This is a genomic window from Pseudoalteromonas sp. SWXJZ94C (assembly GCF_015864385.1).
Taxonomy (GTDB): Bacteria; Pseudomonadota; Gammaproteobacteria; order Enterobacterales; family Alteromonadaceae; genus Pseudoalteromonas.
Window position 1 is genome coordinate 57672 of sequence record NZ_JADYXF010000015.1, and the last position, 42080, is coordinate 99751.

Annotated in this window: 35 protein-coding genes and 1 tRNA gene; 28 read left to right on the top strand and 8 right to left on the bottom strand. The window is 37.5% G+C overall.

Annotated elements, in window-relative coordinates; genetic code table 11:
- Window positions 1-176 precede the first annotated feature (176 nt).
- Window positions 177-623 (bottom strand): DUF3010 family protein, encoded by a 447-nt coding sequence (locus I6F65_RS08430; protein WP_024612840.1) that lies wholly within the window; start codon window positions 621-623, stop codon window positions 177-179.
- 360 nt (window positions 624-983) lie between these two features.
- Here I6F65_RS08430 and thrS point away from each other — a divergent pair, with 360 nt between their 5' ends.
- The 10 genes from thrS (at window position 984) to I6F65_RS08480 (ending at window position 11788) form a co-directional block, all read left to right on the top strand.
- Complete coding sequence (thrS, locus tag I6F65_RS08435; RefSeq protein WP_166113085.1) at window positions 984-2894, top strand: threonine--tRNA ligase; 1911 nt, start codon at window positions 984-986, stop codon at window positions 2892-2894.
- A gap of 58 nt (window positions 2895-2952) precedes the next feature.
- The gene (infC, locus tag I6F65_RS08440; RefSeq protein ID WP_076917071.1) at window positions 2953-3513 is read left to right on the top strand and encodes a translation initiation factor IF-3; all 561 of its coding nucleotides are present in this window, start codon (window positions 2953-2955) and stop codon (window positions 3511-3513) included.
- Window positions 3514-3725: 212 nt separating this feature from the next.
- Window positions 3726-3926, top strand: coding sequence for a 50S ribosomal protein L35 (gene rpmI, locus I6F65_RS08445; protein WP_002960713.1), 201 nt, complete (start codon window positions 3726-3728; stop codon window positions 3924-3926).
- Window positions 3927-3941: 15 nt separating this feature from the next.
- Entirely contained in the window at window positions 3942-4301 is a 360-nt protein-coding gene (rplT, locus tag I6F65_RS08450) for a 50S ribosomal protein L20 (RefSeq protein WP_002960711.1), read from the top strand.
- Window positions 4302-4795: 494 nt separating this feature from the next.
- A complete protein-coding gene (locus tag I6F65_RS08455; protein WP_197112430.1) occupies window positions 4796-6613 on the top strand; it encodes a M14 family metallopeptidase in 1818 nt (605 codons plus the stop codon).
- 2 nt (window positions 6614-6615) lie between these two features.
- On the top strand, window positions 6616-7257 hold the full coding sequence (locus tag I6F65_RS08460) for an MBL fold metallo-hydrolase (protein ID WP_197112432.1): 642 nt from the start codon (window positions 6616-6618) through the stop codon (window positions 7255-7257).
- Between the two features lie 115 nt (window positions 7258-7372).
- Entirely contained in the window at window positions 7373-7831 is a 459-nt protein-coding gene (locus I6F65_RS08465; protein ID WP_024612835.1) for an Lrp/AsnC family transcriptional regulator, read from the top strand.
- Window positions 7832-8073: 242 nt separating this feature from the next.
- Window positions 8074-9630, top strand: a complete 1557-nt coding sequence (locus I6F65_RS08470; protein WP_024612834.1) for a SulP family inorganic anion transporter — start codon at window positions 8074-8076, stop codon at window positions 9628-9630.
- Between the two features lie 263 nt (window positions 9631-9893).
- The gene (locus I6F65_RS08475; RefSeq protein WP_166113088.1) at window positions 9894-10967 is read left to right on the top strand and encodes a sensor histidine kinase; all 1074 of its coding nucleotides are present in this window, start codon (window positions 9894-9896) and stop codon (window positions 10965-10967) included.
- Window positions 10964-11788, top strand: a complete 825-nt coding sequence (locus I6F65_RS08480; RefSeq protein WP_024612832.1) for a LytTR family DNA-binding domain-containing protein — start codon at window positions 10964-10966, stop codon at window positions 11786-11788. Before I6F65_RS08475 ends, I6F65_RS08480 begins: the two co-directional genes overlap by 4 nt.
- Window positions 11789-11907: 119 nt before the next feature.
- On the opposite strand, the gene pyk is transcribed toward I6F65_RS08480, so the two are convergent.
- Window positions 11908-13344, bottom strand: a complete 1437-nt coding sequence (pyk, locus tag I6F65_RS08485; RefSeq protein WP_197112434.1) for a pyruvate kinase — start codon at window positions 13342-13344, stop codon at window positions 11908-11910.
- Between the two features lie 368 nt (window positions 13345-13712).
- On the opposite strand from pyk, the gene gndA reads away from it, so the two are divergent.
- Entirely contained in the window at window positions 13713-15086 is a 1374-nt protein-coding gene (gndA, locus tag I6F65_RS08490; protein ID WP_197112436.1) for an NADP-dependent phosphogluconate dehydrogenase, read from the top strand.
- Window positions 15087-15154: 68 nt separating this feature from the next.
- On the opposite strand, the gene ansA is transcribed toward gndA, so the two are convergent.
- Together ansA and sppA are read right to left on the bottom strand one after the other, a co-directional pair.
- Window positions 15155-16165, bottom strand: a complete 1011-nt coding sequence (gene ansA / locus I6F65_RS08495; protein WP_197112438.1) for an asparaginase — start codon at window positions 16163-16165, stop codon at window positions 15155-15157.
- 81 nt (window positions 16166-16246) lie between these two features.
- Window positions 16247-18112, bottom strand: a complete 1866-nt coding sequence (gene sppA / locus I6F65_RS08500; RefSeq protein ID WP_197112440.1) for a signal peptide peptidase SppA — start codon at window positions 18110-18112, stop codon at window positions 16247-16249.
- A gap of 219 nt (window positions 18113-18331) precedes the next feature.
- On the opposite strand from sppA, the gene I6F65_RS08505 reads away from it, so the two are divergent.
- From I6F65_RS08505 to I6F65_RS08530, 6 genes are all read left to right on the top strand, one after another.
- Window positions 18332-20293, top strand: a complete 1962-nt coding sequence (locus I6F65_RS08505; protein ID WP_166113090.1) for an FAD-dependent oxidoreductase — start codon at window positions 18332-18334, stop codon at window positions 20291-20293.
- Window positions 20294-20491: 198 nt separating this feature from the next.
- Entirely contained in the window at window positions 20492-21040 is a 549-nt protein-coding gene (locus tag I6F65_RS08510; RefSeq protein ID WP_197112442.1) for an NAD(P)H nitroreductase, read from the top strand.
- A 203-nt stretch (window positions 21041-21243) separates the two neighbouring features.
- On the top strand, window positions 21244-21621 hold the full coding sequence (locus I6F65_RS08515) for a hypothetical protein (RefSeq protein ID WP_024612825.1): 378 nt from the start codon (window positions 21244-21246) through the stop codon (window positions 21619-21621).
- A 152-nt stretch (window positions 21622-21773) separates the two neighbouring features.
- Window positions 21774-21864: transfer RNA gene (locus I6F65_RS08520), tRNA-Ser, on the top strand.
- Window positions 21865-22156: 292 nt separating this feature from the next.
- On the top strand, window positions 22157-22543 hold the full coding sequence (locus I6F65_RS08525; RefSeq protein ID WP_197112444.1) for a hypothetical protein: 387 nt from the start codon (window positions 22157-22159) through the stop codon (window positions 22541-22543).
- Window positions 22544-22612: 69 nt separating this feature from the next.
- The gene (locus tag I6F65_RS08530) at window positions 22613-23233 is read left to right on the top strand and encodes an FKBP-type peptidyl-prolyl cis-trans isomerase (RefSeq protein ID WP_197112446.1); all 621 of its coding nucleotides are present in this window, start codon (window positions 22613-22615) and stop codon (window positions 23231-23233) included.
- Window positions 23234-23386: 153 nt separating this feature from the next.
- Here I6F65_RS08530 and I6F65_RS08535 read toward each other — a convergent pair whose 3' ends face one another.
- Window positions 23387-25756, bottom strand: coding sequence for a TonB-dependent receptor (locus I6F65_RS08535; protein ID WP_197112449.1), 2370 nt, complete (start codon window positions 25754-25756; stop codon window positions 23387-23389).
- A gap of 439 nt (window positions 25757-26195) precedes the next feature.
- On the opposite strand from I6F65_RS08535, the gene I6F65_RS08540 reads away from it, so the two are divergent.
- From I6F65_RS08540 to I6F65_RS08565, 6 genes are all read left to right on the top strand, one after another.
- Complete coding sequence (locus I6F65_RS08540) at window positions 26196-28523, top strand: beta-galactosidase (RefSeq protein ID WP_197112451.1); 2328 nt, start codon at window positions 26196-26198, stop codon at window positions 28521-28523.
- Window positions 28510-29487: an SMP-30/gluconolactonase/LRE family protein gene (locus I6F65_RS08545; RefSeq protein ID WP_165741465.1), complete on the top strand. Its 978-nt coding sequence runs from the start codon at window positions 28510-28512 to the stop codon at window positions 29485-29487. The genes I6F65_RS08540 and I6F65_RS08545 overlap by 14 nt, the downstream gene beginning before the upstream one ends.
- A gap of 316 nt (window positions 29488-29803) precedes the next feature.
- The gene (locus I6F65_RS08550) at window positions 29804-30913 is read left to right on the top strand and encodes a mandelate racemase/muconate lactonizing enzyme family protein (protein WP_165741463.1); all 1110 of its coding nucleotides are present in this window, start codon (window positions 29804-29806) and stop codon (window positions 30911-30913) included.
- A 448-nt stretch (window positions 30914-31361) separates the two neighbouring features.
- Window positions 31362-32534, top strand: coding sequence for a cytochrome P450 (locus I6F65_RS08555; protein ID WP_197112453.1), 1173 nt, complete (start codon window positions 31362-31364; stop codon window positions 32532-32534).
- 60 nt (window positions 32535-32594) lie between these two features.
- A complete protein-coding gene (locus I6F65_RS08560; protein ID WP_166113097.1) occupies window positions 32595-32903 on the top strand; it encodes a 2Fe-2S iron-sulfur cluster-binding protein in 309 nt (102 codons plus the stop codon).
- Window positions 32904-32919: 16 nt separating this feature from the next.
- The gene (locus tag I6F65_RS08565) at window positions 32920-34197 is read left to right on the top strand and encodes an NAD(P)/FAD-dependent oxidoreductase (RefSeq protein ID WP_197112455.1); all 1278 of its coding nucleotides are present in this window, start codon (window positions 32920-32922) and stop codon (window positions 34195-34197) included.
- Here the strand turns inward: I6F65_RS08565 and I6F65_RS08570 are convergent.
- Window positions 34183-34932 carry a helix-turn-helix transcriptional regulator gene (locus I6F65_RS08570; protein ID WP_166376351.1) on the bottom strand — a complete coding sequence of 250 codons (750 nt, stop codon included), beginning with the start codon at window positions 34930-34932 and terminating at the stop codon, window positions 34183-34185. The genes I6F65_RS08565 and I6F65_RS08570 overlap by 15 nt on opposite strands.
- 141 nt (window positions 34933-35073) lie before the next feature.
- Between I6F65_RS08570 and I6F65_RS08575 the strand changes: the two genes are divergently transcribed.
- From I6F65_RS08575 to I6F65_RS08585, 3 genes are read left to right on the top strand one after another with little or no spacing between them, the layout of a single operon-like run.
- Window positions 35074-36183, top strand: a complete 1110-nt coding sequence (locus I6F65_RS08575; RefSeq protein WP_007586186.1) for a Zn-dependent alcohol dehydrogenase — start codon at window positions 35074-35076, stop codon at window positions 36181-36183.
- Between the two features lie 11 nt (window positions 36184-36194).
- Window positions 36195-37013, top strand: coding sequence for an alpha/beta hydrolase family protein (locus I6F65_RS08580; protein ID WP_166113099.1), 819 nt, complete (start codon window positions 36195-36197; stop codon window positions 37011-37013).
- An 11-nt stretch (window positions 37014-37024) separates the two neighbouring features.
- Window positions 37025-38947: a beta-agarase gene (locus I6F65_RS08585; RefSeq protein WP_166113100.1), complete on the top strand. Its 1923-nt coding sequence runs from the start codon at window positions 37025-37027 to the stop codon at window positions 38945-38947.
- Between the two features lie 510 nt (window positions 38948-39457).
- Here the strand turns inward: I6F65_RS08585 and I6F65_RS08590 are convergent.
- Complete coding sequence (locus I6F65_RS08590) at window positions 39458-39844, bottom strand: YkgJ family cysteine cluster protein (RefSeq protein WP_007586180.1); 387 nt, start codon at window positions 39842-39844, stop codon at window positions 39458-39460.
- A 284-nt stretch (window positions 39845-40128) separates the two neighbouring features.
- Between I6F65_RS08590 and I6F65_RS08595 the strand changes: the two genes are divergently transcribed.
- Window positions 40129-40308, top strand: coding sequence for a hypothetical protein (locus tag I6F65_RS08595; RefSeq protein WP_024592379.1), 180 nt, complete (start codon window positions 40129-40131; stop codon window positions 40306-40308).
- Window positions 40309-40507: 199 nt separating this feature from the next.
- Window positions 40508-40936 carry a hypothetical protein gene (locus I6F65_RS08600; RefSeq protein WP_007586178.1) on the top strand — a complete coding sequence of 143 codons (429 nt, stop codon included), beginning with the start codon at window positions 40508-40510 and terminating at the stop codon, window positions 40934-40936.
- A 136-nt stretch (window positions 40937-41072) separates the two neighbouring features.
- Here the strand turns inward: I6F65_RS08600 and I6F65_RS08605 are convergent, their stop codons facing one another.
- A complete protein-coding gene (locus I6F65_RS08605) occupies window positions 41073-41987 on the bottom strand; it encodes an alpha/beta fold hydrolase (RefSeq protein WP_197112457.1) in 915 nt (304 codons plus the stop codon).
- Between the last annotated feature and the right edge of the window lie 93 nt (window positions 41988-42080).

Below are 42080 nucleotides of genomic sequence, written 5' to 3' on the forward strand. Positions count from 1 at the left end.
CCGTATCGGTGTGTGTTTGTTACATAAAATACAGGTTAAAATAAACACAAATTGTCGACAAAGAGAAGAGTGGTTAGACTAATGTCTTAGTGGTTTAATAAAAGCTAATACTACTTTTTAGACACAAAAAAACGCGCCTTACAAAGTAAGTACGCGTTTTTAACCGAGCAGTATGTTTACATTTCGTCGCTGCGGTATGTTTTTTTCATTATATAAACGTAGGCGTTTACAAATGCATTTTCTTGATACTTTTTAAGACCAGTGTCATCAAAGTCGATAGGAATAGGATTACGTTTTACCTGTTCTTTAATTTCAGTTGTAGTAAATAAACGTACATCCAAATTTTCGATTAATTGAATTGCGGTTTCCATTTTGAATCCCTTTGCGCTGCCAGCAAACTTACCTTTAGGCTGACGCTCACGAATCGCAACAGAATCAATTTGGTAATCTTGCATTAACTTTGCAAAATCAAATTGAAATTTACGCATTATTTCAGTGTCGTTACCGTTACCTAATGTAAAGCGTGTTTGGCGCACATCGCGAATATCAAATACGTCGTTATCTTTACTTAAAATACAAAGTAGTACATCACTACCGGTAATTTCTACACCACATGTTCTCATTGCTATTCTCTAATATAACTTAATTACGCGGTATTATACGCAACACACATTAAAATGCGAGTATCAGCATGATTGACCATTCTAATTTTACTATTTTTTAATTAATTTGTTATTTTTATCATAAAAGTTGATTTATATCGTAAAACAGGCTGTATTTTCAGCGCTTATAACTTGTAATTAATGGCGTGGCACGCGACAATATCTTTTTTGTAGTTGAGCAGACTCAACATCTACATTAGCCATAAGTGGCGAAAAATAGTCAATGCTTATTCGTAAAAGCGTTGTCGAGTCATTCTCATTTAATTTATTAAAAATACACGTGATACATTGTAGGTGTCACCACTGTAGCAAGGATTTATAATGCCAGTTATTACTCTTCCAGACGGAAGTCAACGTAGTTTTGAAAACCCAGTAAGTACTCTTGATGTTGCAAATGATATTGGTCCTGGTCTCGCTAAGGCGACGATTGCGGGTCGTGTTAATGGCAACCGTGTTGATGCATGTGATTTAATTAGTGAAGACTCTCGACTTGAAATCATCACCGCTAAAGATGATGACGGTCTTGAAATTATTCGTCACTCTTGTGCTCACTTAATTGGCCATGCAGTTAAGCAACTTTTCCCTGACGCTAAAATGGCGATTGGTCCTACTATAGATAACGGTTTTTATTACGATATCGATATGGAGCAGTCGTTATCTCAAGATGATCTTGAAGCAATTGAAAAGCGTATGTTGCAACTTGCTAAAACAAACTACGATGTAGTTAAAAAAACCGTAAGCTGGCAAGAAGCACGCGATACATTTGAAGCGCGTGGCGAAACGTACAAAATAGAAATATTGGATGAAAACATTGCTAAAGATGATCGTCCAGGTTTATATCATCACGAAGAATATGTAGACATGTGTCGTGGTCCTCACGTACCAAATATGAAATTTTGCCAAAACTTCAAAATAATGAAAGTAGCTGGTGCATATTGGCGTGGTGATTCAGACAATAAAATGCTACAACGTATTTACGGCACAGCGTGGGGCGATAAAAAGCAACTTAAAGCGTACTTAAAGCGTTTAGAAGAAGCTGAAAAACGCGATCACCGTCGTATAGGTAAAGCACTTGATTTATGGCACTGGCAAGAAGAAGCGCCAGGCATGGTATTTTGGCACAACGATGGTTGGAGCATTTACCGAGAGCTTGAAGAATTCGTTCGTGAAAAATTACGTGAATATGATTACGAAGAAGTAAAAGGTCCAATGATGATGGATCGCTCACTTTGGGAAAAATCAGGGCATTGGGAAAAATACTCAGAGGCAATGTTTACTACTGAGTCTGAAAAGCGTGAATACGCAATTAAACCAATGAACTGCCCAGGGCACGTACAAATCTTTAATCAAGGTTTAAAATCGTACCGTGATTTACCACTTCGTATGGCCGAATTTGGTTGTTGTCATCGTAATGAGCCATCAGGCGCACTACATGGCTTAATGCGTGTTCGTGGCTTTACCCAAGATGATGCTCATATTTTCTGTACTGAAGAGCAGATAATGGACGAAGTTTCAGCGTGTATTAAGATGGTTTATGATACATATGAAACATTCGGTTTTGAGAAGATTGTTGTTAAGCTATCTACTCGCCCAGAACAACGCATTGGTGAAGACCATATGTGGGATAAAGCAGAACTTGCTTTAGCCGAAGCGCTTAAGCTAAACGACATAGAATTTGATTACCTACCAGGCGAAGGTGCTTTTTACGGTCCTAAAATTGAATTTACTTTGTACGATTGTTTAGACAGAGCGTGGCAGTGTGGTACAGTGCAGCTAGACTTTGCATTACCAGGTCGTTTAGGCGCTACTTATGTAGCTGAAAATAACGAACGACGCACACCGGTTATGATACATCGTGCTATTTTAGGTTCTATTGAGCGCTTTATAGGTATTTTAACTGAAGAGTATGCTGGTTTATTCCCAACGTGGCTTGCGCCAAAGCAAGTGGTAATTATGAATATTACCGATAAACAAGCGCCTTATGTTAAAGAAGTTGTACAAAAATTAAATAAATTGGGTATTAGAGCCGCTGCTGACTTGAGAAATGAGAAGATTGGCTTTAAGATCCGAGAGCATACACTTAAGCGTATTCCTTACTTGCTTGTTGTTGGCGATAAAGAAGTTGAACAACAAGAAGTAGCAGTGCGTACTCGCACAGGTGAAGACCTTGGCAAATTTAATGTTGATGATTTTGTAGCTAAAATTAGCGAAGAAATCAAAAGTCGACAGTAAAAACAGAGCGTGTAAGGCATAACAAACAGCCAATTACACGCTTATATTATTAATATTCTTGGAGGAACGTACTATTAGAGGCGGCAAGAAAGGGCAACAAACAGCCCAAAAAAATCGTATTAACGAAGAAATTACAGCTCAAGAAGTTCGTTTAATTGACCTTGAAGGCGAACAAGCTGGAATTCAGTCATTAAAAGACGCGCAAGCTATGGCTGACACAGCTGGTGTTGATCTTGTTGAGATCAGCCCTAATGCTGAGCCGCCTGTTTGTAGAATCATGGACTACGGTAAGTTCATCTTTGAAAAAAGTAAAGAACTGAAAGAGCAGAAGAAGAAGCAAAAGCAGATCCAGATAAAAGAAATCAAATTCCGTCCTGGTACGGATGAAGGTGATTATCAGGTTAAGCTTCGCAACTTACGTAAGTTCTTAGAAGGTGGCGATAAAGCTAAAATAACCATCCGCTTCCGTGGTCGTGAAATGGCTCACCAAGAAATTGGTATAGAATTATTAAACCGTATCAAAGGCGATTTAGAAGAACTTGCAGTAGTTGAGTCTTTCCCAAATCGCGTTGAAGGTCGCCAAATGGTTATGATGATGGCGCCTGTTGCTAAAAAATAATTTTTAAGCGATAATACGCACCGAAATTAACTCAGGTCTGCAAGTTAATATGTAAATATTCACCTGAGTTAACCGGTTTTAAAGTAAGATTGCGGCATTTATGTTGGGTCTTCACCGGAACATGGCAGTAAGTTAGGCCTAAAAGTGGAGCTATAGAAATATATCTCACGCCTGCTTACTAATTTAAAAGCAATACAATTGGAGTTATTGCAATGGCTTACAAGCTAAAAAGTCACAGTGGCGCTGCTAAGCGTTTCAAAAAGACTGCTTCTGGCGGTTTCAAGCGTAAACAAGCGCATCTTCGTCATATTCTGACTAAGAAAACTTCTAAGCGTAAGTTACACCTACGTCCTAAGATGATGGTTCATAAAAATGACCATGGTCTAGTTTCACGTATGTTACCGTTCGCTTAATAGGGGTTTTTAGAAATGGCAAGAGTTAAACGCGGCGTTGTCGCACGTGCACGTCACAAAAAAGTTTTAAAACAAGCAAAAGGTTATTACGGAGCACGTTCACGTGTTTATCGTGTAGCTTTCCAGGCTGTTACTAAAGCGGGTCAATACGCTTACCGTGACCGTCGTGCGAAGAAACGTACTTTCCGTCAATTATGGATTGCACGTATCAATGCTGCTTCACGTCAAAATGGTCTGTCTTACAGCCGTTTTATCAATGGTCTTAAAAAGACATCTGTAGAAATCGATCGTAAGATCCTTGCAGATATCGCTGTTTACGACCAAGTTGCATTCGCAGCGCTTGTAGAAAAAGCAAAAGAAGGCCTAGCGGCTTAAGCTTTTTCATATAAGTATCAAAAAGGAGCCTATGGCTCCTTTTTTTGTGCCTAAAATTTGGTGAGCTGGTTTGTACCAGTCTACATAACTATTTTAACAAGTTAACTTACTAATCAATTATCGAATGTTGATAAAGATTTTATTTATAGCGACGAGATAGAATTCAACTTAGTTAGAACGCAATTTTTTGTCGTTAAATAGCGCCAATATTTAGCTTAATTGGTATTATTTAATAATTAACTAATGTCTCAATTTTTAAATCCTGCATCGCTATTTAACTAAAATTTTATTAATTGTATTAAAAATCAGGCTCCACAATACGCCTTATTAAATTTAATAAGCTCACTACATTTTCAAATTTAAATATAAAATTAAACACATAACTTATTGATATGTAATTGGCTGCATTTTTTTGTTGAATCACCGCAGTTTTATCATTTTAAAAAAAATTGTTGATATAATTTTTACAATTAAGGCATTTGTTAGAGAATTTTATGTTCGCAAGTTTATTAGTTTTATCTGCAAGTGTTGCATACGACAGTCATTTACCACCCTTGATACAATGGCAAGGTCAAAGTAATGAGTTAATGCAACAACAAGGTCCCCTTACGACCGATTTTGAGCTTTCATCAGGTGAAATTTCACCTAACTATGCAGATACAATGGCATTTGTTGATAGGCTGGTTGCCGCGAACCCTACGCAGTTTAAATCTCAAACAATTGGCTATAGTAATAGTAAACGTGCAATTAAAATGCTTATTGCGAGCGAGCAGGGCTTTTTTGAAGCTGGGCAAATGGCAAATAGCACTAAACCAACCATCTTTATTCAGGCGGGAATACATTCTGGTGAGATAGACGGTAAGGATGCGATGTTTATGTTGTTAAGAGACATAGCAACGGGCAAACGCAGAGATATTTTAAAGAAGGTAAATATTCTATTCATTCCTATTTTAAATGTTGATGGACATGAACGTAGCAGCGTTTTTAATCGCATAAATCAGCGTGGTCCTATAAAAATGGGCTTTAGAACAAACGCTAATAATCTTAATTTGAATCGTGATTTTACTAAATTAGATACGCCAGAGGTTAGAAGTGTATTAAAAGTGATTAATGCATATAACCCAAACTTATACATTGATGTGCATGTAACCGACGGTGCTGATTATCAGTACGATGTAACGTATGGATATAACCCTGTATTTGCAAGTGAGTCACCGGCTGTTTCAGATACGTTAAATCAGTTTTTTAAACCAATGATAGATGAAGAGTTGACGTCTCAAGGGCATATTCCTGGTCCATTGGTATTTACTATGGATAAACGTGATTTTAAAAAGGGACTAGCAGGCTGGGTTGCTACACCTCGATTTTCTAACGGGTGGGGCGATCTAAAATCATTGCCGACTATTTTAGTTGAAAACCACTCTTTAAAACCTTACAAACAACGAGTTTTAGGTACTTACGTATTTTTAGATGGCGCAATTAATGCGCTATCTACATACAGCCACGAGTTATCTAATGCTGTTAAAAAAGAACAAGAATTTGTGCCAAAGCAACTAATTGTTAAACGTGGCTACGCAAAGCAAGCCGATACAATAGAATTTAAAGGTATTGCTTACGCATCAAGTATGAATGAATTATCGGGTCAAAATGAAGTTAATTATTTAGGCAAAAAGCTAGATTATAGTAATTTACCTATTTACTGGCAAAAAGAAGTGTTGGATACCGTTGAAGTTCCAAAAGCTTTTTTTATTCCACCTGTATATAGCGATATAATTGAAAAATTGAAGCTTCATGGTGTGTCTGTTAATAAACTTGAAGGAGCAAATACTCAACCTTTAAAAATGGCTAAAGTGAGCGATTATGCATTCGACAAAGCCCCGTTTGAAGGTCGCTTTAGAGTATCAGCCAGTTTTGAATATATACCCGCTATTAATGTTGATTTAGATGGGTGGTATCAAGTAAATACACAGCAAAAATCTGGTGAGTTAGCTGCTCATTTACTGCATCCAGAAGCACCGGATTCATTTTTTGCTTGGGGAGAATTTAACACTATTTTTCAGCGTACTGAATATATGGAAAACTATGCGTTAATTCCTTATGCTCGCCAAATGTTAAAAGACAATCCTAAACTAGCACTCGCATTTGATAAAAAAATTAATAATGACAAAGAATTTGCGAATGATGCAGACGCGAGATTAAATTGGTTATATGAACATAGCCCCTTTTACGATCAAGCATATTTAAAGTATCCAATTTTAATGTCGTTTGAAGAAAAGGTTGTTATAGCTGATCAAAAAGATAAAGAAATATAATAATGTTGATTGTAACAATACCAGTAACGCCCTTTGCACAAAATTGTCGAATTATTGCCTGCTCAGATACTAAACAAGCAGTGGTGATAGACCCAGGCGGTGATTGCGATAAAATAATTACGGCTTTAAAAGAGAATAATTTAACGTTAAATGCAATTTGGTTGACTCATGGGCATTTAGATCATGTTGGCGGTGCTGACATATTACGTAATATGTTTAATGTTAAAATTATTGGTCCACAAAAAGATGAACATTTTTGGTTTGAAAACTTGCCAATGCAGTCTCAAATGTTTGGCTTTGCACCTATAGCGCCTTTTTATCCTGATGAATGGCTAAACCATGACGATAAAGTTAGTGTGGGGAATTTAAGTTTTGATATAAAACATTGCCCAGGTCATACACCTGGACATATCGTTTTTTATCAATCGGTAGAGCAATTAGTTATTGTTGGTGATGTTATATTTAAAGGTTCAGTGGGGCGTACTGATTTTCCTAAAGGAAATGCGGAGCAGCTAATTGAGTCGATTAATAAACATATTTTAACCTTACCAGATATAACCCAAATACTTTCAGGGCATGGTGGTGATACTAACGTTGCTCACGAAAAACAAAGTAACCCATTTATAAGTGGTCAATACGGTTAATGACTTAAAAGTATAATTCAGAAATAATATATACGTATAATTTATAAAAATAAGCAGACTGTTTTTATAAATAGCTGTATAATTTAGCCAATTTATTTGATAAATAAGAAATAAAATGTCTCTAAATCACGTAGATCGCCAAATTTTGGCACTTTTACAACAAGATGCTAGTTTATCTACAGCAGAAATTGCCGACAAGGTTGGCTTATCACAATCTCCTTGCTGGCGTCGTATTGCCAAACTTGAGCAAGACGGATACATAAAAAGCAAAGTTGCTCTTTTAGATGAAAAGAAACTTGGTTTTGATATGTTGGTATACGCCCATGTACGCTTATCTAACCATGGTAAGAAAAATCTAGCTGAGTTTGAAAAATTAATCCTGAGTTATGACCAAGTAACAGAGTGTTACACTATGGCAGGCACAATGGACTTTATGCTGCGTATTATTTCACAAGGCATTGAAGGTTATGAGCACTTTGTTCGTGATAACCTATTGAGCTTAGAGTACGTACAGGAAGTACATTCTAACGTAACTATGACGTGTGTAAAACGCAGTACATCTCTTCCTCTATAACATATTAAATAAGTGGCATATTGAGTTACACACTAAGTTTGTAATTCAATATGACGCTGTACACTTCCATACCTAACAGACTTAACAGACCTAACAGATTGCAATAATTCATCCTTGAATACAAAACAGGACTAAACATTGTTTTGTTTAGCCTAACGATACATTGACAATTGTTAACTGAGCGCTAATTTGGTAGAATTCAGCGCTTTTTTGATACCTAATACTACACTTTGAGGAACTCAATGTTTAACTTACTCAGTAGGGCGCCAAGCTCTGCTAAAAACGATATTCTATCTGGATTAACTGTGGCACTTGCCTTGGTACCAGAAGCTGTTGCGTTTGCCTTTGTTGCAAATGTAGAACCTTTAGTTGGTCTATATGCCGCGTTTATCGTTGGTTTAATTACGGCTATATTTGGCGGTCGTCCTGGTATGATTTCGGGTGCTACCGGTGCCTTAGCTGTTGTTATGGTAAGTTTAGTACTTGATCATGGTGTAGAGTATCTATTTGCTACTGTACTCTTAATGGGCATATTGCAGATACTTGCTGGGGTATTTAAGCTTGGTAAGTTTATTCGTATGGTGCCACATCCGGTAATGCTTGGTTTTGTTAATGGCCTAGCAATCGTTATATTTTTAGCCCAGTTAGGGCAGTTTAAAGTACCTGATGGCATGGGCGGGCAAGAATGGATGACGGGCAACCCGCTTTTCATTATGCTTGGTTTAGTTGCTTTAACTATGGCGATTATTCAATTTTTACCAAAACTAACAACAGCAGTGCCATCAACACTAGTAGCAATTGTTACTGTGACAGCTCTAGTTATTGGTTTAGATTTACAAGCGCATACTGTGCTTGATTTCTTAAAAGGTATGACAGGCGACGAAGCGGCAACAATCGCAGGCGGTTTACCGCAATTTCATATCCCTATGGTGCCTTTTAATCTAGAAACCCTGCAAATTATTTTCCCTTATGCGCTTATTTTGGCCGCAATTGGTTTAATTGAATCATTACTTACACTGAGTTTAATTGATGAAATTACTGAGACTCGTGGTCACAGTAATAAAGAATGTATTGGTCAAGGTGCGGCAAACATTACTTGTGGTATGTTTGGTGCTATGGGTGGTTGTGCAATGATTGGTCAATCTATGATCAATATTAACTCTGGTGGACGTTCTCGTTTATCAGGTATTAGTGCTGCACTTATGCTTCTTGGTTTTATCATTTTTGCTTCAAGCCTTATTGAAATGATCCCACTTGCTGCCCTAGTTGGTGTAATGTTTATGGTTGTATTGGGTACATTTGAGTGGGCAAGCTTTAAAATGATGAAGCGTGTGCCTTTATCTGATGCGTTTGTAATTGTACTTGTATCGGGTGTGACGGTTATAACTGATTTAGCAATTGCAGTATGTGTGGGCGTTATTGTTTCTGCGCTTGTATTTGCATGGCAACATGCTAAACAAATATACACAACTAATTACATTGATACTGAAGGTGCTAAGGTATACGAACTACACGGTCCGTTATTTTTTGGCTCAGTTAAAAACTTCACTGATTTATTTGATGTTAAGAATGACCCTAAAAATGTAATTATTGAATTCAAACACAGCCGTGTTTCTGACCACAGTGCAATTGAAGCGATAGACAGTTTAGCTGATAAGTATACGAAGGCTGGTAAACAACTTCATTTACGTCATTTAAGTAAAGACTGCACGCAGCTATTACACAAAGCACGCGATTTAGTTGAAGTAAACGTAATTGAAGATCCTACTTATAAAGTGGCTTCAGATAAACTTGCGTAGTATTTAATTAGGTAAATAAGAATTTAAAAAAGCGAAAGGTCACACCTTTCGCTTTTTTTATACCTGCTTTGCGGTAAGGCTCTTAAAAAGCAAGACAGTTGGTAGTGCTAAGCATTCTTATAAATCGATATAATAACAATCAACATTTTTATAAATTATTAATTTTATGCCAGTTAGGCTAATAAAAAAAATAAAAGAGTAAATCTCTATAAACGCCTATTTTATACAATTTATATAATAACTATACGGAGTAGACATTAATTTTGAACTGGCAATCTTTAATCGATAACAGACAACGTTTTTTTTGGCTTTTGCAAATTGCAGGCTGGATTGGTTATGCGTTAGTAAATTATATCGGCTCTAAAGTATTTGAAATGCGAGATATTTACGTATTTGTCATTTTATTAAATGCTTACGCTGGCTGTTTAATGACAGTACCCCTTCGTTATATTTACAGAACAATTTGGAACTCTTCCCCATGGATCCTTATGCTAGTGGTATTTGGAGCTTCTTATATAACGGGCACTTTGTGGGCAGTTGTTCAAAAGTTTAACTTGTGGGAAATTTATCGTCATGGTTATAGACCCGAAGAGTGGTTTTATTATTTACAACAAGGCTTAGACTCTGTTTATATTATTTTATGTTGGAGTGGTTTGTACTTTGGGGTTAAATACTATCAACTGCTGCAAAGTGAGCGACAAAAAGCGTTAAAAGCAACAACAATGGCACACGAAGCACAACTAAAAATGCTTAGATACCAGCTTAATCCACATTTTCTGTTTAATACGCTGAATGCGATATCGACATTAGTTTTGGTGAAAGAAAATAAAGATGCTAATTTAATGGTATCAAAATTAAGTGACTTTTTACGATACACCTTAAACACCGATCCAATTAAAAAAGTACCACTTGAACAAGAGTTACATGCTTTAATGCTGTATTTAGAAATAGAGCGTGTACGCTTTGATGAGCGACTAAAAGTAAATGTAGAAGTAAGCGAAGAAGCAAAAGAAGCGCTAGTGCCTAGCTTAATATTACAGCCCATTATAGAAAATGCCATTAAATATGCTATTGCGCATTTATCAGAAGGCGGTGTGATTGATATTAAAGCACAAGTATTTGCCAACGAATTATTACTTGAAGTAGGCGACAATGGTCCAGGGACAGAAATAATAGATGGACAACTAGTTAATGCCCAAGGTGTGGGCGTAGCAAACACTAAAGATAGATTAAAAACGCTCTACGAAAATAATTATTCGTTTGTATTATCACATAATACGCCAAGTGGATTAAAAGTTAATCTGCGAGTACCGTTTGAGAAGGCTGTGAAGAAATGATAAAAATAAAAACATTAATTGTTGATGATGAACCATTAGCACGTAAAGGTTTAGATGTAAGACTTGCTGAATATTCTGATATTGAAGTAATTAAGTTATGTAGCTCAGGTGCAGATGCAATTGAAATATGCAAAAACGAAAAAATAGATTTAGTATTTTTAGACATTCAAATGCCTGGAATGAATGGCTTTGAGGTTGCACGTGCGCTTAGTGAAAGTACGAGAGTATTACCTGCTATTATATTTGTTACTGCCTTTGATCAATTTGCTGTTAAAGCATTTGAAATTCATGCTTTAGATTACATCTTAAAACCCGTTGATGATAACAGACTAAAACAGGCGGTAGAAAAAGTGCATACCTATTTAAAAACGCAACAAGACAACGCCCATAAGAAAAAACTTGCGAGTTTTGTAGCTGGAATAACGGGCAATAATTGCGAAGAGATCCTTAAAAAATTGGCAACTGGCGACACATTAACTGACCGCAGGTACCCAGAGTCGCTTGCAGTAAAAGAGCAGGGGGAAATAATTCGTGTACCTGTTGCTACTATTCAGTGGGTTGATGCTGCAGGTGATTATATGTGTTTACATTGCCAAGATGGACAAACTCATATATTACGTAAAACAATGAAAGAGCTTGAACAAGAGCTTGACCCTCATTTGTTTGTACGTGTACATCGCAGTGCGATTGTAAACACAAAACAAATAAGTAAATTAGTAACACAAGTTAGTGGTGAATATTTACTTGTACTTGAAAATGGGCAAGAGCTAAAGGTGAGTCGTAGCTACCGTGATAAAGTAAAAGCAGCGCTCGCTAGTTAATTTGGGTTTAAAATTATTTATTACAGACACAAAAAATGCGAGCTAAGCTCGCATTTTTTTATTCAATTATTAATTATACCAATTGCTATAGAATAATCATGTATTTAATAAAATTGGTATTATGCAACAGTTACAATTTTCATTGTGTTAGTTGCGCCCACAGTTTCCATTGAGTCACCGTGAGTAATAATTACTGTATCGCCAGACTGTAAAGAGCCTTGAGAAACTAAAGTATCAAGAGCTGCTTTTACCATACCGTCTTTTTCAGTTTTTGTAGAATCAAAAAACACTGGATAAACACCACGATAAAGTGCTGTTTGACCTAACGTACTCGCATGGCGTGAAAGCGAGTAGATTGGTAAACCAGAGCTAATACGCGACATTAATTTAGCCGTGCTGCCCGATTCAGTAAGTGTGATAATTGCTTTCACAGAATCTAAGTGGTTAGCTGCATACATAGCTGAAAGTGCAATTGATTCAGCATTGTTAGAAAAGCGGCTATCTAAACGATGTTTAGAAACGTGCGTTTCTTTTTGAGACTCAGCACCTAAACAAACACGTGCCATAGTAGCAACGGTTTCTTCAGGGTAATCACCCGCAGCTGTTTCAGCCGAAAGCATAACTGCATCTGTACCATCAAGTACGGCATTAGCAACATCCATAACTTCTGCACGTGTAGGCATAGGGTTATCGATCATCGATTCCATCATTTGCGTTGCAGTTACTACAGTACGGTTTAATGAACGAGCACGGCGAATAATTAGCTTTTGCTTACCCATAAGTGCAGCATCACCAATTTCAACACCTAAATCACCACGTGCAACCATTACTGCGTCAGACGCTAATATGATGTCATCAACAGCTTCTTGTGTTTCAACAGCTTCAGCGCGTTCAATTTTAGCAAGTAACTGTGCTTTTGAACCCGCTGCTTCAGCAAGTGAACGTACATAGCGCATATCGTCGCCACTACGTGGAAAAGATACGGCAATATAATCTACGTCAATTTCTGCAGCTGTTAGTAAGTCTTCTTTGTCTTTTTCAGTAAATGCTGGAGCAGTTAAGCCACCACCTAAACGGTTAATACCTTTATTGTTAGATAAAACACCGCCAACAGTTACAGTACAATGTACTAAATGGTTAACAACTTCGTTAACGCGTAGCTGAATTAGACCATCATTTAAAAGAAGTAAATCATCAGTGCTAACATCGTTTGGAAGTTCTTTGTAGTCAATACCAACTGAATTGATATCGCCTTCGCCTTTTTCCATTTTTGCATCAAGCGTAAACTTAGCGCCTACTGCAAGTGTTACTTTACCTTCTTTAAAAGTAGAAACACGAATTTTAGGACCTTGTAGGTCAGCAAGTATAGCAATATGCTTGCCTAATCTTTTTGCGATATCACGTACAGCTTGTGCACGATCTTTATGATCCTGTGCAACACCGTGTGAGAAATTTAAACGTACAACGTTTGCACCAGCTATAATGATTTTTTCTAAATTGTTATCTCTATCGGTAGCAGGTCCAAGGGTAGCGACTATTTTTGTGCGTCTTAGCATCAAATTCTCCTGTGTGCTTAAGATGTAAGCGGGTTACGGTTATTTTGTTACTTTAAAATATGTATATTAGAGTAGGGTATTTTTATTTATTGGCAATCTTTGTTTATTGCCACTATTTTATACAAAACTAATGTGTCATCATTATGACACCGGTGTCAGAATGCGTCAATGGTCTTAAATTTAAATAGCTTTGCTATTTGTCACCCCTAGCAGGCTGATGTTTGATATAATCGCGTAGCTTATTTATTTTCGTTAAAAAAGCGACGTTGTATTAGCTCATAGTTAGCTTTATATGACTGCATTGAGTATATCGCACGCGGTATTATTTAATTTACTAACCAAATAGTTGTTACCGAGGAGGGCACTAAATGCAAGTTGCATTAGTAGGGTTAGGCGTTATGGGGAAAAATCTTGCCCTAAACTTGATTGAAAAAGGGATAACGCTAGTCGCTTATGACAAAAACCCACATGCGGGTGAAGAGTTATTAAGTTGTGCTAAATCTCAAGGTATGGCCGAGAGGCTGCACATTGTTTCTGACTTAAGAGACATGGTTAGGCGTTTAGAAGCACCTCGCTCTATCTTATTACTTGTTCCTGCAGGCGAGCTAGTCGATGGTGTTTGTAATGACTTAGTCGAAGCGGGTGTTGATTGTAATGACATTATCGTTGATTGCGGTAATAGTAATTATAAAGATGGTATTACGCGTAAACTTAAATACCAGAACAAATTTGAATTTGCCACAATGGGAATTTCTGGTGGTGCAGAAGGCGCTCGTTTTGGACCCGCTATGATGGCAAGTGGCTCTGAAGGTGGTTGGGGACGTATTGAACCTTGGTTTGAAAAAGTAGCTGCAAGTTACAATGGCGAATCATGTTTTGCACGTGTTGGTCAATCAGCTAGCGGTCATTTTGTAAAAATGGTTCACAACGGCATTGAATACTCGTTAATGCAACTTATTGCTGAGGTATATCAATTACTACGCCTAGGTACTGGTCGCACACCAAAAGAAGTTGCTGCAATTTTTGATGACTGGTCAGAAGGTCAGTTAAACAGCTACTTACTCTCTATTTCTAGCCATATATTATCACTTGAAAATAAAAGCAATGTTCCGCTTGTTGATTTAATTGATAACAAAGTTGGCGCTAAAGGTACTGGTCTTTGGACTGCACAAAATGCATTAGAACTAGGCATTGCTGTTCCTTCACTGGTTGCTGCCGTTCAGGCGCGTCACCTAACAAATGTGTGTGATACCACTGCCGCACAAGAGATGACCTATGCGGCTAAATCAACTAACAAAGTTGATATTGACCTAGATGAACTTAAAGATGCATTTACACTTGCAAGTTTATTGGCTTACCGTCAAGGTTTAGCGCTTATCAAAGGTGCGTCGCGTACACACCAATGGAAAGTTGATTTATCTAAAACATTACAAACTTGGCGTGCAGGTTGTATTATTCGTGCAGATTACTTAGACAGTGTTGCAGAGGGTGTTCAGTTTATTGATACTCTTGAAAAAGAGTCGCAAGCACTTCGTAAAGTTACCGGACAAGCAATTATGACTGGTTTAGCTTTTCCTGTGCTAGGCGCCACACAGACTTATTTAGCAACGTTAACAACACCAAGTAATGGGCATTTAGTACAAGCCCAGCGTGATTACTTTGGTGAGCATGGCATTAAAATTCACAGTGGTGAATCATGTCATTTAACCGACTTAGTAGAGATAGATGCTAAGGTTCGTTAATAACCAACCGCTATAAAGTATAAAGGCACGCTAATTAGCGTGCCTTTTTGTTTTTAAATTTATAAATACTATCGGCTTAATTCACCGCGCAAGTTATCTTGCATTAAATGACGTATTGTTTCTACTTCTAGCTTTTGGCTTAATAAATAATGTAACTTGGTTAAACAAGCCTCTAAAGTCATGTCGTAACCACTAATAACACCAATATTTAAAAGTGCATTACCGGTGGCGTATCCGCCCATATTTACATGACCTTTTAAACACTGAGTTAAATTAACAATAACCATACCGAGTTTACTAGCGTCCTCTAGTATTGATAAAAACTCTGGATCTTGTGGTGCATTACCCACACCAAAACTAAGTAGCACTAACGCTTTTATATTATCATTTACTAGGCTTCTGACTACGTCTCTGCTTATACCTGGATATAAATAAAGCACACCAATAGGCTGTGGTGTAATGTTGGTAACTTGTAGTTCGTTTTCAACATAAGGACTCAGCTGCCCTTTAATGAGTTGAATGCTAATACCCGAAAGCGCTAAAGGCTCTAAGTTAGGGGAGGCAAACGCATTAAAACCATCTGCGTGCGCTTTAGTTGCTCTATTACCTCTAAATAACTGATTGTTAAAAAACAAACTTACTTCGGCAATAGGGTAGTTAGCTGCTAAATACATCGCATTAAGCAAATTAACTTGACCATCTGAACGTAATTGCGAAAGTGGAATTTGTGAACCTGTAACAATAACGGGTTTAGTGAGGTTTTCAAACATGAAAGACAATGCCGACGCGGTGTAAGCCATTGTGTCTGTGCCATGTAATACGACAAAGCCATCGTAATCTTGATATTTACTTTTTATATCATTAGCAATAAGTTGCCAATGTGCAGGGGTCATGTCTGATGAATCGATTAATGGGCAATACTCGTGAATATCAAATAAGGGCATTTCATCACGGTTAAATTCAGCGTTATTAACGACTGTTTCAGTTAAAAAGCCCTCAGCAGGAATGTAACCACGACTTGATTTTTTCATTCCTATGGTACCGCCTGTATAAGCGATATAAATGCGTTTGCGTTTCATAAAAAAGCCCAGTAAAAAAACTGGGCTTAGTATAGCGTTAAGTAACTCTAAATACAGCTGCTTAAAACAAAGTATGCACTTTTATTGTGCAACGTTACACACTAAACAACGTGCGTATACACCTTGTGGATCGTTGTAATCTTTAAGGTTTTCTACTTCAGTACTTAATTGGTTAATAACACTTTGTAAGTTAGCTTGTGTTGCTAACACAGATGTTTTTTGTGTTTGTAGACCAAGCATAGATTTAATAGACGCATTAGCAAAAAAGCTTTGAATCATTTTTTCTTGCGGGCTTAAATCTTGTTTGATTGTTTTAACATCGTAATATTTAATTTTAGCAAGTTTTGCTGCAGCTTCAATTGCGTCTTGCTTATTACCAAGTTTATCGATTAAGCCAAGTTCTTGTGCTTGTGATGCAATCCAAACACGACCTTGGGCAATTTTATCAACTTGCTCTGGTGTCATATTACGTGCTTGCGCAACTACATTTAAAAAGCGACCGTAGGCTTCTTCAACACTCATTTGAATTACTTGACCCATTTTTTCATCAAGTGGGCGAGTAATAGAAAAGCCAGCCATTTCTGTTGTCGCGACTCCATCAGAATAAACACCAATTTTTGATAGGGTTTTTTCAAATGTCATAAACGTACCAAACACACCAATAGAGCCTGTAATTGTACTTGGTGCAGCCCAAATTTCGTTAGCTGCTGAAGCAATCCAATAGCCACCCGATGCAGCCACAGAGCTCATAGATGCAATAACTGGCTTACCAGCAGCTTTGAGTGCTAGCACTTCTGCACGAATAACTTCTGAGGCAAACATACTACCGCCACCAGAGTCGATACGAAGTACAACCGCTTTAACTTTATCATCAAGGCGTGCTTTACGAAGTAGAGCTGCGGTAGAGTCGCCGCCAATCTCTCCAGCTTTACGCTCGCCATCAACAATAGTGCCTTTTGCTACAACAACGGCTACTTTTTCGCTCATTGGATTATCGAATTCCATTGGAGGCTTAACTAAGCTTAAGTATTCGCGAAATGAAACTTGCTTAAACGTTTTACCATCTTCATCTGCACCAACTAAGTCGATAAGTTGTTGACGTATTTGTTGGCTAGTTTTTAATGAATCAACCCACTGGTGATCAAGTGCATATTTACCTGCATCTCCATTAGCAGCTTTCATTTTTTCTAGGTAAACATCCATTGTTTCATCAAAATTTGATTCATCGAATGGGCGTACAGCTGCAACATCGTGTTTGTACTCACTCCAAAGAGCACCTAACCAAACACGGTTTGCTTCTTTAGCAGCGTCAGACATATCGTTACGGATAAAAGGTTCTACTGCCGATTTAAACGTACCAACGCGGAAAATATGTTGTGTCACTTCTAGCTTTTCAAGCGCATCTTTAAAGTAAAGTGGGTACATTCCGTAGCCTTCAATTGCAACGCTTCCGTATGGATGCATTGCAACTTCATCTGCATGTGATGCAATATAATACTGAGCTTGTGTGTAGTAATAACCTGTTGCAATTACTTTTTTGCCCGCTTGTTTAAAGCGATCAACGGCATCAGTAATTTGCTTAAGTTTGTTTAAATGCGCTTTAGGCATTTCTTGTAAATCAAGCAGTAATACACTTATACGCTCATCTTTAGCTGCTTCGTCAATTACTTCAACTACATCATCGAGTAAAATTTCACTTGGCGCTTCAGAACCAGATGTTGCATCACTAATTGCAGCTTCAACTGGATCAGTGTAAGTTTTTTCTTCTACAATAGGACCATTGAGGTTAAGTCTTAGTACAGAGCCATCTTTAACAATCAATTCGTCTTCGCCACTGAAAAGTGCCGCTATAAAAAATATTACTAATAATAAAAACAGAAGGTTAAGTACTAATCGACGAGAAAAGTTAATTCCAGTCCAGATACCGTTAAATATTTTTGCTATCAAAATAGCTCCTTAATTTGGTACAGCTAATATATTCGTTCCATCTTATCCTAGAATAAAAATTTATTTAACTGCTAAATCGTAACGAAGTATTTATAAATCAATTTAAACGCCCGTTTTTAAAGGAATTGGCACTTTAATTAAGTCAAATATTGCTTATTACTTGCCATTGAAGCAAAATTAGCTAATGTATACAGGTTAGACCAGTTAACGGGGCACAAGATGTTAGAACAACAATTACAATTAAAACACACACAATTACGTAACCGCTTAGTAATGGGCTCAATGCATACAGGTCTTGAAGAGGGCTGGCATAATCGAAAACGCTTGCGCGCTTTTTACGAGGCTCGCGCTAAAGGCGGTGCTGCAATGCTTATCACCGGTGGTTATAGTCCTAATTTACGTGGTAAATTAACTCCTATTTCGTCGTCATTTAATAGTTATTACGATGTAGTAAAGCACCGTGCATACACAGACGCTGTACATAAACACGGTGGTAAAATTTGTTTGCAGTTATTACATGCAGGACGTTATGCGTATCATCCTTTTAATCAAGCGCCAAGTGCAATAAAAGCACCAATTAACCCTTATAAACCTAAAGCAATGTCACTAGGGTCTATTAAAAAAACGATTAAAGATTTTGCTCATTCTGCTTATATGGCTGAAAAAGCAGGGTACGATGGTGTTGAAGTGATGGGATCTGAAGGTTATTTAATTAACGAATTTATGGCACCGCACACAAATAAACGTGAAGACGAATTTGGTGGTAGCTTAGAAAATAGAATGCGCCTAGCGCTAGAAATAGTAAAAGCAGTCAGAGCTAAAGTATCTGAAAAGTTTTTAATTATTTTTAGATTGTCAGTAATGGATTTAATACCAAATGGCTCTACACCTGATGAAGTAACTATTCAGGCGACTGAGCTTGAAAAAGCGGGTGTTGATATATTTAACACGGGTATTGGGTGGCACGAAGCGCGCATACCAACAATAGCTAGCATGGTGCCGCCAGGTGCTTTTAAAGAGGCATCAAAACGTTTAAAAGACGTAGTAACTGTGCCTGTTATTGCAGTAAACCGAATTAATACACCCGAAATTGCCAACGATATTTTGACTGCAGGCAATGCTGATCTAATTTCAATGGCAAGACCATTATTAGCCGACCCAGAATTTTTTAATAAATATAATAATAAACAGTCTAAGCAAATCAATATTTGTATTGGTTGTAATCAAGGCTGTTTAGACCACGTATTTAAAAATAAGCGTGCAACCTGCTTGGTTAATCCACAAGCTGCTTTTGAGCTCGACTACCCGTTGGATAAAACAACTAAAGCTAAAAATGTACTTGTTGTAGGTGCAGGTCCTGCCGGTTTATCAGCAAGTTGTTATTTGGCTCAAAAAGGTCATAACGTCACATTAATAGATCAAAAGGCGCAAATGGGTGGTCAATTTAACCTAGCAATGCAAATACCGGGTAAAGAAGACTTTAGCCATACACTAACTTATTACACTAATGAGCTAGTGCGTTTAAATGTAAATGTTGAATTAGGTAAAGCCTACAACGACAGTATGCTCGTAAATTATGACGATATTGTATTTGCAACTGGTGTTAGACCTCGAGAAGCGACTATTGAATGTAGTGATGGTAAACGCGTTTTTGCATACGACGAGGTGATTCGTGGTGAAGTGGAGTTGGGTAAATCAATTGCCATTTTAGGTGCTGGCGGTATAGGTTTTGATATGGTTGCGTTTTTAAGTGAACATAAATCACAAAGTATTGCAGACTTTAAAAGTCAATGGGGTATTGAATGCGCGCCTCAACCACATAAAGATGACCGCCAACTTTATATGCTAAAACGAAGTGCAGGGCGCTTTGGTAGCGATTTGGGTAAAACAACGGGCTGGATACACCGACAAGTTGCCAAGCAACATGGCGTAAAACAAATTGCTGATTGCCAATATAATAGTTTTGATAAAAATGGTTTAACAATAACGGTTGATGGTGAAACTCAAGTGTTACCGGTAGATACGGTTATTGCATGTATTGGCCAGGTATCTAATAACGAAGTATTACAAAATCAAGCAGATAATGCCAAAGTACACGTTATTGGTGGTGCAAAATTAGCTGCTGCTATTGATGCAAAACGTGCTATTTTTGAAGCATTACAAATCGCAAGAAGCATTTAATGTGTTTAAGATATTAATATAAAAACATACTTTTTGTTTGAGTGTAATCTTGGGTAAATTATCATTTAGATAGTTTGCCCATTTTTATTTATCTTCTCCTTATTGCTACCAATTTTTTAAACTTCAATTGAAACTCGCATATTGAGCTAACTTAGGTATAGATGTTATTCTAGCGTTTTGAATTTTGAGCAAATCATTATGAATGCCATAGAGCTTTTACTTACTCGCCAATCAGATCCAAAATTAACAGAGCCCGCTCCAAATAAAGACCAACTTGCGATTATTCAACAAGCCGCTTTACGAGTGCCGGATCATGGCTGTATAGCGCCATGGCAATTTATTATTGTGCAAGATGAAGCGCGTCATAAATTAGGTGACATTTATTATCAAAGCGCAGTAACTGAGCAACAAGAAGGAAAAGTAATAAATCGAGCTAAAGAATTACCACTGCGTGCCCCTATGATAATTATTGCAGTTGCAAAATACCAAGAACATCCAAAAGTCCCACGCATTGAGCAAATACAAAGCGCGGGTTGTAGTGTGTTAGCGATGCAGCAAGCTGCCTTTGCCCAAGGTTTAGGTGGAATTTGGCGCACAGGATATTTTGCACAAAGTGCTGCTGTAAAAAATGCGCTTAATCTAAATGAGCAAGATGAAATTGTAGGTTATCTCTATTTAGGAACGCCGACCATAGACTGTAAAAAGTCACCACGCCATAAACCTGAAAATTATTTTAGTTATTTATAGTTAATAATGAACTTTTTTTATCCAATGTAGTCATTTATCATTAAGCTTGGTAATGTTAAATTATTAAAGTTAGTGATTTGACTGAAAGAAGCGCTAGGAAGCACAAAATTTAATTATTATTCTTCAGTTTGTTTTTTAATCGGTTGTTTTTTGATAGTGTATGGAAAGTCTCAATAAAAATAACGATAAAGAAGACGAAAACAATGGGAAATTTATTTTTACGTGAAAAAGAAAGTTGGCTTGCATGGTCTATTTGGGGAATTATAGGCGCTTTTATTACACTTTATGTAGCTATAAGCACTAACGCAGCACATTTAATCGCTGTGTCAGCGATGAGTATGCTAGTTATACTTACATGGTGGATGCAGCAATCTAAGCGATACGATTTTGGTCGTGCATTTAAAATATGTTGTTATGTATTATTACTGAGCGTATTACCTGCATTTATGTTTGTTGTAGTACCAAGTGATGATTTAAATCGATTTGATTTGATTTTTCAAAGCATCACATTTTTAACCCTTAGTTTATTAGCGTGTTTGATTTGCTCGTGGATAGCGCGTAGACCAAAACAATATTATTGACGCATAAATACACATCATACAAATAAAACCTATAACAAGTGATTGTATTTAGAACAAAGTGTCATGTTTTTGAGCATTTTAATCTTTTTTAATAATTTATTTAGATTAAGTCTTTACAAATAACGCGTTTAACCATATTATCCGCGCCGTACGGAGAGATGGCAGAGTGGTCGAATGCACCGGTCTTGAAAACCGGCATGGGTTTATAGCCCATCTAGGGTTCAAATCCCTATCTCTCCACCATACATAAAAAAACCGCCTTAATAGGCGGTTTTTTGCTATGTGTACTTTAAAAAACAATGACTCTGTATTTGTGCATATTTAGTATAATAATGTGTAACACTGATTCGCTTAATTAAGTGATCTATTTTGAGATAAGACAATCTACTCCTCAAATAGATTAAGTATTATTACAAATGGGTACTAGACCTCGCTGTGCTATAAATCACGGTTTGTGATTTACATACTTCAAGCTTTAATCATTTCAATTCAATTCAATTCAATTTAAATTAATTAAAAATACAAAGAGGACAGCATGTCAAAAGCATCAAACCTTTCTACCTCACAGTTATTAATGAAGCATATTTTATTATGGACTGTGTTTGGTTATTGCTATCAAAGTGCAATTAGCTTATTGATTAAAATGGCGGCAGATATCCAGCCAGCGAACTCGTTAATTACAGCACTTGTATATGCTATTGGTTTTAATATTTTAGCGGCTCATTTGATTACTAAATACGACAAACATTGGCCTATTCTTGGGTCTATTTTTATTGGCATAGTAGGCTTGATTGCGGTGCCGTTTTTGTTGTCTGGCGTAAGTGGACTATTGGCTTACCCTTTACTTGCTGGAATTTTATTCAGTTTACCGCTTTGTAGTTATATTGTTGGTCTAATTAAGGTAAAACTCCATAAAAACTAGGCACAAACGGGGTTTATTTTGTGATAGCATAGTCGCGTCTTTTAACTAACAAAACGTGAAAAACACATTATGTCAGATAATTTTACTACAGATGCTGAAAAAGCAAGTTACGGTATTGGCTTACAAATGGGTGAGCAACTTAAGTCTAATCCTTTCGAAGGCTTAAACCTAAATTCAGTGTTTGAAGGCATGAAAGATGCGTACGTAGAGAGCGCATTTCAAGTTGAGATCCCAGAGATCCAAGCTGCATTCGAAAAAATTAACGAAGAGATTCAAGCTCGTCGTGAAGAAGAGTCAAAAGTACTTTCTGCTGAAGGTATTGCATTCTTAGAAGAAAACGCAAAACGTCCTGAAATCACAGTAACTGAGTCTGGTCTTCAATATGAAGTACTAGCAACTGGCGAAGGCGAAAAGCCGACTGCTGAGTCTACAGTACGTGTTGATTACCACGGTACATTAGTAAACGGTACTGTTTTTGATAGCTCATACGAGCGCGGTCAACCTGCTGAATTCCCAGTTGGTGGCGTAATCAAAGGTTGGACTGAAGCATTACAAATGATGCCTGTAGGTACTAAATGGCGTATTTACGTTCCTCATGAGCTTGCTTATGGTGAACGTGGCGCAGGTGCTGCAATTGCACCTTTCTCAACGCTTGTATTTGACGTTGAGTTACACGAAATCCTTTCTTAATTTAACTATTAATTAAGAATTTGAAAAGCCGTGTTCAATTTGAACGCGGCTTTTTTGTGTCTGTAATTTAAGAGCTTTATCTATTCTAAAAATAAAAAACCGCATTAATAAAATGCGGTTTTTAAATATATAAACTAAAGAGCTTGTTAGCTATTAAAAGTAGCCACGGATACCAAATCGAAAGTTTCTACCAGGTAACGGTGCTTTATCTTTAATAAACGAGCTATGTACAAAACCTAACTCGTCGGTAATGTTATCTACATTTATATAAAGTTGCGCATCTACTGCACCTAAACCTAGTTGGTAATTAGCTTGTGCGTCAAATAACGTATAGCCATCGGTTTGTGTTTCAAATGCTGTTACATCGTTTTGATCAAAGTAATGAGTACCTGTAAGGGTTAGTTGTAAATCACCTAAATCATACTGTAACTCCGAGCCTAATTTATTGGCTGGGATACGTGGTAGGTTACCTTCATCATCTTTAAGTTTTGCACGAGTTGAGTCACCAAATACTTTAACCATAGCGCTTGATGTAATTTGATAGTGAGCATCAAATTCAATACCATATAGTTCTGCATCTTTGCTGGTGAACTGATAAACCGCAACAGCATCGTCATGTGCACCAATTGCTGACTCTAAACCGTCTTCTTCATCGTAAACTAAACCTGTATTTTCTTGGAAATAAAAGTTCTTAATATCGTTATAGAAAAAGTTAACCGTGTAACCAAAGTCGCCGCTAAAGCGTCTAAAGCTTAAATCTAGGTTTGTTGAAGTTTCTTGCTTGATATTCTCTGGCTCAAAATGTGCTTCATTACCCTCAATGTTATAACCAAGGCCAAGCTCATACGTACCTGTTGCAATGTGTAAACCGTTAGATAGAAGCTCTGCAGAAAGTGGAGCACGCTCTGAATGAGAAATACTTGTCGCAATACTATGCCCTGGTTTGTACTGCCATATAGCACCCGCTGATACGCTTAAATTGGTAAAGCTTTTATTGTATCCAATAGTTTCTTCGTCGCTATGATCTATTTCTACTTCATCGTGGCTATGTTCGTGTGCCGTGATTTGGCTTTCAATTTTGTAATCTTCTACACGTGCACCAAGCTCTATTGTCACGTCGCCAAATTCACGCTCTTCTAGTAAATATAATGCGTTAGTTGTAGTTACACTCGCGGGTGTAAATGCTTCTTCACCAATTGCATCGTAGTCAGAATCGCTGTAGTGATAGCCCATCATTCCGTGCCAATCAGCAAACTTATGCTCTACATTTAAACGTGCTTCAGTCGTTTTATTTTTAAAAGTAGTACCAATTTCGCCATCTTCAATTTCGCTGTGTGAATAATCTGTATAGCCAACACGTAGGTTGATGGTTTCAATCCAGTTATTATGAAGAGCGTAACTTACAAGCCCTTGCCAGCGGTCTTGCTCTAAATGTGCGTAAACTGGCTCTTCAGCAGCTTCATCTTCATGTTCTGCATGCTCTTCTTCAGTTTCACCTTCGTGATCGTGATGATGCTCATGCCCAGGAATACCGTAATCAGTATCAATGCTACCGTAAGAAAAACCAATCGTTAAGTGATCGCCAACATAGCTGGTACCAAAGTTGAGTGTTTCGCTATCAATAAAAGTATTTTCTACCGAGCTTTCGGTTTCAACATCGCCATCATCGTCGGCAATAGTAAAGGTCGGTGTTTGGTAATCATCGCCGCTGCGCTTAGTACCATCAAAATGAAAGTTAAAGCCTTCATTACCTGTTTCAAGTTTTGCAGCTACGGTGTTTGAATTTGACACCGTATCGTGGCTGTATTCAGCAGCGCCTGTAAGCTCATCGATATTGCTAGTAGGAATACGGTTATCAACCACGTTTACAACGCCACCAATTGCACCAGAGCCATAAAGTAGGGTGCTTGGACCGCGCAACACTTCAATTTGCTCTGCCGCTAGGCTGTCGCTTGATGTTGCGTGGTCTGGGCCAATACGCGACGCATCGCTGGCATCTAATCCATTTTGTGTGATTTTAACGCGAGGGCCATCTAAACCACGAATAATTGGGCTTGATGATACAGGGCCAAAGTAACTTGCATTTACGCCTGGTAAACCTTTAAGAGTTTCGCCAAGTGTTGGTTTAGATTTATTTCTTAATTCATCACCTGAGAGCACGCTTACTGGCGATATCATTTCTAGGCTGTTCTTATGAAGTGCAGAGGCATAAACAACCACTGTTTCAACCGATGTTGGTTTAAGTGACACAGACAGATTATTTGAAGATTCGGTAACAGCAATACGAGAGTCTATGTAGTTGTCTTTACTAATATGTAATTGGCTGTTTGCATCTATATCGATAGCAAACTCGCCTAAATCATTACTTTTAACGCTTTGGTTTTTGCCATGGACATGGATAGAGGCATTTTTAATTGGTTGATTTTTATCATCCATTACTTTACCGGTAACGGTTGCAGCCAAAGCTGATTGAGAACATAAAACAGAAAAAATAGCAGAGGAGATTAATGTTAACTTTGTCATGGATATATTGGTTCGTGGTTATTATGTTGTGATATAATATAACACCGCAAAATTAACGAATCAACAATGTTATAGTATAACTTTTTGTTTTGCGTTCAAACCACTAAAAGTGCCGATAAACTGTTTGCTTTACAATAGAAGTTAATCTGGCATTAACTCTACTTTACTGTAACAAATCTACTCGTAGTACCCTCAAAGAATATCTGCTAATGATTATGGAGAGTAGTGTTTAAAGTATTGAATTTTATGTTTTTTACCTATAATTTATATTTTTTAATAGCTCCCTCTATTATAAAACACTTCTAAAATCCATTGCATTGTTAACAGTTAATTGTTTTATATCGTCGTTTGTGTAATTATCTTGTGTAGTTTTAACGCTTTTTAGCTATCAATTATTGCTCAAAAGTACACATTTAAACACGCACAATAGTAGGCCAACATGTTTCTCAATCCTTATAGTGTAAAATTAGCATCCTCGTTTTTTTGTTTATCGGTACTTGCAGGGTGTCACAATGCGAAAGCTTCAGATCAAAATTCAACTAAAGGAGCCACTCCATTAAAAAAAGAGCATATAATTTTTGATTTTGAACAGGATAATTACAGCCAATATATAAATACAATTAATGGCTTTAGTACATTAATAAAGGAAGGTGGAAACCATAAACTAGCGGTTACATTAAAATCTAAATCTAATGTAGAAAGTGACTTTGAATTTATAAACCCAAAAGGATGGGATTGGCAAGCAACAGGAAACTTTGCCCTTGCACTTGATATACAAAACCCTGATGAGGCTTCTACTCACCTATACATAAAGACAATAGACAAGTCGGGACAATTTCAAACTCGAAGTGTTGTTGTGCCAGCAAAGTCTCAAAATACGTATTACATAGAATTAAAAGGCGCAAATTTAAATGTTAATTCAGGTATTCGCTCAAACCCACCAAGTTGGAAAAGCAGTTATACGCCAATAATCTATAGAGGCGGACAAAAAAATATCGACGTTAGCAGCATTGTAAAAATATCATTTGGAGTAAAAGGGCTACTTGACGATAAACGAATTTTAATAGACAACTTACGCCTTATAAAGCCAACTAATTTTGATACTAACTATCTAAAAGGGTTAGTTGATAAATTTGGGCAAAATGCAAAATTAGACTTTACCAATAAAGTATCTTCAACAGAGCAGCTACAAGTTATTTCTCAAAAAGAGCAAATTAACTTACAAAACTCACCAATGAAAGGACGTTCTAAATATAGTGGCTGGAAAAACGGCCCACAATTAAAGGCAACGGGATATTTTAGAACTGAAAAATACAAAGGGAAATGGAGTTTAGTCGACCCAGAAGGTTATCTGTTTTTTTCAACCGGCATTGATAACGTTCGTATGGCAAATACTTCAACTATTACCGGTTACGATTTTGACCAAAGCTATATTAAGCAGCGCGAAGCTAATGATTTAACACCAGAGGATTCATTAGGATTAAATCCAGCTCCAAAAACTGCGTGGTCAACACGTTATAAAAGCTCAACACTAAGATCTGATATGTTTAATTGGCTACCCGAGCAAAATAACCCTTTAGCAGATAATTACGGCTACAGACGCGAAGTTCACAGTGGTGCAATTAAAAAAGGTGAAACGTTTAGCTTTTATCGCGCTAATTTAGAGCGAAAATATCAAACCCATAACAACAACGACTTAATGAAACAGTGGCAAAATACCACTGTAAAACGCATGCTTTCATGGGGCTTTACTTCTTTTGGCAATTGGATAGAAGAAGACTATTACCATACTAACCAATTACCTTACTTTGCTAATGCGTGGATCATTGGTAATTTCAAAACGGTAAGCAGTGGTAACGACTACTGGAGCCCATTACCTGACCCATTTGATCCATTATTCGTTGAGCGCGCAGATGTAACGCTTGCAAAAGTAGCCCAGCAAGTTAAAAACAGTCCTTGGTGTGTTGGTGTATTTATTGATAACGAAAAAAGCTGGGGCATGATGAATTCTGACGCCTCACGTTATGGTATTGCTATTAATACACTTAAAAATAACGCCCAAAATAGCCCGACTAAAGCACAATTTGTTACCTTAATGAAAAATAAGTACAGCCAAATTAGCAAACTTAATAAAGCATGGAATACACGTATTGCCTCATGGGATGAGTTTGCTGCAGGCGTGACACTCACGCAGTTTAACGAGCAAACTAATATCGATTTATCAGCGATGTTATTTCATTATGCTAATCAGTATTTTGCAGTGGTTGACGCGGCTATAGCTAAACACCTTCCAAATCAGCTGAATATGGGAGCACGTTTTGCTGACTGGGGTATGACGCCTGAAATAAGAGCCGCCGCTGCCGCGCATGTAGATGTGATGAGCTACAACTATTACCGAGAGGGATTAAATGAAGATTTTTGGGCATTTTTATCTGATATAGACATGCCAAGCATAATAGGTGAATTTCATAATGGTGCGCTTGATTCTGGGCTATTAAACCCAGGCCTTATACACACTCAATCTCAGCAAGAGCGTGGTACTAAATACAAAAAATATATGAATAGCGTTATAGATAACCCATATTTTGTTGGTGCGCATTGGTTTCAATACATAGACTCTCCACTAACTGGGCGAGCATACGATGGTGAAAACTACAATGTAGGCTTTGTAAATGTAACGGACATTCCTTACAAACCGCTTGTAGATGCAGCTAAAAGCGTGAATAAATCGTTGTATGAACGCAGGTATAATAATGCAAAAAATTAAATATATACTAAGCGCTGTGTGTGTTTTCTGTTTGGGTGTATCTGCTAAGCAAAGTAACACACTTTTATTCGAGCAAGGCCCCTACAAAATATTTAATGAGCAAGCGCTTGAAGTGCTTAACTTAAATAGCCATGTTAAAACCCTCGCTTCGGGTTATGACTGGCTAGAGGGGCCGGTTTGGGTTAATCAAGGAGGATATTTATTATATTCTGATATACCTAATCATCAGGTTTATAAATATACACCAGGTAAAGGTGCAAGTTTGTACTTAGCGCATAGTGGCTATTCAAATGGTTTAATTGTAAATAAACAAAATGAGCTTGTGCTTTTGCAATCGCGCTCACGTGTTATATCAAAAATGAAGACGCCATTAAGCACGCCTAAACCACAATACCTACAAATTGTAAGTCATTATAATGGACAAAAGTTTAACAGCCCAAACGATGGCGTTTTTAACGACCAAGGCATGCTTTATTTTAGTGATCCACCCTATGGTTTACCTAATCAATTAGATGATGAAGGCAAAGAGCTTAAGTTTCAGGGGGTATATTCACTTAAAAATACAGGGGAACTTACCTTATTGGATCGTGATCTTATTTATCCTAATGGGGTCGCATTATCAGCTGATAATAAAACGTTATATGTGGCGGCATCTAATGCTAATAAACCTGCGTGGTATCAGTATGATTTAAATGACAGCGGTGCAGTGATAAGTAAATCTTTATTTTATGAATTACCACCAGCAATTAAGCATGACCAAGGCTTACCAGATGGTTTAAAGGTACATAAAAGTGGGATTATATTTGCTACAGGTCCCAATGGGTTATGGTTATTTAATAAAAATGCTGAGCTACTAGCTCAAATTGAAATGCCAAATATTAGTGCTAATCTAACGTTTAACCAATCACAAAACCGCGTTTATATAACAGCGCATACACAGCTGTTGGCACTTGATTTAAAATAGTCTTGTTATTCTATTGTTAAATTAAAGCCCCTATAAGCACGCTTGATAGGGGCTATTTACTCTTTGTTGCCTACATGAATGAAGGTAAGGGGCGTGAGCAGGACGCGGAAGCTTTGCTCGGTTTTTACTTAGCCCACTAGGTTACAAATCTCACGCTGCGATTAAATAGCCTCGAGTTTGAACAAATTTTAATTCTCAAAGATAAACAGACCTTCGGATAATTTCGCTTAATTAAACAGATAACCTTTACAACAACAAATACCTGTTGTAAATTGTTAACAATGAACAGTGTCATGTTAACTAATTCGGTGGCTTAATGAAAGTATCATCACAAACAATCAAAAGTGTAAAAGTCGAGTATTACCAAATTCCGCTAGCAGAAGTGTTAAGTGATGCAAAGCATGGCGATCACACTCACTTTGAAGTTATTACAGTGCATATTATGACTCACGACGGGTATGAAGGGATGGGATATACCTACACTGGCGGCAAAGGTGGTCGCGCAATTTATTCACTCCTTAACGATGAAATAAAGCCCGGTCTAATTGGACAAAATTCTATGTCTATCATGGCAATTTGGGACAAATTGCAGTGGGATCTTCATTATGTTGGCCGAGGTGGACTACTTAGCTTTGCGATTTCAGCAGTTGATATAGCGCTGTGGGATATTAAGTGTAAGCGCTTAAATGCACCATTATGGCAAGTTGCGGGTGGTAGCAGTGACCAAACAAAATGCTATGCAGGCGGAATAGATTTAAACTTTAGCCAAGAAAAACTGCTTAGTAATATAGATGGTTATTTAAATCGTGGCTTTAATGCAGTAAAAATTAAAGTCGGTAAACCCAACTTTAAAGAAGATATAGAACGTGTAGCCGCAGTAAGAGAGCTAATAGGTAAAGATAAAATACTTATGGTAGATGCCAATTACTCAATGACTGTTGAGCAAGCTATTCGTTTTGCTAAATCAATTGAAAAATACGACATAACCTGGTTTGAAGAACCGACTATACCTGATGATTACAAAGGCTTTGCTCGCATAGCACAAGCGACTTCAATACCGCTTGCAATGGGTGAAAATTTGCATACATTGCACGAATTTGGCTATGCGATTAGTCAAGCTAAATTAGGTTTTTTACAACCAGATGCATCAAATATTGGTGGCATAACAGGGTGGTTACATGTAGCGAGTATGGCATATACCCATAATTTACCTATTTGTAGCCATGGCATGCATGAACTACATGTATCACTGTTGGCATCTCAGCCTCACGCTGGTTTTTTAGAAGTTCATTCATTCCCTATAGATGAATATACAACACGTCCTTTAAAGCTTGAAAATGGGCAAGCGTGCGCGCCAGATATAATTGGGACGGGTGTAGAATTTGACCCTCAACTAATGAGAACACATTTAATTAAACAGTCGTAACTAGAAAAATTAGTAATAAAAGAAAAGAGTTGTTGTGTGTCCACAAATTCAGTGTAGAAATTATTTATCAAGGAATGAATGATAATCTCTTTGTCATAAGTTTTAATTTATGAGTACTGATTTTGTGGACGCTTTTATAAAGGTAAATAGTTATTGCCATTGCAAATATTGATTGTTTTACACAAACCCAAATTGCTTAGTCTCCTGTAAAACTGTTGGTTGCAATTCACACCGAGAATAGCTTCATTACCTAGATTTTAAATTAATTAGTTAGGGGCTCTCACAACTCCGTCAAAAGCCAGCTTTAATTGCTGGCTTTTTTATATTTAAAATAGCAATAAAGAGCATCAAATTACCATTTTTAAGCAAAATCAGTGTATTTGTATAATAAAGTTGCGATTAAAATGGTGTAACAAAAATAGATTAATAATAGAAATTAGGTTTCATTATGACGTCAAAAGTAACTGGTATTAGCGAGTTTCCCGATGCGTTTGCACAGCAACGAAAAGTAACAGGAATGGGTCAAATGGATGACCAAAACGATCCTGTAAATATGATCTTAGGCTTAAAAGATGTACGAAAAGCAGCGCATAATTGTGCTGTTTTTCAATCGGGTGCTAAACCTGGACGTATTGTAATTCCATCAGAAGTGGCAATACGTGAAACACGCCAAATTCCGTTTGAAGTAGACCCTCCTCAGCACGGTGGCTTTCGTGAATTATTAAACCCTTGGTTTAAACGCCCATTAGATGAATGTTACCAAGCGCGTTTACAAACCATTATTGATGAAACTATTGAAAACGCCTTTAAAGCAGAGTCGTTTGATGTGGTGTCACAATTTGCTTTACCACTTCAATCTAAAGCGTTAACGCTGTTACTTAATACCTCAATGGATAAAGCACAAACATGGATAGATTGGGGTACTCATGTATTTAGAAGTGAAGACAGTGACCTTGATGGCGATAAAGCCAATATTCTATACAACTACATTGATGAGCAAATAGAAAACGCCATTGCAATCCCGGGTGATGATTTATATTCAGTGCTTTTAAATTCACAGGCGAACGGTAAAAAGCTGAGTAAAGAAGAAGTAAAAGGTGTGATGATCCTCACCTTTGCAGGGGGGCGCGACACCGTTATAAACGCGATCACAAACTCTATTGCCTACTTTAGCGAAAACATCAGCGATTTAAAGCGTATTGATGATGAGCCTGAAATATTAAACAGGGCCGTAGAAGAACTAATTCGCTATTTTTCGCCGCTTACGCAAATGGGCCGTGTCGCTACGCAAGACACAAGTGTATGTGAGCACGCTATAAAAGCCGACACACGAGTTTCGTTATGTTGGGCGTCGGCTAATCGCGATGAAAAGGTATTCAAAAACCCTAACAATGTCGACTTCGATCGAAAAGTTAACCCGCATATTAGTTTTGGTTTTAGCCATCACAATTGTTTGGGCGCAACGCATGCCCGCCAAATTCTACGTCAACTAGTGTTATCACTTGCTAATAAAGTTGCTCAAATAGAGACAATAAAAGCAGATGAAAATATTGAAAAACTCGGTGAGTTTTCAAGAAAGGTAGGCTTTAACAGTCTGCACGTTAGCTTTAAATCAAAATAAAAACACCGTAGAAAATAGTTAAATAAATACAGTAACAAGTAAAAGTAGAGGATTAATACGATGGCGAAAGTAATATTTATAACCAAAAAAAACGATGCAGTTGAAGTAGAGGGCGACAGTGGCTCGCTAATGGAACTGGCATCAGCAAATGGTGTTGCTGGTATTGATGGTGATTGTGGCGGTGTATGTTCGTGTGCAACGTGTCATATTTACTTAACACCGGATGACTTTAAAAAAGTAGGTAAACCCGATGAGATAGAAAGCGACATGCTAGAGCTGGACGATAACGTAACGCAATACAGCCGTTTATGTTGCCAAATTGAGGTGTCTGAAAATATTGATGGCATGACCTTCAGAGTAGCCAATTAAAAGCGGGTACAGCATTATGCAAAACACACAATTAGAGCCAAACTCACTGCAGCAAAGCGTTGTTATTATTGGTGCAAGCCATGGCGGCGTTAACTTTGCATTTAACTTACGCCAGCAAGGTTGGCTGGGTAAAATTACGTTACTCGATAGCGATCCTGAACTGCCATATCACAGGCCACCGCTGTCTAAAAAAACGCTGCAATCGTTAGAGGTAAAATCAATACCTTTAAAGGTGCAAAAATCCTACACAGATAGCCATATAGATTTATGTTTAGGTGAGCGTGTTACTGCAATTAACAAGCAAAACAAAACAGTGACTCTTAAAAATAATAAACAACTAGATTTTGATAAATTAGTGATCGCGACTGGTTGCTCGCCCTTTATACCCCCCATTAAAGGCCTTAGTGAAACAGTTGACGAATATGGCAACCCTCAATATTTTGCGATGCGAACACACACAGACGCAGTGGCAATAAAAACAGCATTGAATTCAAGTGTTGATAAAGATGTTGTCATCATAGGTGGTGGTTACATTGGCCTTGAATCGGCATCATCCTTTATAGCACTTGGCGCTAAAGTAACGGTTATCGAAAAACAAGAAAAAATACTATCGCGAGTCACATCATCTGCTATGTCTAACTTTTTAACTGATTTACACAAAACGAAGGGGGTAGACCTGCAAACAGCAAAAGATATTGTACAAATTAAGCACATTCACAATAAACATTATGTGCAATGCAGCGATGGGAGTGAGTATCCCGCCGATTTTATTTTAGTGGGCGTAGGTGTAAAGCTAAATACACAACTTGCAACAGATGCTGAGCTGGTGGTTGATCAAGGCATAAAAGTAAATGACGTATGCCAAACATCACACCCTGATATCTACTCAATTGGTGATTGCACTATTCATTTTAATAAAATTTATAATCGTTGGATCAGACTCGAGTCGGTACAAAACGCAGTTGACCAAGCTAAAGTTGCTGCGCAGTTTTTAGCTAAAAATAATACGTCAGCTCCTGCACTCCCTTGGTTTTGGTCAGATCAATACGAATATAAATTACAAATAGTAGGTTTATCACAAGGCTATAACGAGATTATTAAGCGCCAAGAAGCTCCCGGTCAATTTTCACTTTGGTACTTTAATAACGACACACTGCTTTGTGTGGAAGCTGTTAATTATGCAAAGGCCTATGTACTTGGCACACAGGCTATTAAGCAAGGTTTAAAGGTAAACAAACAGGTATTGAACAATTTGACTATAGCACTTGCAAAACCTCAGTTATTTCAGGCGTAACTGCTGTCGATACTGATGCGGAGTCACTTTAAAGTGATGTTTAAACTGCTTAATAAAATACGACGGGCTAGAAAAGCTTAAATCGTAAGATATATCAGTCACCGAAACATTACTTTGCCCGAGTAACCGTGCGGCATTATATAACTTGTGCTGAATCAGGTAGTCGGAATAAGGCACTCTAAAGTGCTTTTTAAATACCCTTGAAAAATACGAAGGTGATAAATGGCAAAGGGCTGCGGCTTGCTCAAGTGACAGGTTAAGGCCGTTATTTGTTTTAAGCTCATTAATTACCGGAGCAAGCTTTTTAAAACTTGCTGAGCTACTTAATGACGTTTGCTGCTTAGATAAACTGCTTTTACCATATTCGCACACCATAGTGATTAAGCTATCAAACAGTTGAGCACAGGTTTTACTTTTAGGATTTTCGTTAAATTCGCTAAGCATCCAAGCGAGCAACTTATGAATCCTTTTTTGTATTTCAATGCTAAAGCTTAAATGCAAACCAGTTTTTAGTAATTCTATAAATTCTTGTAAGGCCTGATTATTAAGGCGTTCAGGCATAAATTGCACAATATACCAAGATTTAGGGCGCGGATTTAAAGCAAAGTCGTGGGTTTCCATAGCGGGTGTAAAAACGGCCTCAAAATCAGAAAGAATCGATTCACCTTGATGATAAAAATAAGTGCCGTCAATTTGTTCAAAAAATATAAATTCATGCACCTGATGAAAGTGCATAAAACATGAATAGCTATCGTGCTGAAGATAACTTACATGATGAATTTCGAAATCGTAACCGTCTTTTATACAAAACGGTTCACAGTAAATTGTCGGTTGCTTCATAACATAATACTTATATTTAGAGACTTAGGAGTCTACATGTACAAGGCAAAAGCTGCAATTGCAGATGGAAAAGGCGGTTTTTTCTTCGATACCGTTAATGTCGGAAAACCAAGTGCTGGCGAAGTAAAAATTAAAATAAAAGCCTCAGGTATTTGTCATACAGATTGGGATTCAATTAAAACGTGGAATAAAAAATTTATCATTGGTCATGAAGGCGCAGGAACCGTTGTTGAGTTGGGCGAAGGTATAACGGAATTTACTATCGGCGATAAAGTAATACTAAATTGGGCAATTCCGTGTGGTGAGTGTTTCCAGTGCCAAGAGGGTAATTTACACATTTGTGAAGTAAATAGCCCCGTAACTGGCAATGGTTTATGCGGACACGCAGGTAAACAAGCGTGTGAGCATAATGGCAATAGCTTAGAGCGCTCATTTCATTTAGGTACGATGAGCGAATACACCGTCGTTAAGGCTGCTGCAGTTATAAAAATACACAGTGACATTCCTTTTCCAAGTGCAAGTATTGTTGGTTGCGGCGTAATGACCGGTTACGGATCAGTAGTTAATGCAGCTAAAGTAAAAGCAGGTTCTTCAGTGGCCGTATTAGGCTGTGGAGGCGTAGGACTAAATGCAATACAAGGGGCTGCAATTTCAGGCGCCGCTAAAATAATAGCAATTGATTTGTCACCGGAGCGATTAACACAAGCTAAAGCATTTGGTGCTACACATACCGTACTTGCTAAAAAGTATGACCCTGATTTAGTTCACATGATAAACGAAGTTAAAGCGCTAACAAATAGTCGCGGAGCCGATTATGCCTTTGAGTGTACAGCAGTGCCGGCACTTGGTTCAGCGCCATTAGCATTAATACGCAGCGCGGGAGTTGCGGTACAAGTGAGTGGCATTGAGCAAAAAATAGATTTTGATTGCGAACTATTTGAGTGGGATAAAATTTATATAAATCCGCTCTACGGGCAATGTAATCCTAAGCGCGACTTTGCTCAAATACTAGACCTTTATGACGCAAAAAAGCTCAAGCTCGATGAGCTAGTCACAAAAACTTACTCGTTAGATGAGTTACAAACAGGCTTTGACGACATGCTAGCAGGGCGTATCGCTAAAGGTGTCGTCGTGTTTGATGATTAAAGGAGTATAAAATGGCAATTCATCGTTTAGAAATATCAAATAGCAGCTACACCGCTGATAACTTTGTAACGCTAACCGCGTATAGCAGCCACTTAAAAGGGCGAGGTGATATAAGCATTTACCAAGAAGCAACCAGTAATAAAAATGTACCTATAATTGTATTACTGCATGGTGTGTATGGTAGCCACTGGGTGTGGAGCCAGCTAGGGGGCGTACATAAAGTGTATCAGCAGCTTCGTAGCAGTGGCCTTAACGAGTTTGTATTAGTGATGCCATCAGATGGCGCGCACGCCGAGGGCAGCGGGTATTTGCCACTTAAAAATGCAGATTATGAAGCATGGATAGTTGATGATGTGATTAGCGCTGTTATTCAAACTCAACCAATGTGCTCGAGCTCATCAAATATTTATATTACGGGCCTTTCAATGGGAGGGTATGGAGCATTATGTTTAGGTGCAAAGCATCCAACTATTTTTAGCGGTATATCAGCGCATTCATCAATTACTGAGCTTGACGACTTTAATCACTTTGTTGATGAACACACTCTAAAGCCACTAAAAAAAACCACTGATAAGTACAAAGGCGACGTGTTTAAAACATTGAGCGCGAATAAAAAGACATTACCGCCACTGCGATTTGATTGCGGAAAAGACGATGTACTTTTTAGTGCTAATACTGCGCTTGCAAAAAAGCTAGTTGATAAAAATGTTCCTCATACGTTCGATATTTTTGCAGGCACCCATTGCTGGGAGTATTGGCACGAACATGTAGCTAAAACTATGATCTTTTTTGCTCAATTAGAAAGCAAAACTCACACACAATTAAAATAAGGAAATAACCCATGAAAGTCATTAGCTCACTTTTAATTGCATTTGCATGTACTGCATCAAGCAATTTAGTCGCACAGCCAGAAGTATCCGTAAATTTAAACGTAAAGCGAAGTATTGACGGCCTATCAACCTTTGATAGAAGCAAATATATTGTTATGCACTCGATGCTAACAACAACCGATTGGAAGGGGGAAGAAGATAAGCTCGACTACTTACTTAACGACCTTGATGTGTACTTTGGTCGTGATAACGGTTCTATGCCGTATTACGCGACTCAAGTTGAGCAAAACCCAAATAATCTAGGGTACGCAAGCCCTGAGAGTATCGCTGCTTATGGCAAAACTGCTCGCGAAGATTATTATGGTAAAACGTTGTCGAAGCTTCATAAATACGACAATAGAGCCCATGTAATGATAGGCGGGCAAATTAATCAGTTTTGGATTGGTAATCATAAAGGCAAAGGCGAATGGAGCTTTGCTAATACCGATGCCGTGGGTCAATACATGGGACATTTTGTAAATGAATTTTATCGAAATGACAACCAAGGACCGAACAAAGGCCCAGCACGCCCACAATACCTTGAAATACTTAATGAGCCACTTTACGAACTTGTTGATGTACATCACGGTAAGCCTATCGATACATTTATTTTTCATAACGAAGTAGCCCAAGGCATACGAAAAGTTAATACAAGTATTAAGATTGGTGGGTACACCACTGCCTTTCCATGGTTTGACGATAACAATTTCAATCGTTGGGATGAGCGAATGAAGCTATTTTTAGATACCAGCGGTGAATACATGGATTATTTTTCGATTCACCTTTATGACTTTGGCTACTTAAACCGCGATAAAGGCGTTGCTAACTTTAAAGGAGCCCGTATAGAAGCCACTATGGATATGATGGAGCAATACGAAAAGCTTAAACTAGGTAAGGTAAAACCTTTCATGATTTCGGAATACGGCGGGCGTGACCATAAAACAGAAGCAACGCCATGGACTGCAATAAATGACTGGCAAACTATGAAATCGTTTAGCCCTATGATGATGCAATTTATGGCTAAACCGAATCTCATACTTAAAGCCATTCCATTTAGTTTAGCAAAAGCAGAGTGGAGTGGTAATGAGGGACGCGATTATGCTTGGCGCTTACTACGCCACAATGACGAAAAAACAGGTGAAACAGGCGATGAATATGTATTCACCGACATTATTAAATTTTATCAATTGTGGTCAGATGTAAATGGCACACGTGTTAATACTGAATCAAACGAAGCCGACTTACTAGTAGATAGTTATGTAAACAATAACAAAGCATATGTAATTATCAGTAATTTAGAAACAAGTGCTAATAGCGCCTTGCTAAATTTAACAGAGCTACCAAGCAATCCGATTAATAACATTAAAATTAAGCACTTGCACTTTGCTAATGGTGAGCCAACACTTACAACAACATCACAAAATATTGGTGTAAAAAATGAGTTACCAAAAAGCATTAACATAGGCGCAGAAGCCACAGTAATTATTGAATATACGTTCAGCGACAATATAAAAATTATTGCTGAGTCTGACGAGCATAAATACTATGCAACAACCTACAAACAGGCAATTAAAGCCAATACAGCGCTTAAATTTAACATTAACGATGTAAAAATAAGTGAATATGGTAAAGGTATATTGCGTTTAAGTTTTGGTAGAGAGCATGATTTAGCTCAACAACCTATCGTTAAAGTAAATGACACTTTAGTTACTGTACCAACCGATTATGCCGGTGATGAGCAAGTATTTCGCCCACAAGTATTTAGTATGCTAGAAATCGAAGTACCAAACGAGCTGTTAAAAACCAATAATACAATATTAGTTACATATCCTGATGATGGCGGATTTGTTAGCAGCGTGACGCTCCAAGCGTTTGAGTACAGTGATGATATTTAATTTAAAAAACTAACTATTTGTTATGATATAAAAAGCAAGGTCACTAATTATTAGTGGCCTTAGTTGTTATTCGTCCGCTTTTTAAATTCATAGACAATCTTTAATTATCACAGAAGTCTTATTAAATTTTAAAAATAGATGGCATAATTCGTATGCATTAGTGATTGATCTTTATGTGTATTATATTTACTTGTGCTATTGGCCGAAAAGAAAACAGATGCCTTAATGGTTGGCGGAAGCTTATTTTATGTTTATCCCGCACTACTTGTTTATGGGGTACCAATATCAATTTTATTAAAAAAATTTAATGTTTTTAATTTACCTATGGTTCTTTTAGCGAGTGTAACTCCATTTATTATAATTATTCCAATGGGATGGAATGAGCCTATAATACCCTTATTTGTAATTTGCTTTGGCTCTATTGTTGTGGCTATAGGTTGTTGGTATACACGTTTACTCTTATTTAAAAATAAAAAAATAACCAATAACCTGTTGCAGTTTAAAAGAGAGTTACCGACTATCAATCATAAGTATATCTAGTTTATGTTGAGCCCTGGTTTGATTTTTTATGTCGATAGGTTCAATCATTTCGCATTCGTCTCTGATCATTTCAGGAATGAGGCTTGGGTAGTGGCGACAGTCCTCTGGGCGGTCGAGGTAAATACTGCAGGTATACATATTTTTAGCGAGAGGATCTTTTTTAGGCGCAATTTCTAAAAATGGGCACACTTGAAGTCTTAAGCCTGTTTTTGGGTCAAACCAAATTTCGTTGTTTTTAACGTATTCATAAATTTCGGGGTTAAAGAGCTCCCATAAATCTATTTCCTCTTTCGTTGCGCTTAAATCGCCGCCGCCATATTTAATACAGCATTTACCACACTGGTTGCATTCTTTCATAATTTGCTAATTTGGTTGGCTGTTAACGAGTTTAAGTTAGTTATTAGTGTAGCACCAAATTTATTATTAACGCTCTACTGAATTTACCCATCCTTTAATTTTTGGGTGTGTAAACAATAGTTAGATACAATAACTTAAGTTAAAACCCTTTGTTACATTTTATATAGTACAGGCTTTATTTAATGGTTTACTCTAAAGGTAGCGAAAAATATTACAAACCCCGCTTGAGCAACTGTGTGATTGTTAAATGTTGCTGAGCGCAGATACCTAAGCAGGGCGTTATTATGAAGGAGGCTGTCACTAAGTTAAAAACAGAATTTAATGCAAAGCTATTGTATTGGAACAATCTTAAAAGTAGCAAAGCCAAAGCGGCAATCATCCTATTATTTTTAGTTGTCATTGCACTTAAAGTCTTTACGACCATTTTTACGTTGGATTGGGTTGCAAGTTTATTCAGCGTGTAAGTTTACCAAGAGTAATTGCGATAAAGTTTAATCTCAGAGTGTTTAACGCCTACGCGATGTTCATTATTAATGTATTATTACGCTATACACCAAATTAAATAAATCAGTTGTTTAAATACGTTTTATAATGACTGTAATGATACATTTTAGCTAAATTGAGTGAGTAAATGAGTTTAGCTGCATTAAAGGATAACCAGTGATGATGAATACAAAAGTATATAAAGCGGTACATGATCTAGCAGAAGATTTAATGGCGGCGGCTAACAAAAATAACCGTGAAAAGTTTGAGTCGTTATTTGCTCAATTAAAAGCTATTTGTATTGAAAACGAAAACACCTCAAAAGATCACCCTGTACAATGGGAAACTTTAGCTGATTTTACCGAAGAGTTAGAAGAGGCAATTACTACTTACGAAAAAGCATTAGAAAAGTCGATTGCGATTAATAACAAAGATCACATGTCGTCGGTTTCTTTTTCAATGGCTACATTACAGCTTGAGCTTGGCCAAAAAGATGAAGCTATTAAAAACCTTCAAAATGCTAAAGTCAGCGCCAATAAAATTGAAGACAAAGAGCTTAAAGCTGAAATACACGACCTACTAGAGTCGCTTATTGAAGAAGAAGGTTAAATACATAAAAGTATAACTTATCCATATTAAATGTGATTTTTGTGGATTTAGCTTGAGCTTAATAAAGCGCTGATGGTTTATACCCTCAGCGTTTTTTTATGTTCGCTATAAATACTAAACCAAAATAAAAGGCTTACTATTGAGCTAGCTTATTCATAAAGTCGATAATGTACTTTGCAATTTCTACTGGTTTTTCTTCAACGCTAAAGTGCCCTGAATCGAGTAAATAGAGTTCAGCGTTCGGTACATCTTTTAAGTATGCTTTAGCGCCTTCGGCTATGAATGCTGGGTCGTTTTTACCCCATACAATTAACGTTGGTGGTTGGTACTTGCGTAAATAAGCTTGCCACTTTGGATAGTCGAGAAGGTTGTTGTAGTAATCTTGTAGCAATTGCACTTGAATTACTCTATCGGCTTTGGTTTGTAAAAAGTGAAGATCGTGCGTCCAGCTATCTGGGCTCATCACTTCTGGGTTACTTTGTACGTCTCGTAAATACTGCTTATTAATAATGGCTTGTTCAGACGTGAACGAATAAATTTTATCTTGCTGAGCTTTCGAACTATCTTCATTCGCGGCTTTAAAAAATGCTTGCCTCGGTAGGGTTAGCCCCTCTAAATACGCATTACCATTTTGTACAATAAGTGCATCAAGTTTATTAGGATTATTTAACAGCATTCTAAAGCCTACGGGCGCTCCAAAGTCTTGTATATATAGGCTGTAGCGCTTTACTTTAAGCGTTGTGAGTAACCCTTCAACGTATTGAGCTAGTAATTCAAAAGTATATTTTTGAGTTTCTGGGTTTGGGCGGTCGCTATAACCTGAGCCTAAATAATCAGGTGCTATCACATGATAACGCCCAGATAAAAGCGGAATAAGCTCACGGTAGCTATGTGATGACGACGGATAACCATGTAAAAGTACAATTGTTTGCTCATGTTGCTTGCCTGCTTCTCGATAAAATATTTTTTTACCATTTACGTTTGCATATTTGTAAGTGGTTTTTGAAGGCCATACAGCATCTGTGGCCAGGGCAAGAGCATGAAAAAACACTATAAATTCAATACCTTTTCAAGATAAGCTGTACTGCGCATCGCTTTCTTCTGCTTTGCTGGCATACCTTTACTAAAACTGGTTTCAGCCTTT

Bases quoted from the DNA above. Each gene is read 5' to 3' on its own strand.
- I6F65_RS08470 (WP_024612834.1), top strand. From the start codon at position 8,074: ATGTTTAACTTACTCAGTAGGGCGCCAAGCTCTGCTAAAAACGATATT.
- I6F65_RS08570 (WP_166376351.1), bottom strand. From the start codon at position 34,932: ATGCACTTTCATCAGGTGCATGAATTTATATTTTTTGAACAAATTGAC.
- I6F65_RS08480 (WP_024612832.1), top strand. From the start codon at position 10,964: ATGATAAAAATAAAAACATTAATTGTTGATGATGAACCATTAGCACGT.
- I6F65_RS08455 (WP_197112430.1), top strand. From the start codon at position 4,796: ATGTTCGCAAGTTTATTAGTTTTATCTGCAAGTGTTGCATACGACAGT.
- I6F65_RS08530 (WP_197112446.1), top strand. From the start codon at position 22,613: ATGTCAGATAATTTTACTACAGATGCTGAAAAAGCAAGTTACGGTATT.
- I6F65_RS08515 (WP_024612825.1), top strand. From the start codon at position 21,244: ATGGGAAATTTATTTTTACGTGAAAAAGAAAGTTGGCTTGCATGGTCT.
- ansA (WP_197112438.1), bottom strand. From the start codon at position 16,165: ATGAAACGCAAACGCATTTATATCGCTTATACAGGCGGTACCATAGGA.
- pyk (WP_197112434.1), bottom strand. From the start codon at position 13,344: ATGCTAAGACGCACAAAAATAGTCGCTACCCTTGGACCTGCTACCGAT.
- I6F65_RS08590 (WP_007586180.1), bottom strand. From the start codon at position 39,844: ATGAAAGAATGCAACCAGTGTGGTAAATGCTGTATTAAATATGGCGGC.
- I6F65_RS08575 (WP_007586186.1), top strand. From the start codon at position 35,074: ATGTACAAGGCAAAAGCTGCAATTGCAGATGGAAAAGGCGGTTTTTTC.
- I6F65_RS08555 (WP_197112453.1), top strand. From the start codon at position 31,362: ATGACGTCAAAAGTAACTGGTATTAGCGAGTTTCCCGATGCGTTTGCA.
- rplT (WP_002960711.1), top strand. From the start codon at position 3,942: ATGGCAAGAGTTAAACGCGGCGTTGTCGCACGTGCACGTCACAAAAAA.
- I6F65_RS08430 (WP_024612840.1), bottom strand. From the start codon at position 623: ATGAGAACATGTGGTGTAGAAATTACCGGTAGTGATGTACTACTTTGT.
- I6F65_RS08525 (WP_197112444.1), top strand. From the start codon at position 22,157: ATGTCAAAAGCATCAAACCTTTCTACCTCACAGTTATTAATGAAGCAT.
- thrS (WP_166113085.1), top strand. From the start codon at position 984: ATGCCAGTTATTACTCTTCCAGACGGAAGTCAACGTAGTTTTGAAAAC.
- gndA (WP_197112436.1), top strand. From the start codon at position 13,713: ATGCAAGTTGCATTAGTAGGGTTAGGCGTTATGGGGAAAAATCTTGCC.
- I6F65_RS08535 (WP_197112449.1), bottom strand. From the start codon at position 25,756: ATGACAAAGTTAACATTAATCTCCTCTGCTATTTTTTCTGTTTTATGT.
- rpmI (WP_002960713.1), top strand. From the start codon at position 3,726: ATGGCTTACAAGCTAAAAAGTCACAGTGGCGCTGCTAAGCGTTTCAAA.
- I6F65_RS08550 (WP_165741463.1), top strand. From the start codon at position 29,804: ATGAAAGTATCATCACAAACAATCAAAAGTGTAAAAGTCGAGTATTAC.
- I6F65_RS08580 (WP_166113099.1), top strand. From the start codon at position 36,195: ATGGCAATTCATCGTTTAGAAATATCAAATAGCAGCTACACCGCTGAT.
- I6F65_RS08460 (WP_197112432.1), top strand. From the start codon at position 6,616: ATGTTGATTGTAACAATACCAGTAACGCCCTTTGCACAAAATTGTCGA.
- I6F65_RS08595 (WP_024592379.1), top strand. From the start codon at position 40,129: ATGAAGGAGGCTGTCACTAAGTTAAAAACAGAATTTAATGCAAAGCTA.
- I6F65_RS08510 (WP_197112442.1), top strand. From the start codon at position 20,492: ATGAATGCCATAGAGCTTTTACTTACTCGCCAATCAGATCCAAAATTA.
- I6F65_RS08565 (WP_197112455.1), top strand. From the start codon at position 32,920: ATGCAAAACACACAATTAGAGCCAAACTCACTGCAGCAAAGCGTTGTT.
- I6F65_RS08600 (WP_007586178.1), top strand. From the start codon at position 40,508: ATGATGAATACAAAAGTATATAAAGCGGTACATGATCTAGCAGAAGAT.
- I6F65_RS08545 (WP_165741465.1), top strand. From the start codon at position 28,510: ATGCAAAAAATTAAATATATACTAAGCGCTGTGTGTGTTTTCTGTTTG.
- I6F65_RS08540 (WP_197112451.1), top strand. From the start codon at position 26,196: ATGTTTCTCAATCCTTATAGTGTAAAATTAGCATCCTCGTTTTTTTGT.
- I6F65_RS08585 (WP_166113100.1), top strand. From the start codon at position 37,025: ATGAAAGTCATTAGCTCACTTTTAATTGCATTTGCATGTACTGCATCA.
- I6F65_RS08560 (WP_166113097.1), top strand. From the start codon at position 32,595: ATGGCGAAAGTAATATTTATAACCAAAAAAAACGATGCAGTTGAAGTA.
- I6F65_RS08505 (WP_166113090.1), top strand. From the start codon at position 18,332: ATGTTAGAACAACAATTACAATTAAAACACACACAATTACGTAACCGC.
- I6F65_RS08465 (WP_024612835.1), top strand. From the start codon at position 7,373: ATGTCTCTAAATCACGTAGATCGCCAAATTTTGGCACTTTTACAACAA.